The organism is Labilibaculum sp. K2S (assembly GCF_030372765.1).
Classification (GTDB): Bacteria; Bacteroidota; Bacteroidia; order Bacteroidales; family Marinifilaceae; genus Labilibaculum.
Map to the genome: position 1 here is coordinate 1 of NZ_JAUCMW010000001.1, position 57671 is coordinate 57671.

Consider the following 57671-nt stretch of genomic DNA (forward strand, 5'->3'; position numbering starts at 1 on the left):
TGAAAAGTGTATTTACCGACCCATATCGGGCAGTAATGTACACATATTATGATGAATCACTAAATATGTCATCAATTGGGTTCTTTATTTGACTAATATTTTGAGTCGAATAATGAGAGTAAATCCCATTTGTTTTTTATAGTTGCCCTCTAAAAGTAAGCATAAAATAAAAACAGAAAAGTAGGGTTGCTTATTCATTATCAATATAAATAAGTTGGTGAGATTTTCCAGGCGGGTATGTGAGCTTTGAATGGTTTTAGTGTGTGTATTGGCAAAAACATTCTTGTTGCCGGTTTTAATCTGTTTGTCAGGAATAAATGCAGGTTTGCATGCTGTGTGGTTGTTGTGTTGTATTTATAGAATCTGATAAATTTAACATTTTTTACATTTAATCTTAAAGCCCAGTAAATAAGAAGAGTGCCTTAAGTAGATGTGTGGTTGTTAGCATAAAAATGGGTCTGCTTTACCAATTATGGTTTTGATATGTGGGGATAATTAAATAATTTCAGTCTGTTTTTGTTACGTGGGGAGGGGGTTTGGCAACAAATAGCCGCCTTTTAACAATGCAAAAAAACAGGCAACCCCTTGGCCGAGCATCTTCAACTTTCGCCGGTAGGAAATGCAGCCAACGGGCCCTGTCCCTTTTATATAATTTTTTAAAATTATGGTACTAAGGTATGGATTAATTCCTAATCATCTAACCGATGATCCAGATGATTACATGGGCATGGTAACCGATAACGAAACGGTTACTACCGAACAAATAGTAGAACAGATGATTGGCAAAGGCTCTACCGTAACCAAGGCCGAAGCCTTATCGGTAATCGAAGAATTTAGTTATGCTGTGGTGCAGGCCGTGGCAAGTGGTAACAATGTAAACACCGAGTTGTTTAAGGTATACCCAAGCATATCGGGAGTATTTGCTAACGAGAGCGATGGTTTCGACAAAAAGCGTCACGCCATTCGTTTAAACCTGAATGCAGGTCCGCGTTTGACCGATGCAGTTGGCAATATCGAATTGCGTAAGGTGGAAATTTCTCACGCACAACCAGTGATTCAGCAGTTCGCCGATTTAAAAACCAAAGCCGTGAACGAGACCTTTAGTCCGGGCCAGATTGCTTCCCTAAAAGGATCATTTTTAAAGTTCGACGAGGAAGATGCCAATCAGGGAATCTTTTTTATCGCCGCTGAGGGTACAGTAACTAAAGTAGGTAATGTGGTGAAAAACAAACCCTCTGAATTGTTGTTTTTTGTGCCTGAAACCCTGAAAACAGGTAGTTTTCAGGTAGAGGTGAGAGCAGCACAAAAGAATAGTAAAAATATTAAAACAGGACGCTTGCTAGTCGATCTGGTACCTGTTAGCTAATTGTTTTATTGATTGTAATGAAAGCCAATTCTTACCGGATTGGCTTTTATTTTGCCTGGATATTCGCACCTACTACTTTGTTCCTGGAATAATACCGATTATCATTTTCAAATTTAAATGGTGTACGACTAGTAGTAGTCCGACACCCGGACTAGTAGTAGTCCGATACCCAGACTAGTAGTAGTCCGATACCCGGACTAGTAGTAGTCCGATACCTGGACTAGCAGTAGTCCGATAATAGAACAGGCAAGTCGAAAAACAGGGCACAAAAAAAGGACTCTTTCGAGTCCTTTCTGTTTTGGTTCAGTTATTTATTTTTTAGCAGATCGCGTATTTCTGTTAACAGTACTTCCTCTTTGCTTGGAGCGGCTGGTGCCGCAGGTGCTTCTTCTGCTTTCTTTTCCATTTTCTCTTTCATTTTATTGAATGATTTTACAAGCATAAAAATAGCGAAGGCAACAATCAGGAAGGTAATAATTGCATTAATAAACAAACCATAAGCAATTGCTACCTCGCCAACAGTATCGCCGGCACCGGGTGCCGATTCCAGAACAGCCGACTGCAGAATTATTTTCAGATCAGAGAAATCAACTCCGCCTAATACAATTCCTACCGGAGGCATAATAATATCATTTACCAATGATTTTACAATGGCCCCAAAGTAAAGAGCCATAATCAGACCGACAGCCATTTCAAGTACATTTCCTTTGGCTATAAATTTCTTGAATTCGTTCATAGAAAAAATGTTTAGTTCGTAGTAAGAAATGAAGGTAGTAATCCGAAAATCTTGACAGTATGTAATAAGGGGTGTTTGGAACGGTCAGTGTATCAAATCACTAAGTCTGTTAAATGTACAAAATAAAAATGTATTGTCATTGGTTTTTTTTGCGCGTTTTGTTCTCCCTTCACCATCAGGAGAAGGGTTGGGGATGAGGTGTAGAATTAAAAAAGGATACGCAAGTGCGTATCCTCATGTATAATTTTAGAATCTGTTTAAATCATAAATTCATTGTAATCAGCATTCCATTAGGTTAGTTCCACCAAAGTAATTTCCGGAGGCATACCAATTCGGCCGGGAAATCCGATGTAACCAAAACCACGGTTTACATAAAGGTATTGATCCCCTTGCTGATACAATCCGCCCCAGCGAGGATATTTGTACTGCACCGGACTCCATTTTATGCCTGCCCGTTCGAGTCCAAACTGCATGCCATGCGTATGACCTGAGAAGGTAAGAGCGATATCGGTATCCAGAACCTGCGCATCCCAATGCGAAGGATCGTGACTCATCAAAATTTTAAAGGGGATATTGGCTGATCCGTTGATTGCTTTTTGTAAATCGCCGTGTTGCGGAAAAGGAGGTTTCCCCCAATTTTCGACACCAACCAGTGCAATTTCTTCCCCATTAACTGATATGGTTTCCGATTCGTTCAGAAGCAGCTTAAAGCCCATATCTTTATGGAAATTCTTAATTGCCTGTAAATTTTCGGCTTTTTCGACAGGAGATTTCCAATACGAATAATCGCCGTAGTCGTGATTTCCCATGATGGAATATTTTCCAATTTTTGCATTCATTTTGGACAATACCGGAGCCCATCCTTCTGTTTCTTCGGCAAAGTTATTTACCAAATCGCCAGTGAATAGAATCAAGTCCGGTTCCTGTTCGTTGATCAGTTCAACTGCCTTGGCAATTTTCTCAAAATTCTTATTGAAACTGCCCAGATGCATGTCTGATATTTGGACAATTTTAATTCCTTTAAATGATTTTGGAAGATGATCGAAACTGATCTTTTCCCGCATCACCCGGTAGTTAAATTTCCCTTTGGTTACACCATATAAAATGGATGCAAACGGGATGGCTGCTAAAATCAACCCCATTTGATATAAAAATTCAGATCTCTCCATTTTTCTCTTCGAATTAAATTGTGGTACACTTTTTTTCTTTCTCTCCCCGAACCAATTAATGATTCCTGCAATCGCCCCTAGTATATCTTTTAATAGAACGAAAAGTATAAATACAAACTTTGGAATGTAGAACAATGAAAAACCAGCTATCAGGTATCCAACATAGACATAGGTTTCAGATCGCTGCACATATTTAATCCCGAACATGAATAAGGCAAAACCAGCAAAAATAAAAACCGAAATGCCCCAAAACAGGATGGTTAATGATTGTTTTGCCAGCGAATATTTTATTCTGGCAATCAGAGGTTTCACACCACGGTAGGTATAAATGTCTACCAACAGCATGAATAGTAACAGAGGAATCAACAAATATACACTTGCTTTCATTCAGTTTTTTATAAGTGGTTCATTGATTATAAATTAGCACCAAAGGTAGACAATAAAATACAAGCAAGTCCTTAATTTTTGTTAAAATATACTTATCTTCAAAGGAGTATAATTTTTTTACCAGTACCTACTTCTGTATCCTCGTTTTACTGATGCTAGGACATTTATTCACTACAAATCTATAGAGAAATGAGTGCGAAAATTCATGAATTGATTGACAAACGATGGAGTCCAAGAGCCTTTTCGGATCAGGAAATTGAAGCTGAAAAAATTGAAAAATTATTCGAGGCTGCATCATTTGCAGCGTCTTGTTTTAATGAACAACCGTGGCGCTTTATTTACGCAACAAAAGATTATCCGGAGCGGTATGATCAACTCTTGTCTTGTTTGGTTGAGTTTAATCAGATGTGGGTGAAAACTGCACCTATGATTATTTTGACACTTGCTTCAACAAAGTTTGCTCAGAATCAAAAAGAAAATCATCATGCACGTCATGATTTGGGTTTGGCCATTGGAAATATGTCTGCTCAAGCAACGGGTATGGGGCTGTATATGCATCAAATGGCTGGTTTTAGCGCTGAAAAGGCTCGTGAAATATTCGAAATTCCTGACGAATTTGATATTGTAACTATGATTGCCGTTGGTTATTTGGGTGATCCAATGCAATTGCCCGAAAATATCAGGGGGTTGGAATCCCATAAAAGAAATCGGAGATCATTGGATAAAGTCCTGTTTGATGGCGATTGGGACGATATGAAATAAAATGTATTTGTAATATAGACTGGGCTTATCCTTACGGGTAAGCCTTTTTCTTTTGAAAATATTGGAAACTTGTTGTAACTTGATTTACGCACAAGGAATTCATTATGAGAGTCTTGAATCGTTAAGCTTTTAGGGTATGAAACGACCATGTAAAAGGTATTGCACACAGGAGAATGGGTGTAATTTGGGAGTTCCATGTGACATCTTTAAACAAATTTTAGACACATGAAAGCGGTAGTAATGAAAAAATACGGGACGCCTGATGTTTTGGAGATCGCCAATCTTTCTCGTCCGCAGATAAATAACACACAGGTTTTGGTTGAGGTTTATGCTTCATCAGTAAATCCGGTGGATTGGAAAATCCGCAAAGGCAGCTTAAAACTGTTCATGAGAAAGAAATTACCCTGTATTTTAGGAGGCGATATAGCCGGTCGGGTTGTTGAGATTGGTAAAAATGTTCAGTTCTTTCGGGTTGGCGATGAGGTGTTTGGGAAAATTGACATTGCAAAGAATGGTGCGTATGCTGAATATGTAGCTACCACTGCAAGTCATCTGGCATTAAAACCGCAAAACATGAATTTTGAAGAGGCTGCAACATTGCCTTTGGCAGGATTAACAGCTCTGCAGGCACTTCGGGATATGGGGGGAATTCGGAAAGGAATGAATGTAATGGTGAATGGTTGCTCGGGAGGTGTTGGGGCTTTTGCGCTTCAAATTGCAAAAGCTTATGGCTGTAAAGTTACAGGAGTTTGCAGCAACAGAAATGTGCAGTTTGCAAAAGATTTAGGTGCTGACCAGGTTGTTGACTATATGGAACAGGATATTGTTTCGCTTCAGGAAGAGTACGACATTTTTTTCGACGTGGTAGGAAATCAGGAATATTCAAAAGTAAAACACATTTTGCAGCGGGGAGGTATTTTTGTGACAACTCTCCCTACTTTCAATATTCTTTTGCTCGGGTCTATTCATAACCTGCTTAGTTCCAAAAAAATGAAGAACATATTTGTACAGGAAAGTAAGAAAGATCTCGAGCTATTAGCTGATTTTGTTGATGCAGGTCTTTTAAAAACTCACATCGATAAATCTTACGATTTAATTGATGTAGCAAAGGCCCACCAGTACAGTGAAACGGGTAGGGTGGTTGGAAAGCTCTCTTTAAAAATTGCCGAATAAACTTGATTCAATTCAACAGATTAGAATTTTAGAAAAGATCCAGGCATCATTTGATGCCTGGATCTTTTTCCTTGATACTTTCTTTATCCTTTGGTTTTAATGCCGCAGCCTATAGCTTTTGTTGAAGTAATTTCCGGTTTTTTATTTTGTAAGAGTGCATCTACTGCATCCTCAACATATCTGCTTGTAACCTGAGATGCGTCTTTGTAATTGTTATCGATCGCACCAATATATTCCACTGTGTATTCTCCGCTCTTATTGCTTAAAATAAAAACGTGAGGAGTTTTGGTTGCGCCAAATCGTTTAAATACTTCCTGCGTTTCATCCATCAGATAAGGGAATGTAAATCCTTTTTCCTTTGCCCGTACAATCATATTGTCGAAAGAATCGCTTTCGTACAATTCCGGATCATTGGGGTTGATCGCAATTACAGGGAATCCTTTTTCCTTGTATTTTTTGTCAATTTCGATAATCCTGTCTTCGTAGGCTACAGCATACGGACAATGATTACATGTGAAAATTACAATGAATCCTTTGGCATCCTTGTAATCTGCGAGCGAAATCTGTTTTCCATCAACATTTTTCAGTTTAAAATCTTTCGCTTCGTCACCTATCTGGTAGCCTTGAGCCTGTATTCCCATCGCGGCCAGTATAAACAGACCCAAAATCAGTATTTTCTTCATAATTATAAATTTTAATTCGCTTGATTATTTAATTTATCAATTGACCTCACCAATTCGTCGTATGAAATTTGGCGGGTGAAAACTATTCTTTCATCTTTTTTATAGATAAGGGTTGCAGGAAGAGCACCATCCCAATCTTTAGCCACTTTTCCAATCCAGTTGTCAGCATCCGGATCGTCAAGCAAAACAACTTCCGCATTTATATTTTTCTTCTTTAAAAAGCCGGCTAAGCGATCTTCTGTATTTTTTCCAAAATCGAGACTAACCAGTATTACTTTTACCTTTTTATCTGTATAATCTTTACGGATATCTTCAAATTCAGGAAGTTCTTCAACACATGGTTTGCACCACATCGCCCAAAAGTTAATCACGTAAGTGGTATCATTCTGATAATGGAGAATAGGTTCCAACTCATTAAAATTGTGGGATTTAATTTCCTGAGCGCGGACTGATTTTATTGAAACAATAAGCGAAGCAAGTAGTAATAATTGGTATCTAAATTTCATTTTCTATATATAAAGACATTGAAGTATTAAATATACTATTATTGATTGAGAAAGAACAGATTTGCTTGTTATTGATCTGTTAAAATTTACGATTGAAAGTGGATAGTGCGGGTGTTGAAAAGAATAATTTAGTTGCTATATGGTAAAATTGAGAACTTTGTGCATGAGAATGATAATTGTCAGGTTGTATGAAATATTTTTTTACCTTTGAAAAGAATTAGTACAGAAAGTATGAATAATAATATGCATATCGGGCGATTTTTCTTTTTTAGCAGCTGTTGTTAGAAGAGGATTCACGTACTATTTAATTGATGATGAGCCTCTGTAAGGGCTCTTTTTTTTTGACTATATGAAACGTCCATGTATAAAGCTTTCTATACACAGGGAAATGATTATATGGGAAGTTCCATCTGACAAAAACTTAAAATTATAAACAGATGAAAACAGTATTTTTTAAGATTTGGTTTTTTCTTTTTTTCTTTTTTAACGGAGAGAGGAACAGGATTCTAATGAAATAAAATGTAATATTATTCATAAAGAGTCCTGATTATTTGGGACTCTTTTTTGTGATGTAAAATCTAACTATAACCATGGAGAAAAGAAAAATTGTAATTCAAGGAGTTGAAGGGTGTTTTCACCATTTGGCTGCTAATGCTTATTACGGAGAAGATGTTGAAATTATTCCTGCCGGTAATTTCGCCACACTTGTTGAATTAATTCAAGACGAATCAGTATGCGATGGAGGAATTATGGCGATTGAAAATTCGATTGCCGGAAGTATTCTTCAAAATTACGGGCTCCTTCAGGATTCCGGTCTTGTAATTGAAGGGGAGATATTTCTGAGAATTAAGCAAAATTTAATGGCTTTGCCCGGGCAGAAAATTGAAGATTTAAGAGAAGTTCATTCCCATCCAATGGCAATTCATCAGTGTCGTGCTTTCTTTCACGATTATCCAAATATTAAATTGGTGGAAATGGAGGATACGGCCTTAAGTGCGAAGAATGTTAGAGACAATCAATTGATGGGTGTAGGAGCTATTGCCGGTGATTATCCGGCAGAATTGTATGGTTTGGAAATTATAGCTGAGGAAATTGAAAGCATAAAAGACAATCAAACCCGGTTTTTTATTTTAAAGAGACAGAAAGATGTTGTTCCAAACGGAGGGTATAATAAAGCATCCTTATACTTTAGCACCAGTCATAAACCGGGGAGCTTGTCTTATATTCTGGATTGTTTTGCCAAGGAGAACATTAATCTCTCAAAAATTCAATCTCTGCCAATTCCAGGTATCAACTGGCAATATTTTTTTCATGTCGATTTGGAATTTCAGGGCCCCCGGCAGTTTAGGGATGCGTTGGATAAAATATCAGCTTATACAAAAGGAATGCAAGTATTGGGGACTTACAACAAAGGTCTTGTGATCACCTAAAAGACTTTCATCGAATCAAAAACTTTGTCGATACTATTGGCAAGAAGAATGTCTTTTTTTGTGATTTTACCCTTAGAGTGGGTGGTTAAAATTAGGCGTACATTTTTATAATTGTACAGTTTAATATCTGGATGGTGATCCAAATTTTCTGCTTCTGAAGCTACTAAATTTATAAAGTTGATAGCTTCGATAAAATTTGGGAGAACATAGTTTTTTACCAATTTACTGTCTATTTCGCTCCAACCTTGATCCAATAATATATCCATGATATTTTCATTTAGTATTTAAAGATACGGAAAGTACAAACCAAAGTAAATAGAAAAAACCGGGCAGCTTAATTAAGTTGTCCGGTATCTGATTTCTTAATTGAAAGCTTGATAAAGTATTTTTATAATGCAAGCTCACGATCCAGTTCTTCGCCCATTATCTGGGCGCCGTTGTAAAGCACAGATCTTTCCTCTGCCTCCATATAAATATCGAATGGTAAGGAAATTTCATAGGCCGATTGAACCATCACTGCGATATCATCTTTGGCACCTAAGTGTGTTCTCCAGTTAGTTTCCGTTTCGTCAAGAAGGTATGCATAAACGGGCCCGGAAAAATAAGCGAAGCAGTTTACAAAAGATGGAGATTCCCACATTGTATGCAGCTTATTTTGCAAATAGGTTTTCAAATCTTTATCGTTTCTGCATAATTTTTGAGCTGTATATTCGGCCATGCCTTCATGAATCTCAAATCGATTTTCACAGCCGTCACATTTGCCATACAATGCTCTGCGGTATTGTCGAAAACAGAGAGCATCAGTAATCGCTTGTTTTTTATTTTCTCCTTGGCTTTGCAATGCTAACTCAAGAGCTTTCCACTCCAGTTTCAACCAAAAACGAGCTTCCATTTCGTCCATATGGTTGTTGTTATAGGGTTCGGGTTTCAAATCCATTTCAGGTTGCACACAATGAAAAGCTTCATGAAGAATAATACATTGTCTTTCAACTTTATCTTCGGGCAATGGAAGGGGGATGATGGCCCAAATTTTATTGCCAATTTTAGCGGGTCCTTTTATCACATCAACAAAATTTGGGAGAATACCGGTGTAAATTTCATTATAGGAGGTTAAGCCTAACTTTTTACTATTGTTATTTGAGTAGATTCTTCCATTTTCTTTATCGACCAAAAGAATTGGAACATCGAGAGTTCTTCCCCAAAGCATGCCATTGTCTTCAGAGCACAATGTTTTGGTTTCCTTTAGAATAGCCTCAATTTCTTTAAGTTCATATGATTCTGCCATACTCAATGAACAGGACATTAGTTCTATGCCTAAAAAAAGGAAAATCCATATATAACTATATTTTTTCATCTGAGTTGGTTAATTCGTTAATTGTCTGATTATTAATAGAATTATGATCCGTATTGAATCATAGTGGTTTCACACTCTTCATATATCAGTATTTGTGCCATTAACTCTAATTGTTTGTATGTCAGTATGTGAAGTGTTTCTGAGCTATTTTTATATAGTCTTAATCGTGTTGGGTATCGTACAGTCGCTGTTCGGATATGAACAATTTAAATGTTGGTGAACTAGAATCAGAATAGTAAACCTGTTTTTAGTATCAATCAGCATTATTTGAATGATCTGGCATTCTAATTTTTCTCCAAATAAATGGCTAATCAACTTACTCCATTGCTTTGATTGATATAATTCTGTATCTTAAAAAAGGAAACTTGTGAAAATTTTCAGTGTTCTAATTGGAAATGGATTTCAGTCTAAGTTTAGTAATTAAAATGCTAAGCGGAAGTGCAATAGATAAATGAAAGTATCTCTTTAACCTTAATCTAATTGAATGAATAATTACCTTGAAATAATTGTATTTATTGCGGGATTCCTGATCGTTGCAACAGCGGCTAATCGGATTTCAAAATATTTTCCAAAAGTAAAATTGCCGGTAATAACCGGTCTTTTATTTATCGGTATTATTTCCGGGCCTTTTGTATTAAATCTAATTCCTAAGCCAGCTATATCTAAGCTGTATTTCATTAATGAAATTTCTCTTTCTTTTATCGCTTTTGTAGCTGGGGCTGAGCTTTACGTAAAGGAGTTGAAGGGAAGAATGAAAAGTATTAAATGGATGACTTTTGGGCAATTGTTTTTCACCTTCGTATTGAGTGGTATTGCTGTTATGCTTTTGTCTGATCACATTCCTTTTTTAAAGGATGCAGGTTTTAATATGAAATTGGCAATCGTGATGCTTATAGGAGTTATTTTTGTTGCAAGATCACCTGTTTCTGCAATTGCAGTAATAAACGAAATGAGAGCCAAGGGACCATTTACACAAACGGCTATTGGTGTAACGGTAGTAAAAGATGTTTTGGTAATCATTTTATTTACCATTTGTTTCGCCGTAGCAGATGCTTTAATCTCAGATATTCCTTTTGATATTTGGTTGTTGATTATATTGATAGGAGAGTTATGCCTTTCCCTTTTACTGGGTTTTTTGCTTGGCACGCTTATGAATCTTGTTCTTGAGTTAAGATTAGTTACATGGATGAAGTCTTTTTTACTTCTGCTGTTTGGTTATAGTATCTATTTGTTAGCACATTTTGTGCATAAAAACAGTCAGATTTATTTTGGGTTCGATTTGTATATTGAGCCACTATTGGTATGTATCATTGGAAGTTTTGTTGTTGTCAATTTTGGTAAGTTTCGCAGAGAATTTGTAAAGATAATTCAGATGATCGTTCCTTTTGTTTATGTAGTTTTCTTTACACTTACAGGAGCTTCTATTTCAATAGATATTTTAAAAGATACATGGGCAATTGCTCTTTTATTTTTTACGATTCGTTTAATAAGCATGGCTGTTGGTGCTTTTATTGGAGGCTCATTGGGCGGGGATCCGATGCGTTTTAATCGTATTTCCTGGATGCCATATGTTACTCAGGCTGGTGTTGCTATCGGATTGGTTGAAGTTGTTTCAGTTAAATATCCCGAATGGGGATCGGAGTTTTCTACGATCTTAATTGCAGTAATTGTATTGAATCAAATTTTGGGGCCACCTCTTTTTAAGTGGTCAATATTGTTGGTCGGTGAAAGTCATAAGAAAAGAGAGTTATTGCACGAAAATAAAATTCAGAAAGCTATTATTTTTGGTTTGGAGGGACAATCACTTGCTTTAGCACGTCAACTAATGGAACACGGCTGGGCCGTTAAATTAGTAACCCGTAATGAGGAGAGAGCCAGGTTGGAATACCATGGGGTAGATGTAACTTATGTGAAAGAATTAAGTTTGCCAGAATTAAAAAAGCTCGAAGCCGATAAAGCAGATGCGATAGTACTGTTGAATCAGGATGAGGATAATCTTAAGTTTTGCGAATTAGCCTACGAGCATTTTGGTACCCGGGATATTGTTGTTCGGGTAAATGAGAGGAGTTATGTAAGTAAATTCCACGAGTTGGGAGCTCTGATTGTTGAACCTTCTACAGTGATGGTAAGCTTAATGGATCACCTGGTGCGATCACCAATTGCCACCTCATTGTTGCTTGGTATGGAGAAAGATCAGGATACTGTGGACATTGAAATGCAAAATAAAGAATTGCATGGCATCACTTTAAGGGATTTACAAATTCCTACCGATGTTATTATTTTGGCCACCAAACGTAATAACAATACCTTAATTTCAACTGGATACACACGACTTCGGTTGGGTGATGTGTTAACTGTTGTTGGTTCTGTGGAAAGTCTGGAAAAGGTTCGTTTAAAAATGGAAGATACAGACCTGCCTGGTTATAATAAATCTCGTTTTATGGGAAAATCAATTTCATTCAAAAGAAAGTCAATCAAGACAGATCTGGATTTACCAGGTTAAAAATACGGTAGTCCAGAATGCTAAAGGAACGACTGTATTCCAGATCACTTCTTCCCGATGGCGGGCCCGGTAAATTCGTTCATTTTCAACTTGAAATCGCATTGATTGCAACATCGCATCATAATTTTGTTGTGCTGTTATTTCCCGTTCCTTTTGAATGTTGTCAAGATAAATAATTGCCTCCCGGCTTTTATTTGGATTGCTGTTTAAAACTTCAATTAAATCAGATTCTGATTCGTTCAAACGATTTAAGTGGTAAAGTGCCATGCCTCTTTGCAGTCGTACTTCTGACAGATAAGGTTTTTTACTCAGCACATGGTCAAAATCAAGAATTGCTTCGTCGTATTTTTTTAATTGCATTTTTGCGTATCCTCGATCTTGAAAAATGGTGGAATAGTAAGGCATAATAGTAATGGCAGTGTCTAAGTAATGGATGGCTTTTTCATATTCCCCCTGCAATATCAGAGTTCTTCCATTATCATGATATTCCATGTATCTTTCTACATTTTGGGAAAATACTCCGGAAAAACCGAAAACACCAATAAATAAAAATAACAGATTTTTCATCGTAAAACAGTTTATATTTTATTGAATTAATTTTATGAACAGGAACATAAACTGTACCAAACTGCATAAAAAAACCCTTCAATTATATCGAAGGGTCTACAGATATCGAAGATATCCTTATGATTTTTTACAACATTCTTTTTTGCAGTCTTTAGGACATTTAGTTTCTGCCTTAGCTTCTTTAGTACAACAAGCTTTTTTACAGTCTTTTTCACATTTTTCTGCTTTAGCTTCCTTTGTGCATTTTTTTGCCTTATCACATTTTTCAGCTTTAGCGTCTTTGGTACAGCAGGCTTTTGTACAGTCTTTTTCACATTTTTTCTTTTCAACTTTTTTCTTCTCCTGATCCTGTTTTTGATCTTGATTCTGAGACAAAGAAATTTCATTATCAAAGATTGAAATTACTGGTTGAGCAGCAAAACTTACTACATTTATTGCAAATACAAATAGGAGTCCAAATAATAACTTTTTCATGTTTTTTAATTTAAATGTTAATTAATCCGTTTTAGTCTAATTTTTAATTGGATATTACAAGAACGTAAAAGATCTTTTTATCTCTTGTTAATGAATTGTTAAAGCATCAAAAACTCTTAAAATTTAAGCTAATTTTGGATTGTGAAAAGATCATAAAATATAAGAAGCTATTTAAATTTATTCTTAGAAATTTCTACCAAATAAAAAGACTTGGAATAAGGCAAATTTGATACGGATAGTGGTTCTGTTTAAAGATAATTTAACGCAAATATGAGGTTTTGGGCCTGTGAAAAGGCTAAAGGATGTTAAGGGAGTATTAGTCTATGGGTTTGTTGTTTAAAAATATAATTCGAAAATTTAAGATTTATAGAATCCAGATATTTATTGTTATATCAATAATTGTTCTGCTACTTCTTCTTTTAATTCAAATTCGATGGATAAGTAGAGCCAGAAGCTTAAATGAAGAACAATTCAATCATCGGGTTGGTTTGGCCTTGCATGAGTCTGTCAATGAGTTTACAAAAGATCAGGAAAGTTGTGAGAAAATGCGCGAATGCATGTCTAAATCGAAATACAATGCTTCGGATAGTGAACTTTTGAAGATGGAGGTGAGTCGCCTGGATTCAATTATTCATCAGCAATTTAAAAATTATCAGATTCAATCGCCGTATACCATTGAAGTATTAAGTACTGCTGATGAACAACCTAAAAGCAAATGTTTCTACTACAGTTTGCGGAAAGCATTAAGTCACGATAAGGCAATATTAAATGTCTATTTCCAAAAAAGAGAGCAAAATTTAATGGATAGTATGGGAAGTATGTTTATTTGCTCATTAATTCTCATTTTAATTCTTTGTACATTCTTCGGGATAACCGTTTTTTCATTGATCAATGATAAAAAGATTTTGGGTCGAACTACTGATCTGATTAATAATATAGCACACGAGTTTAAGACACCAATGGCAACAATTTCGCTGGCCAGTGGAATGTTAAAACGAAATAAGGTTCATGGCGATCCCAATCAAGTAGTTCATTATTCAAGCATGATCTTTTCGGAGAACAATCGTTTAAAAAGTCAAGTAGAACAGTTGTTGAAACTGGCTTGCATGGAACGGGGAGAATTGCAGTTAAATTCGGATCAAATGAATTTACACTCCTTGTTAAAGGAGTGTTCCGATTGTATTTCTGTTCAACTGGCAGAGCGGGAAGGGAGCATAATATACAAGTTGAATGCTGAAAATGATATGGTTTGCGGCGATAAAGATTTGCTTCAAAATGTATTGTTGAATCTTCTGGATAATGCGGTGAAGTATTCAGAATCTAAACCAGAAATAGAAGTTGAGACTAAAAACATGAATGGACATCTTTATATAGCGGTATCCGATAAGGGAATTGGAATGACTAAAGAGGAACAGAAGCATGTATTTGACAGGTATTACAGAGCTTCAACCGGCGACTTACATGATGTGAAAGGTTTTGGTATTGGTTTGTCCTATTCAAAAATGATCATTGATTCCCATAAAGGCTCAATAAATGTTTTGAGCAAAAGAAACTCTGGTAGTACCTTTACTATTGTTTTGCCATCCATCTAAAATTGTTTTATGACCAATTCTAAAAATATATTGCTAGTTGAGGATGATCCTAATTTGGGTCTTGTTTTAAATGAATTTCTAAAAATGGAGGGCTTTTCGGTAAGTTTAGCCCGAGATGGGGAGAAAGGATTTGAGTCTTTCTCTAATTCTAGGTTTGACCTTTGTTTATTGGATTGCATGATGCCAAAAATGGATGGTTTTACTCTGGGGAAAAAGATTCGTGAAATTAATCAAGAGGTTCCCATTATCTTTTTAACTGCGAAATCGCTAAAGGAAGATAAATTGAAGGGTTTTGATTTGGGTGGAGATGATTATATCACGAAACCCTTTGATGAAGATGAGTTAGTACGGAGAATTAATGCGGTTCTAAAGCGTGTAAATACAGCTCCAGAAATAAAAGAACAAATATTTAATGTGGGGAAATTTGTATACGATCATGCAAATCTTACTTTGACTTTAAAGGGGGAGATTTCCCGTATTACCCAAAAGGAGGGTGATGTTTTGTATCTATTACTGCAAAATAAAAATAACGTGTTGCGAAGAGAAGATATCTTGGTAAACGTTTGGGGCGAAAATGATTATTTTATGGGACGAAGCCTGGATGTTTTTATTACTAAACTAAGGAAGCACTTAAAATTGGATTCTACCATAAAAATTGAAAATGTGCATGGAGTTGGTTTTATTTTATCAGAAAACAATTAAAATTCCAAACAACACATCAAAACCCATAAAAGTTGTAATTTTGAATCAGAAATTTAAAATCTGCAATTTGCTATGAGCATATCCCAAAACATAAATACAATTCTCGAAAAAATTCCTGCTAATGTAAAATTGGTAGCGGTGTCGAAAACGAAACCCCAAGAGGATATAATAGAAGCCTACGAAGGTGGTTACCGGGTTTTTGGTGAAAATAAACCACAGGAATTGGTACAAAAATATAACGAACTTCCTAAGGATATAGAATGGCATTTCATTGGTCATCTTCAGACCAATAAGGTGAAGTATATAGCGCCGTTCATACAGCTTATTCATGCCGTTGACAGCATTAAATTACTGAAAGAAATTAATAAGCAGGCAGAGAAGAACAACAGAGTTATTAAATGCTTATTGCAGTTTCATATTGCTTCGGAGGAAACTAAATTTGGTCTTACTATTGATGAGGCAAAAGAACTGTTTACTTCTGAAGATTTTAAATCATTAAAATCGATTCAAATTGTTGGTGTAATGGGAATGGCTACCTATACGAATAATGAAATTAAGATCAGAAATGAGTTTGGGAATCTTAAATCCATATTTGAAAGTTTAAAATCAGATTTCTTTATAGATAGAGATGAATTTAAAGAAATTTCAATGGGTATGTCGGGTGATTATATGCTGGCAATAAGTGAGGGAAGTACCATGATTCGGGTAGGAAGCACTATATTCGGATCGAGATATTAAATTCTGAGGATTTTAATGATTTAAGTCAGTACTAAGCTTGTAAATTTCTCTTTTGAATTTACTATATTTGTTCGTTACCGATTGAAAAATATTAAAAAATCAAATAACATGATTAATCTTAAAACCACTTATATGGGATTGCAATTAAAGAATCCTTTAATTGTTAGCAGTTCCGGACTTACAAGTTCTGTAAGAAAAATAAAAATTATTGAAGAAAAAGGTGCTGGAGCAGTTGTTTTAAAGTCTTTATTCGAAGAACAAATTCGCAACGAAGCTAAACATTTGCTGGGTAAGGATCCTGCAAATACAAGTTATCCTGAAGCTGAAGATTATATTCAGACTTACATCAAAGGAAATTCTGTTTCAAATTATTTGACTCTTATCAAGGAAGCAAAGAAAGCTGTTTCGATTCCTGTAATTGCAAGTATTAATTGTGTCTCTTCATCGGATTGGACTTCTTTTGCGAAAGAAATTGAAAAAGCCGGAGCAGATGCTATTGAGCTAAATGTGTTTATCGTTCCAAGCGATAGAAACATGAGTTCTGCAGAATACGAAAATTTATATTACAATATATTTAACGCAGTTAAAAAGGAAGTGCATATTCCAATATCAATGAAAATTGGAATTTATTTCACCAATTTATTTTCTGTTGCTAATCGTTTAAATGCCGATGGAGCAGATGCGTTGGTGTTGTTTAATCGTTTTTATGAGCCTGATATTGATATTGAGAAAATGAAAATTACAAGTGCTGAGGTTTTAAGCTCTGCAGGTGATATTCGCAAATCTCTTCGTTGGGTTGGTATGTTGTCTGATAAAATTAAAGGAATTGATATTTCGGCTTCAACAGGGATTCATAATGGCGAGGCTGCAATAAAGCAATTGTTGGCAGGTGCTAAAACAGTACAGATTTGTTCTACTGTATATGAGCATGGTTTCGATCAAATTACCAATATATTGGGAGATTTAACCAATTGGATGACCAAAAAAGGATTTAAAACTGTTGATGAATTTCGTGGCAGTCTTAATTATGGCAGTATTCAAGATCCTGGTTTGTATGAAAGAGCACAGTTTATGAAGTACTTTTCAAATAATGAAAAGGACGTTTTAGTATAAAAGATAAAAGCCGCTTTTAAAGCGGCTTTTTCTTTTTCTATAGTTGATCTATTATATGAATTGCTTCATGAATGATTCCCTTTTTTTCGGGAGATGCTTCTGAAATAGCATCCTTAAGTTTCGCCATCTCCACAGGCTTACATTCTTCTGAGATTTTTTCTGTAAGATTTTCTATTACAGTAAATGCTTCAAAGGAAGTCTCAAAATCCGACACAATTAACAAATCAACAAAAGTTGAGATGTATTTTGAGAAATCAATACTGGTTTCCCAGCAAATTGAAACTAGAATTTTTCGAATTGTCAGATACTTTTCATTAGCGATTGCCTCTATAATAATTTTATCCGAATCCTGATTTTTTAGATCAGCAAGAAAATTATGGATTGATGATTGTATTTCCTTATTGGAATTCGAAATCATCAGATCTAGCAGAGGTGTAATATCTTCTGGTTTTCCTTCTTCACGTAATTGATTGATTGAATCGAGTACCACTTTATTATCCAAAGAGCTAAGTCCTAAGATTATGGAGTTGCGTAAATCCTTTTTGCTAATATTGCTCATTAAATTGTTCATTTATTCGATGCAAAACTAGTAATTTTTATTTGTTTTATCCCCTCACAATATCATCTGTTTACTTATTGAATTTTAATTAATCTAAGTCTGATTTAAGACTAATTGATTGGGACTTAATAATTGAAAGGATAGCTTTGAATTGCACTTTTTTCATAAAAAGTCAAAAATTGCTATTTATATGCTGATTTTATAAGAAGAAATTAAGCAATAATTTTATGTTGAGTGGTAGGAGCTGAGTAGGTTTGTGTGTGGAATATTCATTTTAAAGACAAAATACTCTTTCCCCATTTCATTTTGTATGGTGAAATATTCTTGAAAAATAGATGTTATATTCTTGAAAAATTGTAATTTAAGTTCGTTGAAAGATAGATGTTAATCTTCAGAATGGGTTCGATGAGAAAAATTATTTGGGGTTTTGGAATTATACTACTGTTCAATTCATGTAATTTGTTTTCTTCAAAAAATAAGGAGAAGGTATCTGAGGGGGAAGTGCTGGAGTATCAGTTGATGCAGGAAAATACGGATAAGATGAAGAGAATTTTCTTTGTACTTCCCAGTCCAATTGAAATTTCATTATTAATTAAAAAATCAGGAGTTCATTTTAGGGAAGATTTGCTGAATGATATGGAGAATTTGCCGGGATATTCAACAAGCCCTTCAAGAGCAATAGCACTAGGGGTTTATTGCGCTGATTTAAGCTATGCAAGTTTGAATGAACAATATCAGATCTCAATTGAGTATATGAATGTATCCAGGAGTCTCGCAGAATCATTAGGGATTCTTAGAACAGTTGGACAGGACAAGATTCGTTTGCTGGAAAGTAATGTAACAAATAAGGAGCTGATTGTTGATATTGTATCGGAGATTTATATGGAATCGAATCAGCAATTACGTGAGCAGGACAGGTATTCGCTGGCTGCTTTGATGTTGATCGGAGGATGGGTGGAGTGCATGTATATAGCGACTCAAAGTGTTAATCCAAATGAGAAATCACATGAGAAATCACATGAGGAATCACATGAGGAATTAATCAAACAGATTTTAGATCAAAAATTGTCTCTTGAAAGTATAAAAACGGTATTGCGGGACAATCAGGCTGATCCAATTATTAAACCCATTTATCAGGATGTATTGCAACTTGAAAAATTATTTGAAATGAGTATTAAAGCTTCAGACACGGAAGAGGGGGCTGATTTTATTGATTCTGTTGATGAATTGGTATTTGTACAATTAGTTGCAAAAATAGATGATATGAGGGATTATTTAGTTCATTAGTGTGAAAATAATTTAAGAATTACACATACAGCATTTCTAATATGAAGTATTATTTACTGTCGGCCTTACTTGTATTTTACTTTTCTGTTAATCTTGTATTTTCTCAGTGCAGGGATTTTGCAAAAGAACATTGTAAACCTAAACTTGAAAATTATATTCATGATGGTAATTACAATGGTGTAGTACTAAATCAAGACGAGGAAGTTGAATTACATAAAGCCTTTTTTAGCGGACAAAAATATCGTATAGTAGTTGGTTGTGAAGATAATATGCCAACAATACATTTTAAAATTACCGACTCGGATCTGAATCTGATTTTTGATAACGAGGAAAGTAATTACACTGATTTTTTTGATTTCGAATTGGATGAGGCTAAAACACTAATCATATCTTTGGATTTTGTGGAAGAGGAAAACCCTGGTTTAGAATTGGAAAACGGTTGTGTTTCCATTTTATTTGGGATGAAATTATAAAGAAATAGGTTCCTTTTAGGAACCTATTTTAGTTAGTTTTTCTTTTAAATATTGCCCTGTATAGGACTCTGAACAATGAATAGCATCTTCGGGAATTCCCTCAAAAACAATCTGTCCTCCATTAATTCCACCTTCAGGTCCTAAATCAATTAACCAATCGGCACATTTAATAATTTCCATATTGTGTTCAATAATAATTAGCGTATGTCCTCTTGATATAAGGGCATTAAATGCATCCATTAATTTATGAATATCATGAAAATGCAATCCGGTTGTCGGTTCATCAAAAACAAACAGGCAAGGTTCGGCTTTTTCTTTCGCTAAAAAAGAAGCTAGTTTTACTCTTTGACTCTCACCACCACTTAAAGTGCTTGATGATTGCCCTAATTTCACGTAACCTAATCCTACATCAACCAGTGGTTGTAATCGCTGAACAATTTTCTTTTCTGTTGTGCTCTTACCTTTAGAAAAGAATTCAACCGATTCGTTTACAGTCATTTCCAATACGTCATGGATGTTTTTTTGATTGTATCGAATTTGCAAAATATCATCTTTGAATCTTTTTCCCTGGCAACTTTCGCATTGCAGGTAAATATCAGCCATAAACTGCATTTCAACCTTAATTATTCCTTCCCCCTGACATTCATCACATCTGCCTCCATCAATATTAAAGGAAAAATGTGAAGGTTTAAAACCACTATACCGTGATGCTTTTTGATCGGCGAATAGTTTTCGGATCTCGTCATATGCCTTTAAGTAGGTAACAGGATTCGATCGGGATGATTTTCCAATTGGATTTTGATCGACAAACTCGATATCTTTAATAAGATGAAGATCGCCTTTAAGAGCATCAAAATGGCCACTTTTATCAGAGTACCCACCGTAATGTTTCTTTAATGCGGGATACAAGATTGTCTTTACCAAAGAAGATTTTCCGGATCCACTCACGCCGGTAATTACTGACATGATATTTAAAGGAAATTTAATATTTAAGCCTTTTAGATTATTTTCTCTTGCACCAATTATTTCAATGTAATTATTCCATTTTTTTCGTGTGGCAGGCACAGGAATCATCATTTTTCGGGATATGTATTGAGAAGTTAAACTTTCCGAAGACTCTTGTAATTGATTAAGATTTCCTTGGAATACGACTTCTCCGCCAAGCCGGCCGGCATATGGCCCGATATCGATAAGTTCATCAGCAGCCAAAATAATATCTTCATCGTGCTCAACAACGATAACCGTATTTCCCAAATCGCGCAATTCCCTCAAAACTTTAATGAGCAATTCGGTGTCCCGCGAATGAAGTCCGATACTTGGTTCATCCAGAATGTAAAGGGAACCAACAAGGCTGCTCCCTAATGACGTTGCTAAATTAATTCGTTGCGATTCTCCGCCGGACAGACTGCTGGACAATCGATTAAGAGTTAGGTAACCCAATCCAACATCCGATAGAAAATTAATGCGGTTTTTAATATCTACAAGTAAGCGACTGGCTATTTTCTCATCGGTTTTATCCAAATTTAAATTCTGAAAAAAATCGTTGAGCTCATTCAATGGCATTAACACCAAGTCCTGAATGTTTTTATCATTCACTTTTACATAGCCGGCCTCTTTTTTTAACCGGGTTCCTCTACAGTCGGGACAAACTGTTTTTCCTCTGTAGCGAGATAACATGACCCGGTATTGAATCTTATATTGTTTTGCTTCCAGATATTTGAAAAAATCATTTAAACCTTTAAAGTGCTTGTTGCCGGTCCATAGTAAAAGTTTTTCTTCTTCACTTAATTCAAAATAGGAGCGATGTATGGGAAAATCAAACTTATCGGCAGAATAGATTAATTTATTTTTCCATTCCTGCATTTTTTCACCCTTCCAGCAAACAACAGCATCGTCGTAGATGCTAAGTGTTTTGTTAGGAATAACCAGATCCTCATCAATACCAATTACCTTTCCAAAGCCTTCGCAGGTTGGACACGCACCAAGTGGATTATTGAAGCTGAATGTGTGAACATTGGGATCTTCAAATATGATTCCATCTGCCTCGAAACGATTCGAGAAAGATTGGTAATCTGTACTGCCATCAATAGAAAGCAAACATTCTCCTTTTCCTTCGTAAAATGCTGTTTGCAGAGAATCAGCTATTCTATTCTGAGTATCCTCATCTGAAGAGACCCTTATTCTGTCAATAACGATATGAATCGGCACATTTTTTTGAAGAAGATCAGGATTTTCAATTACTTCAAAAATCTTATGGATTTCACCTTTACTTTCTACTCTTGAAAACCCTTGTTGAGATAAAACTTCCAACTGCTCTTTTTTACTTCGGTCGCCATTGTGCATTTCCGCTAAAATCATGACCGGAACACCTTCTTTCTGACTAAGTATATACTTCACAACATCAGTAATAGAGTGCCTCTTTACGCGGGTATTTGAAATGGGTGAGTATGTTCTCCCTATTCTTGCGAAAAGAAGTTTAAGATAATCGTAAATCTCGGTTGAAGTACCAACAGTTGAGCGCGGATTACGGGTATTTACCTTCTGTTCAATTGCGATGGCAGGAGGTATTCCTTTAATAAAATCAACCTCAGGCTTGTCAATCCGTCCTAAAAATTGTCTTGCATAGGACGATAAGCTCTCCACATACCTTCGTTGCCCTTCAGCGTAAAGTGTATCAAATGCCAATGATGATTTCCCTGATCCAGAAAGCCCTGTGATTACAATAAACTTATTTCTGGGAATCTTAAGGTCGATGTTCTTTAGATTATGAACTTTTGCCCCTTTTATATAAATGTATTTTTCTGAATTCTTGTCCGCCATATTTGTAATTCGATCCCAGATTAGGTTTCGTGTATGTTTACTAAAATCGAATCTACAAAGATATTTAACTTCTAAACATTTTCAAATCTCATCAAAAATTAGTTTATTGCATGTTATTAAGGATATTTATTAACCATCAATAATAAAGGAGACATTGCTTATAGAATAATTTTTACACTGTTTTATTAAATAGCTGTGAAATTGAGAAAGATTAATCCTACTGATTATGATCTCGTTAAGCAATTCATTGATGGTAATGATGATAGTATTGATACTCTAGTAACCCGACATAGGGACAGAGTATATACGTATATCTATCTAATCGTAAAAAATCATCAGCTTTCCGAAGATTTATTTCAGGATACCTTTATTAAGGTAATCCGATCGCTCCGTATGGGGAAATATCAAGACAATGGGAAATTTTTGGCTTGGGTGCTGCGAATAGCTCACAATTTAATTATTGATCATTTTAGAAAGGAGAAGCAGAACAATACTTTTTCTAAAGATGATTATGAATTGGATATTTTCAATTCTTCCAAATATTGTGAAGGAAACTATGAAGATGAACTTATTCAAAATCAGATTCATGATGATGTTCGCAAATTGGTTGATGAACTTCCTGAGGATCAAAGGGAAGTTGTTATTTTGAGGCATTATAAAGGTTTAAGTTTCAAGGAGATTGCCGAACATACTGATGTTAGTATCAATACCGCTCTGGGGCGGATGAGATATGCATTAATCAACATGCGGAAAACAATTGAAGAAAGAAATATGAGTCTTACTTTTTAGTACCTGAATGTTTTTATTAAAATGAATTGACTGAGGAATGTAAGTTTTTCAGTCTTTTTTAAAGTGAAATACTAAATTGAAATTTTAAGCGTTAATAGGAAAATAGAAATATTATTTGCCTATGAATGATGTTTATACTCTTTTAAATTTAGACCGTAAAAATACAGGACAAGAAATGATTTCACTAATGGATCGGATTGCAAATTCTGATGTTTTCGAATCTGTTGAACTAGTTGAATATCTGGACAGATTCAAAGTGAAGTCTCAATCAAATCTTCTTCATCGTATTTTGGGATTTCGTCAGTCCACGAAAAATGTGAATCTGAAATTTCCAGATATTGCAGAAATAGCATTAAACTAAGAAATAGCCGGAGTATTTGTACTCCGGTTTTTTTTTGTTCTAAAATTTCCAATTTCTAAATAAAGATGTATATTTGATATCAAAATGATATCAAATTAAATTATTATGAGAGAAGAAAAGAGTTATTCTGCAAAACCAGGATTTTTAATGGTTTTCATTGTTCTGGCTATGCTGGTAATAGGCATAGTAGGATTGGTAATGGTAAGGAACCCATTTTTCGTTATTTTTATTCCTTTGATAATAGCTTTTATCCCTGGGTTTACAATCGTTAATCCAAATGAGACCTCTGTTTTGGTGCTGTTTGGAGCATATAAAGGAACCATAATGACTAATGGTTTCTTTTGGGTAAATCCATTTATGGTAAAAAAGAAAGTGAGTTTGAGAGCCCGAAATCTGGATAGTGATCCTATAAAGGTAAATGACAAAATTGGAAACCCAATTATGATTGGAGTTGTTTTGGTTTGGAGAGTAAGAGATACTTACAAAGCTGCTTTTGATGTAGATAACTTTGAGCATTTTGTGAGTATTCAGTCTGAGGCTGCTATTCGACATATGGCAGGATCGTATCCGTACGATAATTTTGAGGATGAACAGGCTGAAATTACATTGCGTTCGGGAGGAAATAATGTAAGTGAATTATTGGAAAGTGAATTGACAGATCGATTGGAAATAGCCGGAATAGAAGTGATGGAAGCAAGAATTAACTATCTTGCGTACGCTTCTGAAATTGCCGGAGCAATGTTGCGCCGTCAGCAGGCAACGGCAGTGGTTGCTGCACGTTTTAAAATTGTTGAAGGTGCTGTTAGCATGGTTGATATGGCATTGGACCAATTGGCACAAAAAAACATTGTTGATCTTGATGAGGATAAAAAAGCAACAATGGTTAGTAATTTGATGGTAGTGCTTTGTTCCGATAAAGATGTAACTCCTGTTGTAAATACCGGAACTTTGTATCAATAATTGATTAACTATGGCAAAAAAGAAATCATTTGTTCTGCGTCTTGATCCTGAGATGTACAAAAAGTTGGAAAAGTGGGCTGTTGATGAATTTCGTAGTACGAATGGACAAATTGAATGGATTTTGAATAAAGCCTTGAATGAAGCAGGACGAAAAAAAGATAATGGCTCCGAAGATGCCGGTAAATTAGAAGAATAAAAAAAGCCCAAATGTTATATTTTAACATTTGGGCTTACGTTATTAAGAGGATTTTTTTAGTGATTTTTGCATGATGGAATTGCCATCTTTATTGGATGCTTCGAATCCCATTTTCTCCATATATTTTAGATTCATTCCCGTGTCGAAATAAACGGAATTGATATCGTGTTTGTGTAAAATATCACTTAATTGATTGTACAAATAAGCACCAACTTTAAAGTCGCGGTACTGAGGTAATGCATAATCCAATTCAATTCTTAGTTCTGTTTGATCTTTAGATCCGATAAAAATTCCTGCAACTGCCATATCTCTTAGTACAAACATTCCTAATTGGCCTTTTTCCATTTTATAATCCGGAAAGAAACACTTAATGTCCTTTTTATAAAAGTCAAGAAAATGCGTTAACAGCTCGTCATTTTCTTTTATTTCAATGATTTTAAAGTCTTCTTTTCGCTTATACATTTTTTGCAGATTGTACAGGTTTGCGCAAACAATAAGAAAATTCATGATTCCAACAGGTAAGGAGCCAATTAGAAATCCGTAAGCAGAAAAAAGAATAGCTCCAGTCAAATTGTACCATCTCAATTTTACAATTGAGGTCATTGTTAAAGAAATCAAAACCAATACCGAGGCAGCATAGCCAATCCATTCAAGTAATTGAATGCCTAAAATGTTATATTCCAGCATAATAAAATTAATAGTGAAAAAATAAATTCTGAAGTGGATTCAAAAAATGGTTTGGATATTCTAATAGAAGCAGAAACCTTTCGCTAGGGAAAGGTTTCTCAAATATACTAAACATTTTTTTCTTACAATCCGGTCATTAAAAATAATGGCTGCATTTCGAAGCTGTTGTATTTTGGTCTTAATCTATCAACATTGTAATATCGGTCAACATCTACCAATTTTTTAGAACTGGTTACAATATCTATCGGAGCATTATCATATCTTCCATTGCGGAGTGTTATTAATCTGCCATGAACTCCTTTAATGATTAAATCCAATGCCAGATTTCCAAATGCCATAGGAACTATTGAATCAATAGCATCAGGATCGCCACAACGAACCATGTATCCTAATTTTTGATTGATCACGTTAATTGGTTTGGAATTATTGAATTTAGGAGATAACAGTTTTAGATGTTCGGACACGCGGTCACCAATGCCACCTAATTTTCTATGTCCGTAATCATCCCGAATATCATCCTGAAAAATCATATCCTCGCCCAAGAAACTTGCTCCTTCAGAAATTAACACAACCGAATAATGACTTGGATTCGAGAAGCGATCCTGTATCATTAACTCAGTGAGTCGTTCCATGTCAAAATTGTGTTCCGGAATTACGCATCTATTTGCGGCACCTGCAAGTGTTGGCAGAATTGCTGTGAATCCTGCGTAACGGCCAAAAACTTCCAATACAAGTAATCTTTCATGCGATCCGGCAGATGTTCTTAGGCTGTGAGTTAAAGAAATAGTACGTGTAATACAAGTACTAAATCCAATACAGTAATCAGTACCAGGAACATCGTTATCCATTGTTTTGGGAATGGCGATTACTTTAAAACCTTCCTTGTATAAACGAACCCCATAACTTAACGTGTCGTCGCCTCCAATTGGAATTAAATAGTCAATGTTCAGAAAACCCAAATTGGCAAGAACTTCTTCTGTTAAATCATTAACATCATTATTGTATTTTTCTTTTAGATGAGTTGGAATTCTATCTCTTGAAGTTTTTGAAGGATTTACTCTGGAAGTGTGAAGAAATGTGCCACCGGTTCTACCTACTTTGTTTACCAGTTCTTCGGTTAGAGTAATAAAGTTTTCACTGTTATCTGCTTTTTTATCACGTACAATATCTATTAAGCCTCTCCATCCTTTACGAATGCCGATTACCTGATAACCTTCTCGAATTGCTCTAATGGTGACAGCACGAATAGCGGGATTTAACCCGGGAACATCACCACCACCTGTTAGAATTCCAATAATTCCTTTCGTTGTTTTTGCCATAGTAAATATCTTAAGTAACTGAAAACAATGTAATATCAGTATAAGATATCATTTTGTTAAGGAAAATTCAAACCAAAAGAGGAGGAAGATTCGTTCATGGGAAGAGAATAAGGTAATTAAGAATAATTCTAATTACTGAAGGAGTAAGAAATAATATTTGCACCCATCTTTAGTGCTTTTTGATGATTGATTTCTGTATCGTTGTGAACAGAAGGATCTTCCCAGCCATCACCTAAATCGGTTTCGTAAGTGTAAAAACAAACCAATCTGCCTTTGTGAAAAATACCAAAGCCCTGAGGAGGTTTCCCATCGTGTTCATGTATTTTCGGTAGTCCGTTTGGGAATTCGTACACTTGATGATAAATTGGATGAGAAAAGGGTAACTCAATCAGTTCTTCGTTCGGAAACACCTTTTTTATCTCGCGTCTGAAATAGGCATTTAAGCCATAATTGTCATCAACATGAAGAAAGCCTCCACCTTCAAGATACTTCCTTAAATTTGTAACTTCCTGATTGTTCAAAACAATATTTCCGTGTCCTGTTAAGTGAACAAATGGATAGGAGAATAGCTCCGGACTTCCCACTTCAACAGTGTTGGCATCTTTATAGATGCTTGCAATGTTATTGTGATTGCAAAATTCGATGAGATTGGGTAATGATCCTGGATTTGCGTACCAGTCACCACCGCCATTGTATTTAAGTAACCCAATTCGAACCGTTGTGTTTTGTGAAAAGGAGCACAAACTAATGAGCAAAAAAAATGCGATATGAATTATTTTACTCATCAAATTATTATTGGTTTTCTAAACTAATGATACTACACGCTACAACTCCAGCAGTTTCTGTTCTCAAACGGCTTTTTCCCAGACTGATCTCTTTAAAGCCATTTTCTTTAGCCAGATTTACTTCTTCAATACTGAAATCTCCTTCGGGGCCAATTAAGATTAATGCATTTTGTTTTGCCTGATAAAGGTTTTTTAGATGAATTTTTTCACCTTCATTGCAATGGGCTATGTATTTTTCTCCATCGAATGGGGAAGTTACCAAATCGGAAAATTTGGTTTGTTCATTTAAAATTGGATGGTAAGCTTTAAGCGATTGTTTAACCGCAGAGGTAATTACTTTGAACAAACGTTCATGTTTCACTACTTTCCTCTCGGAGTGCTGACATAGGAGAGGAGTGAATTCATGAATACCAATTTCGGTACATTTTTCCATGAACCATTCTGTTCTATCCATATTTTTTGTAGGCGCCAGAGCAATGTGTAACTTGTAATTCAGTTTCCCAAATTCCGTTTGAGTTTCAATACATTCAACAGTGCATCTTTTAGGATGAGCATCAATTATTTTTGCTTTGTAAAGAGAGCCTTTACCATCAATCAGATGAATAATATCTTCTTCTTTTAACCGAAGTACTCTAATGCAGTGTTTTGATTCAATCTCATCCAATTGATAAAATTGATTCTGGATATCTGGTGTATAAAATAAGTTCATAAGCGTTCACAAGTAAAAAAACATGATGCCGTAAAGTTAGCTTATGTATTTCTTTTCAGGGATTATTTTGCAAGAAAAATTTACCAAACCATAGGCTGGTAAATTGCAGCCAGAATAAATGTTAGAACAGAAAAGATGAGGCCAAACATAAATATGGTATAAGAAATTCGTAAAAAACGATATTTTCTACCCAAAACTTTCCCCAGAAAATACTGGTCTCTTATTAAACTATCGTACAGGTCATCGTAATCCGACATCATTCCTTTTAATGCGTCTGAATAATCGGTAAGAGCCATTTTGTGGAAATTTCCAAAAAACATCAAATTTACTCTCTTCTTTTTGATGTCTTCCTGCGAGAATGTTCCTGATGTAACAATAGGCCGGGTTGCCAATACAGAATAAGTAATGGTGAACAAACATACTATCAAAAGAATAATACAAGGGATAATGAAATGAGGAACATCCATTATATTTTTGAAAATAAAGAAGATTGCAGAGATGATGATTGAATTGACAGAAATCATTAAATTGGCTTTTTTATCGGCAATGGAGCTTAAATTAATCTGATTTCTTGAAGTTACCTTAAACATGGTTTCAATGCCACGTTGCGGAGTTTTTAGCTTTGTGTTTTGCTGCTCCAGTTTGCTTACCATTTCGGTAAGTTTCTTTATTTCTTTAGTCTGAAAACCAGCGACTTTCTCAACTACCTTTTGATAATTCACCTCTTTCTTTTTAGACAAAGTTTTTTTGCCGTAACTGGTATGATAATGATGATCTTTTAAAAAACGTAAGGTTTCTTCCCAATACAATTTAGGATGAATGTCGTGATGAAGAATTCCACTTCTTTCTTCTCTCAGCTTTTCGGATGTTTTTATGTAATTCTTTGTCGATAAGTGGTGCAGGTCGGCATCACAAAGCACATTACATACTTTTTCATCACAAGGAAGATGTGGCATCTTTGTGTGAAAAATAGCTTTAGTTATTTGTTTGATTTTTTCTTCAGGGTAATTTTTTTCTTCGAGAAATTTTATCGCATACGCAGCACTTATTTCTTCATGTTCAGCAAAATTTTCATAGTAACCGGTGTCATGAAACCAGGCTGCTAAAATGAGAATTTCCATTTCGTCGGGAGATAATCCTGTTTCCAAACCAATTTTTTTTGCCTGTTTAACCACATTTTGAGTGTGTTCCAAATTGTGATAGGTATAGATCGGTTGGTGGGTACTTTCGATTAAATTAGTAACAAATGTTTCCGCTTCATGGATGATATTCATTTCTCTTCTTTTTTCTAATGTTGATTAAATGAAATTGCAATGAATAAATATAGTCATTATAGTGGAAAACGATTTGAAAATCTTATAATAATGCCTTGGTTCCCTCTTTTTTGTTGGGAATTGAACCTTATTTATGTAATTTTAGATTCCTAATTAAATCCGCAAAAGATACTCTCAAATAATGAACAGATTTTTAATATTCGATGTTGTTCTTCTAAGTTTTCTAGTCTTTTTTGAATCGTGTAAGGAGAAATCTACTGATTTAAAGATGGTGTATGAATTGGATTCTACCTATCAATTTCCTTACTCTATAATGGATGCTGATGAGAAATATGATTTGAAAGATGAGTTAAGGGAGATTTCTGGATTATCTTATTATAATAATCACAGTTTGCTTTGTGTGAACGATGAGAAAGGAACTATTTACAAGTACAGTTTAAAGAAGAGAGAGATTACAAAAAAATATGTGTTTGGTAAATCGGGAGATTATGAAGGCATAGAAGTGGTAGGCGATCAGGTTTTTGTATTGCGGTCAGATGGAAACATTTTTACAGTTGATCATATGAAAAATGAGGATATTTTATCCGTGAAAACGAAAACACAGTTAAATGCAGGAAACGATACAGAAGGTTTGGGTTTCGATCCGATAAGTAATAGTCTTCTTATTGCATGCAAAGGAAATCCGGGCATTAATAATAATTTTAAAGGGAAAAGAGCAATTTATAAGTATTCACTCAATACGAATAAGTTGTCCGATTCTCCTGCTTTTTTAATTGATCAGGAACAAATAAGGAAAATTCTTGATTTTGACGGATATACAAGTTTTTCAATGACATTGTTGGAAAGCATTAATCCATCACAAGGAGATTTTACATTTCAACCATCGGCGGTGGCAATGCATCCTATTACCAATAACTTGTATGTGTTAGGATCCGTTGGTAAATTACTGCTGGTGCTTAATCCGGAAGGCGATGTTTTGGCTATTGTGAAATTGAAACGTAAGAGGTTCAGACAGCCGGAAGGAATCTGTTTTTCTCCTGACGGGACTATGTATATTTCTAATGAAGGAAAAGGTAGAGCTGCGAATATTTACAGGTTCAGCTACCATAAATAAATTGCAATTAATGAATGTAATTGTATCTTAATTTTGATAATGCGATGAAGAGGATTTTACTATATATCGGTGTTTTTATTTCAATAAACACTGTATTTGCTCAAAATACTAAGTTGCCGGAAGCTCCTGCATCCAAATTGCTCGATCATTCCATTTTTTTTATTGGTGATGTTGGCGAAGCTACTGTTGTTGATTCAAATATCGACATGCTAAAAGGTCAAATGAATGAAGTTGGGAAGAAAGGGACACTCGTATTTTTAGGCAACACTTTCCCGAAGGGTTATTTAGAGGATGAAATGGAGGACATAGACTCAGAGAATCCTGATTTAGTGAAGCTGTTAAGTTCTATAAAGGATTTTAAAGGAGAACTTATTTTTATTCCTGGGGAAAAAGAATGGAACGAGGGACGACGTCATGGTTGGGAAGCTTTACTGAATACAGAGACATTTATTGAGGATTATTTGGATCGGGGAGATGTTTTTCTTCCTTCGGGAGGTTGTCCCGGCCCGGTAGAGATAGACTTAACGGATGAAGTGGTTTTACTGATTGTAGATTCACAATGGTGGCTTCATTTAGGAGATAAACCGGAGGCGGAGTGTGATCTGGAAAGCAATGAAGATTTTTTAATTCTATTAAATGATGCCATAAAGAGGAATAAGAATAAGAAAATTGTTTTTGCTTCGCATCATCCTATGTACAGTGCAGGAAAGCATGGAGGAAATTTTGCTTTTCCAGGTCCTGTGGAGTTGTATCGGAAACTTTTTGGTACACCGCAGGATTTTGCCTACCCTTTTTACAAGCAAATGAGGTATATGTCCCGAAAAGTTGGAATGGGATACGACAATATTGTTGTTGTTGCTGCTCACGATAATAGTTTGCAGTTCGTTAAAAAGAATGATTCCTTTTTTGTTGTTTCAGGTTCGGGAAGCAAGAGCGACTATGTGTCAAAAAATAAAATGGATGCAGCCATTCGTGAGGTTGGTTTCTCACGAATCAATTTTTACTCAAACGATGAGGTTTGGCTGGAGTTTTGGTCGGTGGGAGCTGAAGGAGAGGGAGTGCCTCATTTGGCATTTCGGGAAAAACTATATACTAAGCATGTTCCTTCTAAGGAAGATCTAATTAACAGATACAAAGAGATTGATTATTCGGATAGTACCATATCGGTTGCTGCAAGTACGTTTTATGAAACAGATGGAAAATTAAAAACGAAAATTTTAGGGCAGAACTACCGAAAAGATTGGGCTACTCCTATCTCAGTTTTGGTTTTTGATATCGCAACAGAAAAAGGCGGACTGAAAATTTTGAAAAGAGGAGGAGGACAGCAAACCAGATCTTTACGATTAGAAGCCAAAGATGGGAAACAATATGTGTTACGGTCGGTAGAAAAGTATACCGGGAAAGCAATTCCTCCTGGATTGGAAGGAACCTTTGTTGCCAAAATTGTTCAGGATGGAATTTCAGAATCCTATCCGTATGCAGCTTTAGCCATTCCCAAAATGGCAAAGGCTGTTGGGGTTTATCATACCAATCCAAAAATTGTTTACGTTCCCGATGATCCTCGCTTTGGAATCTACCAGGATGGATTTAAGAATGAACTGTTCCTTTTCGAGGAGCGTCCCAATGGCAATGTATCTGATATGGATAATTTTGGGAACTCCCATGATATTTTAGGAACAGATAAGCTGCTCAAAAAGAGATTCAAAAATTCAGACCTTCAGATCGATGAAACAGCTGTGCTGCGTGCCCGTTTATTCGATATTTTTTTAAATGACTGGGATCGGCATGATGATCAGTGGAGATGGGCTACTTTCAAAAAAGGCGGCAAAACAATTGCGAGGCCAATCCCAAGAGACCGCGATCAAGTTTTTTTCTTTAGCGATGGAGCAATTCCCTGGTTGATTCGAAGAAAATGGGCTATGCCTAAATTTCAATCATTCGATTCAATTGTAGAAAATGTAGTTGGACTGGGTTTTAATGCCCGTTATTTTGATCGAAACTTTTTACAATCCAAGGACAGAAATGATTGGATTGAAATGGCAAAGGAACTTCAAAGCAAATTAAGTGATAGTATTATTCAAGAATCAGTTAAAGGTTTGCCAAGGGAAGTCTATGCAATTTCGGGTGACGAAATTACACAAAAACTAAAGGCTCGAAGAGATCAGTTACCAGCATTGGCAGAGGAGTTTTATGAATTTTTGGCAAAAGAAGTTGATATAGTAGGTACGAATGATAGCGAGAGTTTTGAGATCAACTGGATTGAAAATGGAAAATTGATTGTTGAAAGTTATCGGTTGAGTAGTAAGGGGAATAAAAAGGAACTTTTGTATCGCAGAACTTTTAGTAAGGATGAAACCAATGAGGTGAGAATTTTTGGACTCGATGGAAAAGATAAGTTTGAGGTGAGTGGAAATAACAAGAATGGAGTGAAACTTCGGATTATCGGAGGAAAAGGAAAAGATAAGTTTAAACTGGCAGATACAGAGAAACAAAATCTGTTTATTTACGATAAATCAAAAACCAGTATTAAGGGAGATGGAGCTTACAAAAAGAGATTCGGGAAAAGTTCTGAAGTAAATTCATACGATAGAAAAGCATTTAAGTATAATGTTGTAAGTCCTGGAGCGAACCTTAATTTCATTAGTGACGATGGTTTGGTTTTGGGAGCAGGTGTAAATGTTAAAAATCAGGGGTTTAAGAAAGAGCCATACGGATCATTCCATAAATTCATTGTTAATTATGCATTTGCATATCCATCAGTAGAGTTAAAATATTTCGGTGAGTTTAAGCAAGTGTTTCGAAAAACTGATTTTCTGACAGATATTCATTACAATACTCCTAATTTTCAGGGGTACTTTTACGGATTGGGAAATGAAACAGAAAATTCAAAAATCGATGATGATGCTTATAATAGGATCAGAATGGCTCAGTTTTTTATTCATCCGCAATTAAGACAACAAATTGGAGAGAAGCACTCTATTACAATTGGTTCGTTTTATCAGCAGCTGGAGATGAAAGCTACACCGGATCGTTTTGTAACCGATTTTACCAATCCTGACAATGATTTGAATCCTTTATCCGATTTTAATACCAGAAGATATTTAGGGCTTAGTATTAATTATTTGTGGGATTCACGGGATGATACGGTACTTCCTTCAAGAGGAATTTATTGGTCATCAAGTTGGAAATACTATAAGGGATTGGAGAGGAATGATAATAATTTTCATAAAATGGAGACTGATATGCGAATGTATGTTAGTTTTGGCAGACCTCAAAGAACAATATTGGCATTGCGCGCCGGTGCCAGTCATAACAGCAGTGGATATTCATTTTATCAGGCGAATAAATTAGGTTTAAAATCAAATTTAAGAGGATATCGTCAGGATCGATTCGCAGGAGATGATATTGTATTTCAAAACACTGATTTGAGATTTCGGATTGCTAGTTTTAAATCTTATTTCTTGGGAGGAGAAGTGGGTATTTTGGGTTTTAATGATTTTGGCAAGGTTTGGGTTGATAATGAGAGTTCTAGTAAATGGCACCATGGTTATGGAGGAGGAATTTGGCTCGCACCTTATAAATTAATGGTAATTACTGCTAATTTTAGCCATTCAATTGAAGATGATATTCTTTCTATCGAATTTAAATACTTGTTTTAGTGATTTAATATGATAATTGGATAAAACAATACATATTTACAGAGAAAATATAAATAATGGACGAAGAAAAGCCTGAGTTTGGTAATGGAAGAATACTGTTGGTAGAGGACGATTTTGTGAATGGTAAAATTATATCCCGTTTGTTGGAAATGGATAATATTCCTACCGATTGGGTGAAAAATGGTCGGGAGGCTCTTGATTTTTATCAGAAAAATAAAGAATCTGTTCTAATGGTGTTTATGGATTTGCAAATGCCAATAATAGATGGTTATCAGGCAACCGTTGCATTGCGGGAGAATGGGTTCGACAGGCCGATTATTGCTATGACAGCAAATGCTTTTTCGGATGACCATGTGAAATCTGCTGAAGCAGGTATGGACGATTTTATTATGAAACCAGTTTCAAAAATGGAATTGTTTATGATGGTTGAAAAGTGGATGAAGCGGGAAAGAAAGAAATAAAAATTATATTACAGAATAAATTGTTTGGTTCCTTAGAATCAGGAATCTGATTTTTTGTAAAATATTCAAGAATATATAGCCTTAAAACAAGAGGAGTAAAGCATGATAGTTTGTATAGCTGAGAAACCAAGTGTAGCACGTGAAATTGCCCTAATACTAGGTGCCAAAAGTAAAAAAGATGGATATTACGAAGGAAACGGATATCAAATATCGTGGACTTTTGGTCATCTGTGCGGCTTGAAAGAACCTCATGAATACGATCTAAATTGGAAATACTGGCATTTAAATGATTTGCCAATTATTCCTCCGCGTTTTGGAATTCGGGTTATTCCCGATAAAGGAGTTCAGAAACAATTTGATATTCTTAAAAAGTTAATTGCCAATGCTACCGAAGTGATAAACTGCGGTGATGCCGGGATAGAAGGGGAAGTGATTCAACGGTGGGTTTTGCACAAAGCTAAGTGTAAGGTTCCCGTTAAAAGACTTTGGATTTCATCTTTAACCGAAGAGGCTATTCGCGAGGGGTTTAATAATTTACGTGACAGCAAGGAGTTCGATAAATTATATGCTGCAGGATCATCAAGATCGATTGGCGACTGGTTATTGGGGATTAATGCAACACGACTTTACACGCTAAAATACGCGAATGGAAAGTCGGTACTTTCAATAGGCCGGGTACAAACACCTACCTTGGCTCTAATTGTAAATCGCCAAAAAGAGATTGATAATTTTATTCCTCAAACTTATTGGGAGCTAAAAACCACTTATCGTGATGTGAGTTTTGCGGCAACTCATGGTCGGTTTGAACAAAAAGAGCAAGGAGTTGAGTTTCTTGATAAAATTAATTCGGAGCCATTCGAAATTGTTTCTGTTGAGAAAAAGAGTGGAACAGAACTCCCCCCCAGATTATATGATTTAACCTCACTGCAGGTAGATTGTAACCGTAAACTGGGTTTTTCGGCAGAAGATACGCTGCGAATGATTCAAAGTTTGTACGAGAAGAAACTAACCACTTACCCAAGAGTTGATACAACTTACCTTACAGATGATTTGTATAAAAAGATCCCCGGGATACTTCAAAAACTAACATCGTTTAGTGAATTTACCGAACCTCTTTTAAAAGCCAAAATTAAAAAATCGAAGAAAGTTTTTGATGATAAAAAGGTGACCGATCACCATGCCATTATTCCTACAGGAGTTGTGCCGGGGACTTTGTCGTATGATGAGAAACAGGTTTACGACATTGTTACCCGACGGTTTATTTCGGTATTCTATCCAGATTGTAAAGTGAGTAATACCACCGTTTTGGGAAAGGTGACCACCATAGATTTTAAAGCAACAGGGAAACAGATTTTGGAACCAGGATGGCGAGTTTTATATGCTAAAGACGGTAATATTGGCGATGGAGTTATTCTTCCTAATTTTGTAAAAGGGGAGAGCGGAGAACATACTCCCGATTTGGCTGAGAAGCAGACACAAGCTCCAAAATATTATTCGGAAGCAACATTGCTTCGTGCCATGGAAACTGCAGGAAAACAGGTTGATGATGACGAATTAAGGGATTTAATGAAAGAAAATGGAATTGGCCGTCCTTCTACCCGGGCGAATATTATTGAGACTCTGTTTAAAAGAAAGTACATTAAAAGAGACAAGAAACGACTTGAGGCCACCGTTACCGGCATTCAGTTAATTGATACGATTCAGAATGAACTGCTGAAATCGGCAGAACTAACCGGACAATGGGAAAAGAAACTTCGGGAAATTGAACTGGGCAACTACGAAGTGAATCAGTTTATGGCCGAACTGAAAAATATGGTTGTAGGAATTGTCTGGGACGTAAAATCGCGGAAAAACATCAGTCAAATTGAAGTGATTGATGAGGAGAAGGAAAAAGAAAAAGAAAAGAAAAAAGCGAAGGTAAAACCAGCAACCAAGAAGGAATTAACTTGTCCTAAATGCGGAGAAGGGAAGATTTTAAAAGGCAATAATGCCTGGGGATGCTCCAATTGGGGAAATGGATGTAAAATTCTCATTCCTTTCGAATTTGAAGGAAAGAAATTAACCGACAAGCAGGTTGAGGCATTGGTGCTGAAAAAAATAACGCCCAAAATTAAGGGATTCGAAATTGATGGGAAAAAGCAAAATGGACAACTAGGCTTAACACCCGATTTCAGTATCGAATTTATAGCCGAGGAAGCTGAAGCATGGACTTGCCCGGTTTGTAAAACGGGTACACTCTTAAAGGGGAATGCTGCCTATGGTTGTTCCAACTACCGAAACGGCTGCAAGTTTATTGTTCCTTTTGTATTTATGAATAAAAAACTGAGCGAAGCCCAAATAAAATCATTGGCCACTCAAGGAAAAACGCCATTAATTAAAGGTTTTAAAGATCCACAATCTCAGGAAGTTGTTGATGGCAAATTAATTTTGGATAATCAGGGACAGATTATTTTTGGGAAGCAGTAATTGATCAATATTTTTATTGTGGCAGAAAATTCTGAAGGTGTAATTTAAGTGTTTACCTATTTATTTATGATATTGTGAACATTCCATCAAAATAGAATTTTTCAATTTTTTTTGGCAAAAGAGAATGCTAATCCATATGCTCTTTCAGGAGCTAATTTCCATTTAATATTATAGTTAACTATTCATAAATGTTGAAAATTTCTTATTCGTTAGGCTGTCTAAGTTCATTAATTTATCAAGATAATCTTGATAAATAATTTTTGATTTAAAGAACTCTTTTCCATTATTATTCTCAGGAATACAATCAACGCATTGAATTGTATCAAGTGAATTATTCACTAAAAATTCTAAATTACCTGCTTCAATAGCTGTGGCAAATTTTATCCATATACTATCCGCAACAGAAATATTTGAAGAATATGAACAAGCTAGTAATAATTGAATTATTAAAATTGATGTAAGTATTTTGAAATAGAGAATCATAGTGTTCTTGTAATAATCAATTTTAAAATATTTCACCTACTTCGCCTCCTTATACTTCTTTGGATACTCGTAAAAAGCCAATTTGCCTGTTCTAACCTCAATATCGGACCATTTGTCAATTTGAAAATCGATACCAATTACTGTGCAGGTTGGAACATTGTGATAGAATTCTTCAGTTAGGTTAAAAGCTAAATATTCAATGCTGGGGTTGTGCCCAACCACCATAACTGTTTCATTCTCTTTTCCCAATTTATCGAGTAAGCCTAGAAATTGATTGGTTGTAAAACCATCATACAAGTCATCAATCTGTTCAATCCTATCGATTGGATATTGTAACACATCTGCAAAAAGCAAAGTAGTCTCAATAGCCCTGTTAGCCGGACTTGAAATTATCAAATCAGGAATAATATTCTTTAAAAGCAGCTTGTTGGCAATCAATTTGGAATCATTTATGCCTTTATTAACCAAGCTACGCTGATAGTCTGAAATGTCGTATCGAATAACTTCTGTTTTAGCATGTCTTACAAGAATAAGTTGTTTCATTGGGTTTAGTTTGGATTAGAATAATGCAAGCTTACACGGAATCTTTCGCGGCTCGGTTTTTTCTCGATTTGCTCGCTGTTTCTTTTTTGTTTAAGTAAGCGAAAATTTCCTTCTGCGATTGAATTTTCTTTACTTTCCCATTGATTGGAATGGGCAGGTTGTTCAACTTTCCGTCTAATATTCGGGCACTAATATTATCATTAAGTTGTATATTTAAAATATCAATCAGTTCTTTTTTTATTTTCTTATCCTGAATCGGAAAAGCACATTCAATTCGTCGGTGTAAATTTCGATTCATCCAATCGGCCGATGACAGATACAAAAGTTCTTCTCCCAAATTATGAAAATAGAAGATTCTTCCGTGCTCCAGAAATTGATCGACAATACGAATAATCCGAATGTTTTTTGCGTATGTTTTGTTTGGTTTCAGACAACAAATTCCCCGAATAATAAGGTCAATTTTCACTCCATTTTCACTGGCTTCATATAATTTGGTGATCATATCACGTTCCTGAAGGCCATTCATTTTCAGAATGATATAGCCTTTGTGTCCTTTTTTTACATTCTGAATTTCCTGATCAATTAATTCAAGTAAGCTTCTTCTCAAGTTAAATCGTCCAACCAAAAGTTTTCTAAACTCATATCCTTCAGTTTGGTTTTCAAGATAATCGAAGAGTTGTTTTAATTCAGTGATTATTACTTCATTCGAAGTCAGTAAACCGTGGTCTGAATAAATTTTAGCTGTTTTCTCGTTGAAATTTCCTGTACTTAAAAAGGCATAATCTTTTTTATCCCCTTTACGCAATACCAAAGCTAGTTTGGCATGAACTTTTAGGCCGGGAATACTGTCAATAATTTTTACGCCGGCTTTTCGCATTTCATTTGCCGATCTAAGATTGGCTTCTTCATCGAAGCGGGCTTTAACTTCAACAAAAACAGTCACTTTTTTACCGTTTAATGCTGCGTTAATTAATGCATTTACAACGGCCGAATTATCAGCAACCCGATATTGAGTCGCTTTAATTTCTACAACTTTCGGATCGACTGCAGCTTCGTTTAAAAATCGAATTACATATTCGTACGACTGATAAGGAAAATGAAGAATCTGATCTTTTACCCGAATGGTTTTAAAAACAGATTTATTACCCTGCAAATCATCCACCTTTAATGGGTGAAACGATTCCGCTTCCAGTTCAGGATATTTTGGATTTGGAAAACCAAAAAAATCCTGAAAATTATGATATCGGGCTCCTTTTACCATGTCATTGTTTTGCAGGTTAAAGGAGTCTTTTAAAAATTTCAGAAAATCCTTAGGGATCGACGCATCATATAAAAAGCGTGAAGGAGAACCTGTTTCCCGTTTTTTCAAACTGTTCTCAATTATTTTAATTAAATCGCCTGAATATTCATCTTCAATCAGCAAATCCGCATCGCGGCTAAGCTTAAAACTGTAGCTGGAATCAATCTTGTAACCAGGAAACAATAGCTTCATGCGAAGTTTAATAATGTCGTCTAAAAACATGATGAAGTGTTTACCATCCTTATCAGGCAATTCAATAAAGCGAGGGAAACGATGACTAGGAACTTTTATAATCGCATATCGGGAACGACGGGATTTAGGAGCTCTGTCTTCCTCTTCTTTTTTGCTTTTTTTAAACAATTTAACCGCAATATAAATCACGTTATTTTGAAGAAATGGCTGAATCTGCTTTTTTAATAATAGTATAGGTTGAACATGAGGCAACAAATTATCAAGAAAAAAATTTTTTACGAACTGATGATGCTCATCGCATAAGGTTTGATCTCGTATTAGAACAATGTCTTCTTCCTCCAATGCCGGAATAATTTCCTGCGTAAAAATATTTCCAAATTCATTCTGCTGACGGTCAACTTCAGCGTTGATATTTTTCAATATAGCATCAGGATTTTCTCTCAGAATATCTTTGTCTTCGGCAGGCAATTCGGTAAACCGTTTGTAGGTTCCCAGGCGCACACGATAAAACTCATCGAGGTTTGATGAATAAATAGCTAAAAATTTGATTCTCTCGTATAGTGGAAGGCTTGTATTCGAAGCCTCGAGTAATACTCTTTTATTGAAGGATAACCAACTTAAATCTCTATTTAGGAACTGATGTTTTTGCATATGATGATTGACTAAGGACTATTTATCTGCTTAGATAAAATTAATCATTTTTTTGTTTTCATAGCAATCAATCCCAGCTAATACGAGCAGATTTAGAGAATGGGTATTTTTCGTCAGCGAATGATCGTTCAGATTTGCTAATTTTTAGTTGTGGAAATTGTTACGTTGGCATAGGTTAGATTCTTGAAAAAATTGGAGTACGCATCGTCTTTTTTAATTGACATTTTATGCTTTACGCCATTGGTGAATTCAAAGGCTAATTTGGCATTCGTTCTCGATTCCCTAATGCGGATCATTTTTATTTCACGGAATGAAAACTCTTTGCCATCCATTGTTTTAGTCTCTTTATATTTAAAAATTGTAACAATCGTAAGAACAAGGCTGATTACAAGGATCGATAAGAAAAAAAACATTTCGTAGTTCGCTTCATCTCTATGTGCACAGTAAAGATTTAGAGAATTGGATATGATTAATATTGGAATAAGAATAACAGGCACGGCAAAACTAAAAAGATTCTTTTGGAAGCTTAGTTTGGTGTAAGAGAAAAAGATATGACCGTTAAATGAGAACCTTGCTTTTACGGACTGATGATTAGTGGTGTTCATTCTTTTGCCTAATTGTGAAATGTAATTGGTTTTTGTGTTATGTTCATGTAAATATATAAAAATATTACAATATGGGATTAATTATATTTAGTGTATTATTTATTCTGATTGTTTGATTGTTGAAAAAATAGCTGTTAACTGTCTGATTGTTAAAAGGCACACGGTTTTTTCTTGTTTTGGTAAACTGAATTTAATAAAGAAGTGTAGGAGATACTCTTTAGAATGATTGTAATAATGGAATTGAATTTTGTTTGAAATGATGCTAAAACAAAACATGTCTTGTTTGTACAACCAATGATTTACCCAATTGAGAATACAAAATTCCCAAAAGCCTGTATATTTGTAATGGCGATAAATTAAAAAAAAATATTGAAATGAAAGACGGAACAAAGAGGGCAGATATTCATCCAGGACTTGAGGTTCGAATTGTGCTGAAAGCAGATCAGCGATCAGGAAAGCTGACAGAAGGGGTTGTGAAAAAATTATTAACCAATTCGCATTTGCATCCGCATGGCATAAAGGTAATGCTTGAAGATGGGCAGGTTGGCCGTGTAAAGGAAATTATTGAATAATTGTTGATTGGTAGAGGCGCGAGATTTTGCGCCTCTACAATGTTATCTACAAATTAAATTGTTTCAGGAATTTCGTTTTCTGAGATCGCGGACAGATAATATATGAATAAGGATTTTTCTTTAACGGATCTTTAAATTCACGTTTATCTTCTTTTGTTTCGTGCAGTATGGTATTGAATTCCTCGTTCGATGATCTTACAAACATTACTCCATGGTAATATTCGAAAAAGAACCATGTTGATTTATCAATTTCAAGATACATAGTAAGACGGTTACCACTTCGTTTTTTATCCAGCTCAATTTTACCTTTTATGCTTTTATTGATTTGCTTGTCATTAATATTTCCAATTCCAATTTCTCCAATTGATTGATAGGCCTTGGCTTCCTTATCCCATATAAAATCAAGATTGTTGAAATAAATAGTATGCAGCAGTTCATTGGGTAAATTTTTAAAAGTGCCGTTGTCGTCCATTTCGCGCACGGCTAATTCGGCTCTTTTGCGACCCATTATTTCAGCGAGTTTTCTGGTATAGTTCTGTTTGTTGATGTTCGTACGTTTTAAATTGGCCTGATTAAAAGCTGCTTCCATAATCTTCATGGCCTGATCGTTCATGAAGAAATCCACCCCAAAAATCAAATCAAGAGTTACGATATCACTCGATAAATCGTGCTCAATTGCACCGGTTGAAATCTGTTTTATTTGCCCAAGTTCGGCACCTAAATTAATTAAACCTTCTCCTCTCATATTACAATTGCCTGGATAGAAAGAAAGGATACTTCCGGTTGCGTCCATGTCTTGCAATTTGTCTTTTGGTGCAATTTGATAGGCCTGCAAATTAGGCTTGTAGGTTAAGAATCCTCTTGCTTCCAAAAGCACGTTATCGGTGTAAAATATTCTGCGTGATAAAAACGATGAATAGATATGAATGGAATCATTCGTTAAGAAAAAGCTATTGTAAAGCATCAGGCTTTCATCATCAGTTACGTGCAAATCAACGGGAATATAAACTTCTTTCGGATCAATCTGTGAATTGAAATCAAGCCAATTGTCGCCAATGCTTTCACATTTGTTGTGAATTTTGGTCTGACCATTAAAGAAAAGTGATTTCTCACGTGCTTCCAGTCTTACTTTTCCTTTGTAGTCAAAGTCTGGACTTAAGCTAAACGATTTTTCTTCCGGCAAATTTCCCATGGCAATGGTTTGTCCGAGACTATCCACATCTATTACATCAAAAACCAGTTCCTGCTCACCTTCTTCCGCATCCACGTAGGTGTAACTACCCGATCCGGAATAGGAGTTTTTGCTGTGAACATTAATGGTGGCATTAAAAATATTATGATATGAATTAAGGGTGTCGGCAAGTATTTTCGAGTTTCGAAGTGTTTGCATTAGTCCTCCTTTTTCAATGTTCACATCTCCCTTGTCGGGATATATTTTTGCATCAGCAACCGCCAGATCGCTTACATATTTTGCTTTAATTGTATGGTCTGTGGAACTGTATCGTGCCAATGGGGTTAGAAAACTCAGGGAATCCTGTTTCAGACTTGTAGAAATAAATTTGTTATAGGCTGTTTTTGGTAAACTTTCCATTTTATCCTGTTGCCATAAGGCAGCCAAAGTGTTTTCATCCTTATTTCCGAACAAAAGCTCCTGTTGATCCATTTCCCAACCAAAACTATTGATGTAGGCCATGTATTTGTTCGATGGAAACTCACTGTTGCTTCCTCCTGTTGTGCTTGTAAATTGCCCGGTTCTGCTGATAAAGTCGATATGTGCTCTAACATCTTTACTTTCGAAAGCATAGCCTTCTGTATCTGTGTTTTTCAGTTTAAAAACAGCTGTATCTGCAACAATTGTTTTAGGTGTATAGGTGAAATAATCCGATTGAAGTTCCGCATTAACCAATTCCATATCACCAATTCCTGTAATTTCTGTTGGAGTAATTTTCAGCGTTCCGGCAAGAGTTGCCAGCTTTTTATACATGTCGATAGGTAAGGCCGTACTCTTCACATAAAGTTCTTCTTTGTACGGATACCATGTTGCAAAAATTTTCTCGCCGTTTACCTCAGGATTGTTCATATGCGAAGCCAGTTCCTTTAATTCGAAACTTTCGGCCTGAGTGGTCATAATTTCCGGTCTGAATACCAATTTTTCAGATTTTGTAATAGAGGTAAGGTAGTTTAGTGTTCCATCACCAATTAATCCTTCATTAGAAAGGTGTATCGTATCAGTAAAAGTTCCTTTCCCATAAACAGGCAGTCCTTCTTTAGGTGTTACGTGGTAGAATCCCAGCGAATTATCATCATTAATACTTAGAGTTTCTCTAAATGTTGGGAATATGCTGTCGGAAACAAAAGTTCCTTTTAACGAAATGTCTTCCTTTTTAAAGTCGTTTATATTGTTGATTGTGTATGGATCAACCTTGAAGTAGAAGTCTTCCTTTTTATAAGCTCCATCCTGAATTTTTTTGCTGTCGTAGTATACAAAACAAGAATCAGAACTATTAAAAATCGGATATTCAGCGTAGTTCTTCAATCCCGACTTATTGTTGGGATCATCAATTAATAAATTCCCTGTTATTTTTTCCAGCACACTTCCCAATTGTGTTGTGTATCTTCTGCCATAGGTAGATAGTGAGTCAGTTACAATGTTTATTTGCAGGGAATCAATCAGGTCAAGGTCAATTTTGAACTTTTCGTAAGAGAAATTAAAATCCTTTCCATACATATCCAGTAAACCAGCCATTATTTTTCCGTCGAACTGGAAATCACGATTCTTTTTAAGTGTTATTTTCTGATGCTTCGGAAAGATCACCACATTTTGTGAATCACTTACAGCAATGTGTTTTACACCGTTAATATCCAAATTGTAACTCCCCATTCGAAGAGTAGCATCATCTTCATTATTTTCCGTTTGTGTCGTAAATCGAATTACGTCGTAATCTTGTCGGCCCATTCCCGATTTAATGTAATCGGTAAGGCGTTGTTGTAATGTAACTTCATCGGTGTTTCTATTGTAGATTACAAAGCCTTGAAACGATAAGCCAATAATTTGCTGGCGTACATAGTTAACCGGTTTTTTAATGAAGTTGGCATATTCCATTGCCGTAAATGTTTCTACGTAAGAATAATCGGCATATTTACGCAATAAAACCAGCGGATTTTCCTGATCCATGCCCTGAATCTTCATGAATCGGTTGAGACTAAAATAATTCATCGACTCGAAGTGTGCCTGACGACTGGTAGCGCCTTTCATACTTCCAAAGTGCATTAGGTTTTCATCCATTTTCCATATCAACATTCCAAAATCCATAATCAGATTGTGATAGGTGTTAAAGTAGGGACTCAAGGCAATTCCTTCTCCTTCGCGGATTAAATTGACTTCCTTTTTGTCGGGGAAGTATTGAAATAACAGCCCGGGATGATAGATTTGACAGGTATCGATCAGGATTTCAATTTCGGTATCTTTGCCAACAACCCGATTGTTGTTAAACGAAAAGTGTTCCGATCGTGCCCGTAAAAATAAGGTGTCATGTCTGGATAACTCAATTACAGATGGGATTTCGGGACTTCCTTTTCCCAAAAATTTTGCCCCATGAATGGCAATACCTCCTTTGTAATTAAGATTTTCGAATAGATTTTTAATCTCGATTTCTTTTTCAAAGGATTCAAAACGAGGGTAGATTGCCAAAGATGGATCTTTTACTGAGTTCATCTTCTCAGAGAGACTGCCCTCAATTTTATCATCAAAAAGTTCCTTGTTGTAGTAGCTAACAGTATCAACCTGGAAAGATGATTTTTGGGTGTCAACAGTGTAAAAATCAAATACAGCGTATTCTTCTGTATCGCTTTTCCCCGCTCTGGCCCATGTTACTTTTCCTTTGTTTCCATTCCAGATTTTTTCAAACGGATGATATATTCCGCTTGTATTGTATATGCAGGAACTGTCGCGTTGTGCGATGCAATATAGGTCTGCCTGATCGAATTGAATACTTAATACTTTATCGAACAAGAATTTGAATTTTGCATTCTCACATTTCCATTTGGTAGCGTACGATTCATTTATTATTGTATCCTTTAAAAGATTTTGTGTCTGAATCAGAAAGTCTTGTGTAGCACTTAACTTATTCTTTTTATCACTGATTTGCTGTATTAATCCCTTCTCCCAATTGGAATAATCCTTTTCTTCGCGATTTTGTTGCTGAAACAACATCAGTGTTTCGAAATAGTTGTAAAAATCAGGAAATGATCTTGCTTTTCTCGACAGGAAAATATCACATATTTGGTAGACGTTCTGTCGTCTATCTTTTGTCATTTCCGGCGAAAACCAGAAAGTGGGGAATTTCTCTTTAAACTCTTTGCTTTCTTTTTTTTTGGTTGGATGATCCATGAATTTCAAAAATTCATCTTGAAAGATGATTGAGTCATGGGAAAATGACTTGATACTTTGTGCTAAAACGGATTGGGTTGAAATCACTATTCCAAAAAAAAGAAGAAAGGAGAAGAGAAGCTTATTCATTGTAAATGAAGTTTCGGGTATGGATATATTTGCGAAGGCAATTTAACAAATTTGATGAGATCAGGAAAGTAAAATGCCGGTTCTCTGTCTTCTTTATAAAATAACAGATACCGGCAAAATATTGTGTTTTATTTTTTTGAGAAATGAACAGCAACCCAATTTAAATCAACTTTGTGGCTGATGTATTCTAAATTGTTCTTTTCAGCTTCCTCTTTAATGTGCTTTAAATCTTCAGTATAAAATCCACTCATCACCAATTCTCCGTTTTGCGGAAGACAGGCAACGTAATGTTTCATGTCATTAAGCAAGATATTTCTATTGATATTAGCCAAAACAACATCATATTGTTTTCCTTCCAATAAAGCCACATCACCCAAAAAAACGGACACATTTTCAGCCTTATTGTTTTTGATATTTTCCAGTGAGTTGGTGTACGGCCATTCGTCGATGTCGATAGCATCAACTTTTGCAGCATTTCGTTTCGATGCCAAAATTGCAAGCAGACTGGTGCCACAGCCCATATCCAAGACTGATTTCCCTTCCAAATCCAATTCAAGAATGCTCTGAACCATTAACGAAGTGGTAGAGTGGTGTCCTGTTCCAAACGACATTTTTGGATCAATTACGATATCGTAAGGAACTTTTGGAGTGTCGGTATGGAAAGAGGCTCTGATCACTACCTGATCTGAGATGATAACGGGACTGAAATTGGATTCCCAAAGTGCGTTCCAATCCTGAGATTCAATTGTTTTGTTCGAGTAGCTCAATTTAAAAGGAGCATTCGGCAACTGATTAATACTAAGTTGCTCTACCTCTTTCATATCAAACAGAGGTGCCTGTATGTATGCTTCAACAGCATCTTCACTTTGTGTAAAACTCTCGTAATCCAACTCGCCAAGTTCTGCAATTAATATTTCTGCAATTTCTTCCGAGAAAGGTTGGATCTGACATTTCAGTTCGATATAATCCATTTTATTTGTCTAATAATATAAGGCAACAAGTTAATTTAATCCTGATCAAAAAACAAAAGCCGACACAAGTGTATCGGCTTTAATTATATGTATTTACGCTATTAAAAAGCGGTAATAATTCCCATGAAATCTTCTGCATTAAGAGAAGCTCCACCAATTAAACCTCCGTCTACATCAGGGTTTTCGAATAATTCTTTAGCATTGGAAGGCTTACAGCTGCCACCGTAAAGGATAGATGTATTATCTGCAACTTCTTGTCCGTATTGAGCTACCAAAGTCTTACGGATAAATGCGTGCATTTCCTGTGCCTGAGCTGAAGAAGCAGTTACTCCTGTTCCAATAGCCCAAACTGGTTCGTAAGCCAAAACAATTTTTCCAAATTCTTCTGCTGATAAATGGAATAATCCTTCTGCAATCTGGCTTTTTACAACATCAAAATGTTTTTCTGACTGACGTTCTTCCAAAACCTCACCAAAACAGAAAATTGGAGTTAAACCATTAGCAAGACTTAGAGCTACTTTTTTAACTAACTTCTCACTGGTTTCACCGTAGTATTCTCTGCGTTCTGAGTGACCTAGAATTACGTATTTACTTCCTGTCGATTTAATCATCGAAGCCGAAATTTCACCGGTATAAGCTCCGCTAACTTCATCTGCACAGTTTTGAGCAGCAACACCAATTTTATCGCCAACAAGTTTATTTACTTCAGTTAGGTGAATAAAAGGAGCACCAATAACAACATCTACACCATTAAGTTCAGTCTTTTCAACTAAATCATTGATTTGTCCCGCCAATACAATACCTTCTTCAAGTGTATTATTCATTTTCCAGTTTCCTGCAACAATTTTCTTTCTCATAATCGTAATCTGTTTTTTGCTTCTGCAAATCGAATTCTTATCAAATTGAAAAGAACAAGAAGCAATAGCAAAGTTGATGTAATACTAATAATTAATAGATTGATATTTAGTGTTTGATGTTTTGTAATAGAGTAGGCTGCAAGATCGCCCTGAAGTTGATTTGCTTCGGGAAAATCTCTAAAATGCCATTTGTCAAGAATAGTTCCTTTTTTAAGTAAAAGCAAACCTGGATTCGAACGAATGATTGTTTTTAATTGGATTTCATCTGTATTGTAAAATTCAAAGGGCAATTCATTAGTAGTTTTAAAGCCTTGCATAGCATCTTCACCCGAGGCAGTCAGTCCAATAAACTGTATGTTGTTTTCGAGAGCGTAAAATGCAAGTTCTTTAATTTTTAGTAAGGCACTTTCGTTGATTTCACTAAGATTTTTCGAAACCAAAAGGAAAGTATATCCATTGTCGGATAAAACCATATTGGTAATATCTCCATCTGTTTCATTCGAGATTGAAAAATCATGAATCGGAGGAGTGTATCCTTCTTTTATTTTTATTTGTTCAGAATCTACATATTTCCAGGTTGTATCCTGCCAGGGATAATTGGTTTCGTCAAATTCTTTTACCACGTCATCTTTTTGATACTTAAAAAGACTTCGGTATTCATCAGCAGGTGCTCCATCCGGAATTTTCATTCCATCAGAAATATTGGTGCCGATGTGGTACGGTCTAAAATCGATAATAGGCAAATGACAATATGAGTAGGTTGATATCCATATAGAAACAACAAGGGCGAATCCAATCAGTAAATTTTGTTCCCAAACCGGATGCTGATTTTCATCTTTTTTCCTCCTCAAAAAGATCACTAAAGTGAAAGCAAGAATTACAATGTTTTTCCAGAAAGTTTCCCAATTGCTAAGAACCAATGCATCTCCAAAACATCCGCAGTCGGTTACCGGATTACTAATTGCTAAAACAAATGTAAGAGGTGTGAAAAAAAGCATAAACAGGAGTGCCAACCAAGCAGTAATATTTTTTCTACTGTTGAAAATTAAGGCCATTCCAACGGTAAATTCGAGAGCAGATAAAAGAATTGCAAGAGGAAAGGAAAACTCCTTTAAAGCATCCATACCAAAGGCCAGAAAATAATCTGTGAATTTGAAGGTTGATCCCATTGGGTCAACAGCTTTTACAAATCCGGAGAAAATAAAAATAAGACCAACAAAAAGACGACTTACAAATTGTAATACTCTCATAATACAGGGAATCTTATTAGGCGTTTTCGAACTCAATTTTAATTAAACCAAAAACTGCGTAGTTAATCATATCGAAATAGTTGGCATCAATACCTTCCGATATTAATGTTTTTCCCTGCAGATCTTCAATTTGTTTGGTTCTGTTAATTTTCATCAGGATTAAGTCGGTATAAGAGCTTACCCTCATACTTCGCCAGGCTTCATCGTAATCGTGATTTTTGGCTTCCATTAATTCTTTAGCCTCAGCAAAATATTTTGAATACAACTCAAGAGCTTTTTCGTTGGGGAGCTCATTTTCAGAGGGGCCAAGTTCCAGCTGTATAATGCCCATAATGGCATAGTTTACAATTCCGATAAACTCATCTCGAATATTATCTTCGATTTTGCTTACCCCTTTGGTTTCAAGACTTCTAATTCGTTGTGCTTTAATGTATATTTGATCGGTTATGGAACTTGGACGAAGAATTCTCCAGGCGGTTCCGTAATCGTGCATTTTTTTTGTGAAGATATCCGTACAGATTTTAATAACCGAATTGTACTGTTGGTCTGTTTTATTCATAATTTGTGTTAGAAATTTCCTTTGTAAAAGTAAGAAAATAGCTTAAACCATGGTATTTTATTTTACTTTTGCTTCGGAATTTGTTCAAAAAAACGGTGATGCAAAATTATAAAACAAATTGTTTTAACAGCGATAATCTTTCTATTAAGTGCGGGGATCGGTCAATAAATTTTGAAAAGCCTTTGGTTATGGGGATTCTGAATCTCACTCCCGACTCATTTTATGATGGAGGTTCTTATCTTAACAAAACAGCCATTTTGAAACGAAGCGAGCAAATTCTGTTTGAAGGAGCTGAAATTATTGATCTTGGGGCTTACTCCACACGTCCTGGTGCTGTAGATGTTTCAGCTGAGGAGGAAATTCTCAGAATGCTTCCGGCAGTAGAATGTATTCGAAAGGAATTCCCCAATGTGATATTATCTATCGATACATTTAGAGCAGAAGTAGCTAAAAGAACTGTCGCCGATTTTGGAGCTTGCATTATTAATGATATCTCAGGAGGAACCATGGATGATAAAATGTTCTCTGTTATTGGAGAACTAAAAGTTCCATATATCATGATGCATATCAAGGGAACGCCCCAAACAATGCAGCAAAATCCGCTTTATCATCATTTAATGAATGACATGCTTGCTTTTTTTCGATCGCAAATTAAAAGTTTGAATGAATTCGGAGCCAAAGACATTATTATTGATCCCGGATTCGGATTCGGGAAAACGTTGGATCACAATTATGAAATTATAGCTAATTTACAGGAATTTAATCAGCTGAACTTGCCGATATTGGTTGGGGTGTCGCGTAAATCGATGATTTATAAGTTTTTAGGTGGGAATCCGTCTACGAGTTTGAATGGCACTACTGCGCTGAATATGATGGCATTGGATCAGGGAGCAGATATTCTGAGAGTACACGATGTGAAAGAAGCTGTTGAATGCGTAAAGCTGTATTCAAAGATCAAATCCTCATTGCAGTAATATGTCCAATAAAATTGTAATTTTGTTAACATACTGAATTTAATAGAAAAAAATGACCACAGCATTTATTACACTTGGACTTTTTGATATTCTTGATATATTATTAGTAGCCTTCCTACTTTATCAGATTTACATGTTAATTAAGGGGACTGTTGCCATCAACATATTTGTTGGGTTGTCTCTCTTTTACCTAATGTGGTTGTTGGTTCGGGCACTTAACATGGAATTGCTAAGTGGTATTCTTGGTCAGTTTATGGGGGTTGGTGTAATTGCATTAATTGTTGTATTTCAACCTGAAATCAGGAGATTTTTTCTTTTACTTGGAACTAAATACAACTTAAGTCAAAAATTTACATTGAATAATTGGTTCGCTCTTGATGAAAGAGGAATTCCGGATATCGAAATCAGATCAGTCGTTAGCGCGTGTGAACACATGTCAAAAACGAAAACGGGTGCTCTCATTGTAATCGCAAAAAACATGGATTTGCAAAGTTATGCAGATACAGGGCAGATTTTGAAAGCAAGAGTATCCAAAAACCTTTTAGAAACCATATTTTTTAAGAATTCACCTCTTCATGATGGTGCTGTGATTTGGTCAAATAGTAGAATACTTGCGGCACGCTGTATATTGCCTGTTACGGATGATACAAATATTCCGGGAAGCCTTGGGTTAAGACATCGGGCGGCGATTGGAATGGCTCAGGCAACCGACTCTCATGTAATTACGGTTTCCGAAGAAACTGGAAATATCTCTTATGTTATGGGAGGGAAAATTAAGGTGAGGATTACTACAAACGAATTGCGAACATTTTTGGAGGGCGATTTTTCAAGTTTTATCATTTAAATCCAAAAAAATGAAGATTGGAATTACCGGAGGATCTGGTTTAATTGGTTCTCATTTAACAGAAAAATTGGCAGATGATCTTAATGCTGATATTCTTTTGATTCCAAGAAAACTTCTTTATGATAATGTTCAGGATCTTTCTGAATTTATTAAGTATTGTGAAGTCATAATTCACCTTTCTGGTGCCCCGGTAATTTGCAGATGGAATTCCAAAAATAAACAGGTTCTGCGCAATAGTCGGATTACTACAACCAAAAATCTTAATAGTGCTATTGCTTTGATGGAAATTAAACCAAAGCTATTCATTTCAACTTCAGCAGTTGGTATTTACGACAACAAACATACACACAACGAGTATAGTAAAAATTTTTCGAATGATTTCTTGGGTGAACTTTGTATTGATTGGGAAAAGGCTGCTAATGAGATAAAAATGCAAGATGTTCGAACTGTTATTTTTAGATTAGGTGTTGTTTTGAGTGACAAAGGAGGAGCTTTGGCAAAAGCTCTGCCCATATTTCGATATGCCTTAGGCGGTAAATTGGGAAATGGAAGTCAGGCATTTCCGTTTATTCATATAAAAGATCTTATTAATGCCTATTCTTATGTTATTTTAAATGAGGAAACAGAAGGAGCGTACAATCTAACTGCACCTGAATTAATTACGAATCGGGACTATACCAAAACACTTAGTTCTTTTTTTAATAGACCTGCATTTTTCCATGTTCCAGCATTAATTCTCAGAGTCCTTTTTTGGGAAGGTGCAAATGTTCTTCTTTCAGGTCAGCGAGTTGTACCTGAACGTCTTTTAAATGCAGGGTTTCTGTTCACTTTTCCAAGCTTTCGGGCTACTCTCAATTCATTTTCAAATCGCAAATTATCAAACTCTTAGTAGCCGTTTTCGGATAGTTAGTCGCTGTTATATGTATTCCTAAGGAGATTAAGTTACCTTTAATCATAAAGAGGTTGATATTTTGGTACATTAGTTTTAATTTTGATTAAACAACCTTAGTATGAAATAAATAGTGCCCTGTGAGGGTATTTTTTTTCTTTTAAAGTGTGTGGACCACTAACTCAAAACCTATGGAATTGGATTTTACTCCCCAATTATTGATTGTTGATGACCGTGCCGAAAACTTGGAATTACTAAAAGCCTTGTTAGGGAAGCTGCATGTTGGTTTAGAGTTAATTCAATCACCAATAAAAGCTTTGCAGGATATCGAGAATAAGGAGTATGCTCTTATCATTCTTGACGTTCAAATGCCACAGATGGATGGATTTTTACTGGCTCAAAAAATTCGAAGTGGTCATATGAATAAATCAACTCCGATAATTTTTTTAACAGCAATATTTTTGGATAAACAAAGTGAATCAAAAGCATATGAATGCGGTGGTGTTGACTTTATTATGAAACCATTTGATAACGCGATCTTAATTAATAAGATCAATATATTTTTGGAATTATATACAAACCGAAGATTGGTTGAATCTCAGAATAAGAAGTTAACTGTTGCTCTTAACGAGAAGGATTTGTTGGAGGGACGTTTACGAAATCTGGCATCCAATTACCGATCTATTTTGGAAGGACAATCGGAACTCATTTTGAAAATGGATAGCCTCCATAGGGTGGAATTTGCAAACAAGGCATTTACAGATTTTTTCAATTATACCTTAGATGGTATTTCCAGAGATTCTTTGGCTTCTGTTAATTTAGTTTTGCGGGAGCAATTGATTCAGGGAATTGAGAAGCTGAATGGCAAGAAAAAACTCACAACTTTTGAGGGGCAGATCATAAATTCTATCGGAAATAATGTTTGCCTGGAATGGACTGTTTTTAAGGAGATAGAATTCGATGATACTCATTATTTGGCAATTGGCCGTGATGTTTCGGAACGGAAACAATTAAAAGATACATTAGTTAAGAAAGAAAGTGTTTTAAGGAGGATTCAAAAGAAAGCCAAAATAGGAAGTTTTGAATGGGATTCTTATTCTAAAATTATTCGGGGTTCTGATGAATTTTTGCGACTCTATGATTTTTCGTCTATTGATAAAGAAAATATTTTTGAGGAAATTAAATTGAAAACACATATTGATGATAAGGAGGCAATTGAACGCATGCTTTTGAATCTTCCTGAAAAAAATCAAAAAATTGAATTTGAACATCGGTATATTTATAACAACGGAGAGATTAAACATTTCAAAATTGAGATGTACAGTGAATACCGTGAAGTAGAGGAAATATTTCATCTGTATGGTCTTGTTTCGGATATTTCTCAGAAGAAAGCTTTGGAGTTGACATTTAAAGAGAGTTTAAGTCTTGAAAATGATGCATACAGTGACAAGGCTATTTTCGAGTTGAATGCAAAAAAACAAATCAGCTATTTGAATGATTATGCATGTAAATTTTTGGAGTGTAAAGAATTAAAAGACTCTAAGGGAATAGAGTTCACCCAGTTTTTTAAGGGAGAGGACACTAAGAAAATTAAAAAAATATTGAATCTGGCGAGTTCTAAAAAAGGCTTTGTATTTGAATTATTGTCGATTGTTACCAAAAAGCACGCATTGAAACGAATTGTTTTAGCAGCCCATTCTACCTTGGTAAATAATGAAAAAGGTGTGCGTGGCATAATGATGGAAATAGTTACAAATGGTGAAGTTGAAAATAATTCTGTTGAGTATAAGGATATTATAACCGGTTTGAAGCGACAGGAGCAGGAATTTGAAGATAAAACCAATAAGCTAAAAGAGAAAGTTGAAAAAGAGCTTAGAATCAATGATTTTCATCGTCAGTTATTGTTGAAGAAATCGGAGCTTGAATCCCTTGGAAAAATGGCAGGCTCAATGGTGAATGAAATCAATCAGCCCTTAACAGGAATTTCGATGATTATGGATAATATTCTTTTGCGCTTATCGACGAATAATATTGATGAGGAGTACATCAGGGAAAAATGTTCGCAAGTATTTGCCGACATAGATCGTATCAAGAAGTATTTGTCTCAAATTGGTATCTATAACTCCTCTCAAAAGGAAAATACCCAAGAGCTAATTGATGTGAAAAGTCTTGTTCATGATTCTTTAAACCTGATTAAGAAACAATATAAGACACGAACTGTTGAGATTTCGTTTGATGCATGTTCTGATGATTTATACGTAACAGGTAATAAGTATAAGTTTCAGAAGGTAATTGTTGATATATTAAACAATGCTTACGAATCTATTGAGTACAGACAACAAGCTTCAGATGCAAAGAAAAAAGTTGAATGGATAAAAATTACTGCTGAGTTAGTGAATAAAAATGTAGTAATAGCAATTAAGGATAATGGCTGTGGAATTGATCCGGATAACATCAATTATATTTTCGAACCATTTTTTACGACCAAACAATCAGGTATTGGCTCAGGACTCGGGTTGTACATTAGCAAAGGAATTGTGCAGAAGATGAATGGGCAAATTACAGTTAACAGTAAAAAGAACGAATTCACGGAAATGAAATTGATATTGCCTTTTGAATTCGAGAATTCAAAAGAAACAATCAAATTTGAAAATAATTAATCATCAGTAAAGTCTACTTAATATGGTGTCTGTAAGTAATTTAAGAATATTGATTTTAGATGATGAGAAGCTGGTTCGTGATGAATTGGAAGAATTTTTAATTGATCCTAATTTTAGAGTATTTAAAGCAGGAAGCCCTTCAGAAGCTTTCGATATTATGGATAAAAACGAGATCCATATAGCTATTATTGATGTCAATTTGCCTGAAATGAATGGTTTGGATGTTCTGGAGAAAGTGAAGCACGATTTTCCTGAAATTGAAGTGATCATGATTAGTGGTTACAGTGAAATGGATTCTGTTATTCATTCGATGCGTTTGGGAGCCTCAGATTTTTTCACAAAACCATTTCGCTTGCGTGATGTCGAAAGTGCAATCGAACGAACCAAAAAGTTTGTTCATCTAAAGAAAAATTTAGTAGAAGTTAAACGAAACTATTCGATTATTTCAGAAGAGTTTCAAAAAGCAATGGGGTATGAAATCATCGGGGATAGTCCTCAAATGAAGAATTTAATTAATCTTATTGGAAAAGTTGCTAAAACTGAGAATACTTCGGTGCTCATAACGGGCGAAAGCGGAACAGGTAAGGAGTTGGTTGCCAGAGCTATTCATTATCTAAGTAGTAGAAAGGAGAATTATTTTTATGCAGTAAACTGCAGTGCGATTCCTGAGTCACTTTTTGAAAGTGAATTTTTCGGACACACTAAAGGTGCGTTTACCGGGGCTTCCGCATCCAAAGTAGGATGGTTCGAAGCTGCTAATAAAGGGACTCTTTTTTTGGATGAAATTGGTGATATGCAACTTAATCTTCAAACCAAATTTTTAAGAGTTTTAGAAGATCGGAAAATCATGAAAGTTGGTTCCAATATCGAAATTCCGTTTGACACAAGAATTATTGCTGCCACGAATCAAAACATTGAAGGACTTCATTCCGAAAAGGGATTTCGTCTGGATCTGTATCACAGGATTAGTTCATTTATTATCCATTTGGAGCCTTTGCGAAACAGGAAAGAGGACATTCCCTTACTCCTGGATTATTTTGTGAAATATTTTAACCGCGTAATGGGGAAAAACATCAGTGAGATTGATGGCGCCGTTGTTAGACGACTGCTTTCTTATGAATTTCCCGGTAACGTGCGGGAACTAAAAAATATGGTTGAAAGAGCGGTGATTATTTGTGATATGAATCGATTAAGCTTATCGCATTTTCAACTTACTCATCCGAGAGAAGAAAAACGAAAAATTGATTTTTCCACGGATGAAAATCTGGATCTGGAATTGGTTGAGATGGATTGCATTCGTAAAGCACTGGAAAGATCAAATAATAATAAATCTAAAGCTGCCGACCTTCTAAATATTACCTGGCAATCTCTCGATAGGCGAATAAAAAAATATAAAATTGAAGTTTAATATCTGATTCCAATCAGATATTTTTTTCCCTCCAATATTGGAGAAGCGCACTTGCAGTTACCTCCATTTCTTAGCAAAGGTATATAGAATCAAAACCTTCCAAGTTTCCTATTATATCCGATTTTTATTATATCCGATAATGGATAAAATATTGGAAAATGATTTGTTTGCAAGCAAATCAGGTAGTTAAGGTGATGGTTTTAGTTTCCTTAAACATTCGTATCCGTAAACGGATAATATTTTTGATGTAATCTTATCCTTGATATTTAGTTCAACTATCTGTATTGTTGTAGTTTATGTTTTGTGGTATGCCGATTGATATAGCAAGTGTGTTATTATCAATTATTAGTGTATGGATTTGTTAATATTGGAAGGCAACTCATTGAAAATTATTCCTTCATCAGATGAACCTATGAATATCCTATTTGTCAAAGAAAATAGATCACTTATTGATGAGCTGAAAGAATACATTCAGAGCTTAGATGCCAGAGCTTATTTTGCCGATGATCCAGTCGAGATGGAAATTATTTTAAATCAGACGACAATTGATTTGGTGATTTTGCCTCTAAAGGCTTTATCCAATTTAGATATGCTAAAATACATTAATGATAATTTTAAGGAAACCAAAGTTGTGATTACGGTTGACCGTGAGGATCAGAATTCCAAATTGGAAAACCGAAAAGCACTCTATATGAATTACGAACTGCTGCAGAAGCAACTTCGTTTATTCGACTTAAAAAAAGCTATTGGTTCCGGTCTTGATTATAGTCCGAACTGATGTTTTGCTCTATTCACTTTTCAACCAACCATGTAGATTGATTAAAAAATTTACAAAAATTGAATTTGAACCACGGAAGCAAGTGAAACTTTCATTTGTTTCCGGTTCAAATTTTTAAAAAGAAACCTTAATCTCAATTGTTAAATTATAAAACTGAAGTTATGAAGCAGGAAGTTCAGGATGATTTAGTTAGAATTAAAGACAGACTCAGAATTCTTGATGACAAGAAGAAGAAAGTTGCCAAGATTATTGGTGTAACAGATGTGTATTTGTCTTATATTCTTAATGGGAAACGACCATTGACTACAACAGTTAAGTCAAAACTCTTTGATTACTTAGGCCTTAGTTAATTTTTTTGACCAATGCCGTTTAACTAATATTAATAATCAGGTAATTATTCATGATTCATGGAAAGATTACCTGATTTTTATTTAATTACAAT

At 35.3% G+C, this 57671-nt stretch carries 52 protein-coding genes; 28 read left to right on the forward strand and 24 right to left on the reverse strand.

What is annotated here, in order from left to right; all coding sequences use genetic code 11:
* Window positions 1–664: 664 nt before the first annotated feature.
* Window positions 665–1366, forward strand: coding sequence for a DNA-binding domain-containing protein (locus QUH73_RS00005; protein ID WP_289528383.1), 702 nt, complete (start codon window positions 665–667; stop codon window positions 1364–1366).
* Window positions 1367–1673: 307 nt separating this feature from the next.
* Here the strand turns inward: QUH73_RS00005 and mscL are convergent, their stop codons facing one another.
* Window positions 1674–2102: a large-conductance mechanosensitive channel protein MscL gene (gene mscL, locus QUH73_RS00010; protein WP_336622384.1), complete on the reverse strand. Its 429-nt coding sequence runs from the start codon at window positions 2100–2102 to the stop codon at window positions 1674–1676.
* 290 nt (window positions 2103–2392) lie between these two features.
* A complete protein-coding gene (locus QUH73_RS00015; RefSeq protein ID WP_289528384.1) occupies window positions 2393–3658 on the reverse strand; it encodes a metallophosphoesterase in 1266 nt (421 codons plus the stop codon).
* Between the two features lie 189 nt (window positions 3659–3847).
* Between QUH73_RS00015 and QUH73_RS00020 the strand changes: the two genes are divergently transcribed.
* Window positions 3848–4420 carry a nitroreductase family protein gene (locus QUH73_RS00020; protein ID WP_289528385.1) on the forward strand — a complete coding sequence of 191 codons (573 nt, stop codon included), beginning with the start codon at window positions 3848–3850 and terminating at the stop codon, window positions 4418–4420.
* Window positions 4421–4645: 225 nt separating this feature from the next.
* Complete coding sequence (locus QUH73_RS00025) at window positions 4646–5593, forward strand: NAD(P)-dependent alcohol dehydrogenase (RefSeq protein ID WP_289528386.1); 948 nt, start codon at window positions 4646–4648, stop codon at window positions 5591–5593.
* 83 nt (window positions 5594–5676) lie between these two features.
* Here the strand turns inward: QUH73_RS00025 and QUH73_RS00030 are convergent, their stop codons facing one another.
* Complete coding sequence (locus QUH73_RS00030; RefSeq protein ID WP_289528388.1) at window positions 5677–6276, reverse strand: thioredoxin family protein; 600 nt, start codon at window positions 6274–6276, stop codon at window positions 5677–5679.
* A gap of 11 nt (window positions 6277–6287) precedes the next feature.
* Complete coding sequence (locus QUH73_RS00035) at window positions 6288–6782, reverse strand: TlpA disulfide reductase family protein (RefSeq protein WP_289528389.1); 495 nt, start codon at window positions 6780–6782, stop codon at window positions 6288–6290.
* Between the two features lie 590 nt (window positions 6783–7372).
* On the opposite strand from QUH73_RS00035, the gene QUH73_RS00040 reads away from it, so the two are divergent.
* The gene (locus tag QUH73_RS00040) at window positions 7373–8212 is read left to right on the forward strand and encodes a prephenate dehydratase (protein WP_289528390.1); all 840 of its coding nucleotides are present in this window, start codon (window positions 7373–7375) and stop codon (window positions 8210–8212) included.
* Here QUH73_RS00040 and QUH73_RS00045 read toward each other — a convergent pair.
* Both QUH73_RS00045 and QUH73_RS00050 read right to left on the reverse strand, forming a co-directional pair.
* Entirely contained in the window at window positions 8209–8478 is a 270-nt protein-coding gene (locus tag QUH73_RS00045) for a 4a-hydroxytetrahydrobiopterin dehydratase (RefSeq protein WP_289528391.1), read from the reverse strand. The genes QUH73_RS00040 and QUH73_RS00045 overlap by 4 nt on opposite strands.
* A gap of 122 nt (window positions 8479–8600) precedes the next feature.
* Window positions 8601–9566 carry a hypothetical protein gene (locus QUH73_RS00050; RefSeq protein ID WP_289528392.1) on the reverse strand — a complete coding sequence of 322 codons (966 nt, stop codon included), beginning with the start codon at window positions 9564–9566 and terminating at the stop codon, window positions 8601–8603.
* A 484-nt stretch (window positions 9567–10050) separates the two neighbouring features.
* Here QUH73_RS00050 and QUH73_RS00055 point away from each other — a divergent pair, with 484 nt between their 5' ends.
* A complete protein-coding gene (locus QUH73_RS00055) occupies window positions 10051–12069 on the forward strand; it encodes a monovalent cation:proton antiporter family protein (protein WP_289528393.1) in 2019 nt (672 codons plus the stop codon).
* Here QUH73_RS00055 and QUH73_RS00060 read toward each other — a convergent pair.
* Together QUH73_RS00060 and QUH73_RS00065 are read right to left on the reverse strand one after the other, a co-directional pair.
* Complete coding sequence (locus QUH73_RS00060) at window positions 12058–12636, reverse strand: tetratricopeptide repeat protein (protein WP_289528394.1); 579 nt, start codon at window positions 12634–12636, stop codon at window positions 12058–12060. The two genes, QUH73_RS00055 and QUH73_RS00060, sit on opposite strands and share 12 nt — an antisense overlap.
* A gap of 117 nt (window positions 12637–12753) precedes the next feature.
* Window positions 12754–13110: a hypothetical protein gene (locus tag QUH73_RS00065; protein WP_289528395.1), complete on the reverse strand. Its 357-nt coding sequence runs from the start codon at window positions 13108–13110 to the stop codon at window positions 12754–12756.
* A 332-nt stretch (window positions 13111–13442) separates the two neighbouring features.
* Here QUH73_RS00065 and QUH73_RS00070 point away from each other — a divergent pair, with 332 nt between their 5' ends.
* From QUH73_RS00070 to QUH73_RS00085, 4 genes are all read left to right on the forward strand, one after another.
* Window positions 13443–14702 (forward strand): sensor histidine kinase, encoded by a 1260-nt coding sequence (locus QUH73_RS00070; protein WP_289528396.1) that lies wholly within the window; start codon window positions 13443–13445, stop codon window positions 14700–14702.
* Window positions 14703–14711: 9 nt separating this feature from the next.
* A complete protein-coding gene (locus QUH73_RS00075; RefSeq protein WP_289528397.1) occupies window positions 14712–15404 on the forward strand; it encodes a response regulator transcription factor in 693 nt (230 codons plus the stop codon).
* A gap of 72 nt (window positions 15405–15476) precedes the next feature.
* Window positions 15477–16142 carry a YggS family pyridoxal phosphate-dependent enzyme gene (locus QUH73_RS00080; RefSeq protein ID WP_289528398.1) on the forward strand — a complete coding sequence of 222 codons (666 nt, stop codon included), beginning with the start codon at window positions 15477–15479 and terminating at the stop codon, window positions 16140–16142.
* A gap of 108 nt (window positions 16143–16250) precedes the next feature.
* On the forward strand, window positions 16251–17255 hold the full coding sequence (locus QUH73_RS00085; protein ID WP_289528399.1) for a dihydroorotate dehydrogenase-like protein: 1005 nt from the start codon (window positions 16251–16253) through the stop codon (window positions 17253–17255).
* A gap of 37 nt (window positions 17256–17292) precedes the next feature.
* On the opposite strand, the gene QUH73_RS00090 is transcribed toward QUH73_RS00085, so the two are convergent.
* Window positions 17293–17814 (reverse strand): hypothetical protein, encoded by a 522-nt coding sequence (locus tag QUH73_RS00090; protein WP_289528400.1) that lies wholly within the window; start codon window positions 17812–17814, stop codon window positions 17293–17295.
* A gap of 405 nt (window positions 17815–18219) precedes the next feature.
* Between QUH73_RS00090 and QUH73_RS00095 the strand changes: the two genes are divergently transcribed.
* Together QUH73_RS00095 and QUH73_RS00100 are read left to right on the forward strand one after the other, a co-directional pair.
* A complete protein-coding gene (locus QUH73_RS00095; RefSeq protein ID WP_289528401.1) occupies window positions 18220–19101 on the forward strand; it encodes a hypothetical protein in 882 nt (293 codons plus the stop codon).
* A 41-nt stretch (window positions 19102–19142) separates the two neighbouring features.
* The gene (locus tag QUH73_RS00100; RefSeq protein ID WP_289528402.1) at window positions 19143–19574 is read left to right on the forward strand and encodes a hypothetical protein; all 432 of its coding nucleotides are present in this window, start codon (window positions 19143–19145) and stop codon (window positions 19572–19574) included.
* Window positions 19575–19589: 15 nt separating this feature from the next.
* On the opposite strand, the gene uvrA is transcribed toward QUH73_RS00100, so the two are convergent.
* The gene (uvrA, locus tag QUH73_RS00105; RefSeq protein WP_289528403.1) at window positions 19590–22394 is read right to left on the reverse strand and encodes an excinuclease ABC subunit UvrA; all 2805 of its coding nucleotides are present in this window, start codon (window positions 22392–22394) and stop codon (window positions 19590–19592) included.
* A gap of 201 nt (window positions 22395–22595) precedes the next feature.
* On the opposite strand from uvrA, the gene QUH73_RS00110 reads away from it, so the two are divergent.
* The 4 genes from QUH73_RS00110 to QUH73_RS00125 all read left to right on the forward strand — a co-directional run bounded on the left by QUH73_RS00110 (window position 22596) and on the right by QUH73_RS00125 (window position 24700).
* Window positions 22596–23183, forward strand: coding sequence for an RNA polymerase sigma factor (locus QUH73_RS00110; protein WP_442913359.1), 588 nt, complete (start codon window positions 22596–22598; stop codon window positions 23181–23183).
* Between the two features lie 121 nt (window positions 23184–23304).
* A complete protein-coding gene (locus QUH73_RS00115; protein WP_289528405.1) occupies window positions 23305–23544 on the forward strand; it encodes a hypothetical protein in 240 nt (79 codons plus the stop codon).
* 105 nt (window positions 23545–23649) lie between these two features.
* Window positions 23650–24504 (forward strand): SPFH domain-containing protein, encoded by an 855-nt coding sequence (locus QUH73_RS00120; RefSeq protein WP_289528406.1) that lies wholly within the window; start codon window positions 23650–23652, stop codon window positions 24502–24504.
* A gap of 10 nt (window positions 24505–24514) precedes the next feature.
* Complete coding sequence (locus tag QUH73_RS00125) at window positions 24515–24700, forward strand: Arc family DNA-binding protein (protein WP_289528407.1); 186 nt, start codon at window positions 24515–24517, stop codon at window positions 24698–24700.
* A 42-nt stretch (window positions 24701–24742) separates the two neighbouring features.
* Here the strand turns inward: QUH73_RS00125 and QUH73_RS00130 are convergent, their stop codons facing one another.
* The 5 genes from QUH73_RS00130 to QUH73_RS00150 form a co-directional block, all read right to left on the reverse strand.
* On the reverse strand, window positions 24743–25387 hold the full coding sequence (locus tag QUH73_RS00130) for a hypothetical protein (protein ID WP_289528408.1): 645 nt from the start codon (window positions 25385–25387) through the stop codon (window positions 24743–24745).
* Window positions 25388–25509: 122 nt separating this feature from the next.
* Window positions 25510–26706 carry a 6-phosphofructokinase gene (locus QUH73_RS00135; RefSeq protein ID WP_289528409.1) on the reverse strand — a complete coding sequence of 399 codons (1197 nt, stop codon included), beginning with the start codon at window positions 26704–26706 and terminating at the stop codon, window positions 25510–25512.
* Window positions 26707–26834: 128 nt separating this feature from the next.
* Window positions 26835–27491, reverse strand: a complete 657-nt coding sequence (locus QUH73_RS00140) for a DUF4159 domain-containing protein (RefSeq protein WP_289528410.1) — start codon at window positions 27489–27491, stop codon at window positions 26835–26837.
* Between the two features lie 7 nt (window positions 27492–27498).
* The gene (locus QUH73_RS00145; protein WP_289528411.1) at window positions 27499–28200 is read right to left on the reverse strand and encodes a 16S rRNA (uracil(1498)-N(3))-methyltransferase; all 702 of its coding nucleotides are present in this window, start codon (window positions 28198–28200) and stop codon (window positions 27499–27501) included.
* Between the two features lie 80 nt (window positions 28201–28280).
* Window positions 28281–29474: a Pycsar system effector family protein gene (locus QUH73_RS00150; RefSeq protein WP_289528412.1), complete on the reverse strand. Its 1194-nt coding sequence runs from the start codon at window positions 29472–29474 to the stop codon at window positions 28281–28283.
* 181 nt (window positions 29475–29655) lie between these two features.
* Between QUH73_RS00150 and QUH73_RS00155 the strand changes: the two genes are divergently transcribed.
* The 4 genes from QUH73_RS00155 to QUH73_RS00170 all read left to right on the forward strand — a co-directional run bounded on the left by QUH73_RS00155 (window position 29656) and on the right by QUH73_RS00170 (window position 37174).
* Window positions 29656–30588, forward strand: a complete 933-nt coding sequence (locus tag QUH73_RS00155) for an SdiA-regulated domain-containing protein (protein WP_289528413.1) — start codon at window positions 29656–29658, stop codon at window positions 30586–30588.
* Between the two features lie 44 nt (window positions 30589–30632).
* Window positions 30633–34247 carry a BamA/TamA family outer membrane protein gene (locus QUH73_RS00160; RefSeq protein WP_289528414.1) on the forward strand — a complete coding sequence of 1205 codons (3615 nt, stop codon included), beginning with the start codon at window positions 30633–30635 and terminating at the stop codon, window positions 34245–34247.
* Window positions 34248–34303: 56 nt separating this feature from the next.
* Window positions 34304–34708, forward strand: coding sequence for a response regulator (locus QUH73_RS00165; protein ID WP_289528415.1), 405 nt, complete (start codon window positions 34304–34306; stop codon window positions 34706–34708).
* 102 nt (window positions 34709–34810) lie between these two features.
* The gene (locus QUH73_RS00170; RefSeq protein WP_289528416.1) at window positions 34811–37174 is read left to right on the forward strand and encodes a type IA DNA topoisomerase; all 2364 of its coding nucleotides are present in this window, start codon (window positions 34811–34813) and stop codon (window positions 37172–37174) included.
* A 174-nt stretch (window positions 37175–37348) separates the two neighbouring features.
* On the opposite strand, the gene QUH73_RS00175 is transcribed toward QUH73_RS00170, so the two are convergent.
* From QUH73_RS00175 to QUH73_RS00190, 4 genes are all read right to left on the reverse strand, one after another.
* Window positions 37349–37657, reverse strand: a complete 309-nt coding sequence (locus QUH73_RS00175) for a hypothetical protein (RefSeq protein WP_289528417.1) — start codon at window positions 37655–37657, stop codon at window positions 37349–37351.
* Between the two features lie 36 nt (window positions 37658–37693).
* Window positions 37694–38200 (reverse strand): SixA phosphatase family protein, encoded by a 507-nt coding sequence (locus QUH73_RS00180; protein ID WP_289528418.1) that lies wholly within the window; start codon window positions 38198–38200, stop codon window positions 37694–37696.
* Between the two features lie 31 nt (window positions 38201–38231).
* Window positions 38232–40343: a polyphosphate kinase 1 gene (gene ppk1 / locus QUH73_RS00185; RefSeq protein ID WP_289528419.1), complete on the reverse strand. Its 2112-nt coding sequence runs from the start codon at window positions 40341–40343 to the stop codon at window positions 38232–38234.
* A 137-nt stretch (window positions 40344–40480) separates the two neighbouring features.
* Complete coding sequence (locus tag QUH73_RS00190; RefSeq protein WP_289528420.1) at window positions 40481–40948, reverse strand: hypothetical protein; 468 nt, start codon at window positions 40946–40948, stop codon at window positions 40481–40483.
* 374 nt (window positions 40949–41322) lie between these two features.
* Here QUH73_RS00190 and QUH73_RS00195 point away from each other — a divergent pair, with 374 nt between their 5' ends.
* Window positions 41323–41520 carry a YwbE family protein gene (locus QUH73_RS00195; protein ID WP_124992662.1) on the forward strand — a complete coding sequence of 66 codons (198 nt, stop codon included), beginning with the start codon at window positions 41323–41325 and terminating at the stop codon, window positions 41518–41520.
* A 46-nt stretch (window positions 41521–41566) separates the two neighbouring features.
* On the opposite strand, the gene QUH73_RS00200 is transcribed toward QUH73_RS00195, so the two are convergent.
* Window positions 41567–45910: a hypothetical protein gene (locus QUH73_RS00200; RefSeq protein WP_289528421.1), complete on the reverse strand. Its 4344-nt coding sequence runs from the start codon at window positions 45908–45910 to the stop codon at window positions 41567–41569.
* Window positions 45911–45935: 25 nt separating this feature from the next.
* Here QUH73_RS00200 and QUH73_RS00205 point away from each other — a divergent pair, with 25 nt between their 5' ends.
* Window positions 45936–46085, forward strand: coding sequence for a hypothetical protein (locus QUH73_RS00205; protein WP_289528423.1), 150 nt, complete (start codon window positions 45936–45938; stop codon window positions 46083–46085).
* 82 nt (window positions 46086–46167) lie between these two features.
* Here the strand turns inward: QUH73_RS00205 and prmA are convergent, their stop codons facing one another.
* From prmA to QUH73_RS00225, 4 genes are all read right to left on the reverse strand, one after another.
* Window positions 46168–47010: a 50S ribosomal protein L11 methyltransferase gene (gene prmA / locus QUH73_RS00210; protein WP_289528424.1), complete on the reverse strand. Its 843-nt coding sequence runs from the start codon at window positions 47008–47010 to the stop codon at window positions 46168–46170.
* 101 nt (window positions 47011–47111) lie between these two features.
* Entirely contained in the window at window positions 47112–47867 is a 756-nt protein-coding gene (gene tpiA, locus QUH73_RS00215) for a triose-phosphate isomerase (protein ID WP_289528425.1), read from the reverse strand.
* A complete protein-coding gene (locus QUH73_RS00220) occupies window positions 47864–49117 on the reverse strand; it encodes a BT_3928 family protein (RefSeq protein WP_289528426.1) in 1254 nt (417 codons plus the stop codon). The genes tpiA and QUH73_RS00220 overlap by 4 nt, the downstream gene beginning before the upstream one ends.
* Before the next feature lie 16 nt (window positions 49118–49133).
* Window positions 49134–49676: a DUF1599 domain-containing protein gene (locus tag QUH73_RS00225; RefSeq protein WP_289528427.1), complete on the reverse strand. Its 543-nt coding sequence runs from the start codon at window positions 49674–49676 to the stop codon at window positions 49134–49136.
* 98 nt (window positions 49677–49774) lie between these two features.
* On the opposite strand from QUH73_RS00225, the gene folP reads away from it, so the two are divergent.
* The 7 genes from folP (at window position 49775) to QUH73_RS00260 (ending at window position 57579) form a co-directional block, all read left to right on the forward strand.
* Window positions 49775–50650 (forward strand): dihydropteroate synthase, encoded by an 876-nt coding sequence (folP, locus tag QUH73_RS00230; protein WP_289528428.1) that lies wholly within the window; start codon window positions 49775–49777, stop codon window positions 50648–50650.
* 52 nt (window positions 50651–50702) lie between these two features.
* On the forward strand, window positions 50703–51494 hold the full coding sequence (cdaA, locus tag QUH73_RS00235; protein ID WP_289528429.1) for a diadenylate cyclase CdaA: 792 nt from the start codon (window positions 50703–50705) through the stop codon (window positions 51492–51494).
* A gap of 10 nt (window positions 51495–51504) precedes the next feature.
* Window positions 51505–52383 (forward strand): TIGR01777 family oxidoreductase, encoded by an 879-nt coding sequence (locus QUH73_RS00240; RefSeq protein WP_289528430.1) that lies wholly within the window; start codon window positions 51505–51507, stop codon window positions 52381–52383.
* A 191-nt stretch (window positions 52384–52574) separates the two neighbouring features.
* A complete protein-coding gene (locus QUH73_RS00245) occupies window positions 52575–55043 on the forward strand; it encodes a response regulator (RefSeq protein WP_289528431.1) in 2469 nt (822 codons plus the stop codon).
* Between the two features lie 22 nt (window positions 55044–55065).
* Entirely contained in the window at window positions 55066–56451 is a 1386-nt protein-coding gene (locus tag QUH73_RS00250; protein WP_289528432.1) for a sigma-54-dependent transcriptional regulator, read from the forward strand.
* 352 nt (window positions 56452–56803) lie between these two features.
* Window positions 56804–57229, forward strand: a complete 426-nt coding sequence (locus QUH73_RS00255; RefSeq protein ID WP_289528433.1) for a hypothetical protein — start codon at window positions 56804–56806, stop codon at window positions 57227–57229.
* Window positions 57230–57390: 161 nt separating this feature from the next.
* Window positions 57391–57579 (forward strand): helix-turn-helix domain-containing protein, encoded by a 189-nt coding sequence (locus QUH73_RS00260; RefSeq protein WP_101308296.1) that lies wholly within the window; start codon window positions 57391–57393, stop codon window positions 57577–57579.
* Window positions 57580–57671: the final 92 nt, after the last annotated feature.

Excerpts from the sequence above, each read along its gene's own strand:
- QUH73_RS00050 (WP_289528392.1), bottom strand. The coding sequence starts at position 9,566 with ATGAAAAAATATAGTTATATATGGATTTTCCTTTTTTTAGGCATAGAA.
- QUH73_RS00045 (WP_289528391.1), bottom strand. The coding sequence starts at position 8,478 with ATGGATATATTATTGGATCAAGGTTGGAGCGAAATAGACAGTAAATTG.
- QUH73_RS00220 (WP_289528426.1), bottom strand. The coding sequence starts at position 49,117 with ATGAGAGTATTACAATTTGTAAGTCGTCTTTTTGTTGGTCTTATTTTT.
- QUH73_RS00165 (WP_289528415.1), top strand. The coding sequence starts at position 34,304 with ATGGACGAAGAAAAGCCTGAGTTTGGTAATGGAAGAATACTGTTGGTA.
- QUH73_RS00240 (WP_289528430.1), top strand. The coding sequence starts at position 51,505 with ATGAAGATTGGAATTACCGGAGGATCTGGTTTAATTGGTTCTCATTTA.
- QUH73_RS00085 (WP_289528399.1), top strand. The coding sequence starts at position 16,251 with ATGATTAATCTTAAAACCACTTATATGGGATTGCAATTAAAGAATCCT.
- QUH73_RS00225 (WP_289528427.1), bottom strand. The coding sequence starts at position 49,676 with ATGAATAAAACAGACCAACAGTACAATTCGGTTATTAAAATCTGTACG.
- QUH73_RS00145 (WP_289528411.1), bottom strand. The coding sequence starts at position 28,200 with ATGAACTTATTTTATACACCAGATATCCAGAATCAATTTTATCAATTG.
- QUH73_RS00255 (WP_289528433.1), top strand. The coding sequence starts at position 56,804 with ATGGATTTGTTAATATTGGAAGGCAACTCATTGAAAATTATTCCTTCA.
- cdaA (WP_289528429.1), top strand. The coding sequence starts at position 50,703 with ATGACCACAGCATTTATTACACTTGGACTTTTTGATATTCTTGATATA.
- QUH73_RS00075 (WP_289528397.1), top strand. The coding sequence starts at position 14,712 with ATGACCAATTCTAAAAATATATTGCTAGTTGAGGATGATCCTAATTTG.
- QUH73_RS00135 (WP_289528409.1), bottom strand. The coding sequence starts at position 26,706 with ATGGCAAAAACAACGAAAGGAATTATTGGAATTCTAACAGGTGGTGGT.
- QUH73_RS00040 (WP_289528390.1), top strand. The coding sequence starts at position 7,373 with ATGGAGAAAAGAAAAATTGTAATTCAAGGAGTTGAAGGGTGTTTTCAC.
- QUH73_RS00030 (WP_289528388.1), bottom strand. The coding sequence starts at position 6,276 with ATGAAGAAAATACTGATTTTGGGTCTGTTTATACTGGCCGCGATGGGA.
- QUH73_RS00150 (WP_289528412.1), bottom strand. The coding sequence starts at position 29,474 with ATGAATATCATCCATGAAGCGGAAACATTTGTTACTAATTTAATCGAA.
- QUH73_RS00190 (WP_289528420.1), bottom strand. The coding sequence starts at position 40,948 with ATGAACACCACTAATCATCAGTCCGTAAAAGCAAGGTTCTCATTTAAC.
- QUH73_RS00080 (WP_289528398.1), top strand. The coding sequence starts at position 15,477 with ATGAGCATATCCCAAAACATAAATACAATTCTCGAAAAAATTCCTGCT.
- QUH73_RS00175 (WP_289528417.1), bottom strand. The coding sequence starts at position 37,657 with ATGATTCTCTATTTCAAAATACTTACATCAATTTTAATAATTCAATTA.
- QUH73_RS00245 (WP_289528431.1), top strand. The coding sequence starts at position 52,575 with ATGGAATTGGATTTTACTCCCCAATTATTGATTGTTGATGACCGTGCC.
- tpiA (WP_289528425.1), bottom strand. The coding sequence starts at position 47,867 with ATGAGAAAGAAAATTGTTGCAGGAAACTGGAAAATGAATAATACACTT.
- QUH73_RS00100 (WP_289528402.1), top strand. The coding sequence starts at position 19,143 with ATGAAGTATTATTTACTGTCGGCCTTACTTGTATTTTACTTTTCTGTT.
- QUH73_RS00090 (WP_289528400.1), bottom strand. The coding sequence starts at position 17,814 with ATGAGCAATATTAGCAAAAAGGATTTACGCAACTCCATAATCTTAGGA.
- QUH73_RS00065 (WP_289528395.1), bottom strand. The coding sequence starts at position 13,110 with ATGAAAAAGTTATTATTTGGACTCCTATTTGTATTTGCAATAAATGTA.
- QUH73_RS00130 (WP_289528408.1), bottom strand. The coding sequence starts at position 25,387 with ATGCTGGAATATAACATTTTAGGCATTCAATTACTTGAATGGATTGGC.
- QUH73_RS00005 (WP_289528383.1), top strand. The coding sequence starts at position 665 with ATGGTACTAAGGTATGGATTAATTCCTAATCATCTAACCGATGATCCA.
- folP (WP_289528428.1), top strand. The coding sequence starts at position 49,775 with ATGCAAAATTATAAAACAAATTGTTTTAACAGCGATAATCTTTCTATT.
- QUH73_RS00205 (WP_289528423.1), top strand. The coding sequence starts at position 45,936 with ATGATTGAGTCATGGGAAAATGACTTGATACTTTGTGCTAAAACGGAT.
- QUH73_RS00195 (WP_124992662.1), top strand. The coding sequence starts at position 41,323 with ATGAAAGACGGAACAAAGAGGGCAGATATTCATCCAGGACTTGAGGTT.
- QUH73_RS00250 (WP_289528432.1), top strand. The coding sequence starts at position 55,066 with ATGGTGTCTGTAAGTAATTTAAGAATATTGATTTTAGATGATGAGAAG.
- QUH73_RS00055 (WP_289528393.1), top strand. The coding sequence starts at position 10,051 with ATGAATAATTACCTTGAAATAATTGTATTTATTGCGGGATTCCTGATC.
- ppk1 (WP_289528419.1), bottom strand. The coding sequence starts at position 40,343 with ATGCAAAAACATCAGTTCCTAAATAGAGATTTAAGTTGGTTATCCTTC.
- QUH73_RS00025 (WP_289528386.1), top strand. The coding sequence starts at position 4,646 with ATGAAAGCGGTAGTAATGAAAAAATACGGGACGCCTGATGTTTTGGAG.
- QUH73_RS00260 (WP_101308296.1), top strand. The coding sequence starts at position 57,391 with ATGAAGCAGGAAGTTCAGGATGATTTAGTTAGAATTAAAGACAGACTC.
- QUH73_RS00200 (WP_289528421.1), bottom strand. The coding sequence starts at position 45,910 with ATGGATCATCCAACCAAAAAAAAAGAAAGCAAAGAGTTTAAAGAGAAA.
- QUH73_RS00020 (WP_289528385.1), top strand. The coding sequence starts at position 3,848 with ATGAGTGCGAAAATTCATGAATTGATTGACAAACGATGGAGTCCAAGA.
- QUH73_RS00180 (WP_289528418.1), bottom strand. The coding sequence starts at position 38,200 with ATGAAACAACTTATTCTTGTAAGACATGCTAAAACAGAAGTTATTCGA.
- prmA (WP_289528424.1), bottom strand. The coding sequence starts at position 47,010 with ATGGATTATATCGAACTGAAATGTCAGATCCAACCTTTCTCGGAAGAA.
- QUH73_RS00060 (WP_289528394.1), bottom strand. The coding sequence starts at position 12,636 with ATGAAAAATCTGTTATTTTTATTTATTGGTGTTTTCGGTTTTTCCGGA.
- QUH73_RS00120 (WP_289528406.1), top strand. The coding sequence starts at position 23,650 with ATGAGAGAAGAAAAGAGTTATTCTGCAAAACCAGGATTTTTAATGGTT.
- QUH73_RS00140 (WP_289528410.1), bottom strand. The coding sequence starts at position 27,491 with ATGAGTAAAATAATTCATATCGCATTTTTTTTGCTCATTAGTTTGTGC.
- QUH73_RS00170 (WP_289528416.1), top strand. The coding sequence starts at position 34,811 with ATGATAGTTTGTATAGCTGAGAAACCAAGTGTAGCACGTGAAATTGCC.
- QUH73_RS00095 (WP_289528401.1), top strand. The coding sequence starts at position 18,220 with ATGAGAAAAATTATTTGGGGTTTTGGAATTATACTACTGTTCAATTCA.
- QUH73_RS00035 (WP_289528389.1), bottom strand. The coding sequence starts at position 6,782 with ATGAAATTTAGATACCAATTATTACTACTTGCTTCGCTTATTGTTTCA.
- uvrA (WP_289528403.1), bottom strand. The coding sequence starts at position 22,394 with ATGGCGGACAAGAATTCAGAAAAATACATTTATATAAAAGGGGCAAAA.
- mscL (WP_336622384.1), bottom strand. The coding sequence starts at position 2,102 with ATGAACGAATTCAAGAAATTTATAGCCAAAGGAAATGTACTTGAAATG.
- QUH73_RS00125 (WP_289528407.1), top strand. The coding sequence starts at position 24,515 with ATGGCAAAAAAGAAATCATTTGTTCTGCGTCTTGATCCTGAGATGTAC.
- QUH73_RS00015 (WP_289528384.1), bottom strand. The coding sequence starts at position 3,658 with ATGAAAGCAAGTGTATATTTGTTGATTCCTCTGTTACTATTCATGCTG.
- QUH73_RS00115 (WP_289528405.1), top strand. The coding sequence starts at position 23,305 with ATGAATGATGTTTATACTCTTTTAAATTTAGACCGTAAAAATACAGGA.
- QUH73_RS00160 (WP_289528414.1), top strand. The coding sequence starts at position 30,633 with ATGAAGAGGATTTTACTATATATCGGTGTTTTTATTTCAATAAACACT.
- QUH73_RS00155 (WP_289528413.1), top strand. The coding sequence starts at position 29,656 with ATGAACAGATTTTTAATATTCGATGTTGTTCTTCTAAGTTTTCTAGTC.